We start from the raw sequence: 53,581 nt of genomic DNA on the forward strand, positions 1-53,581 counted from the left end.
TGACGTCGTCCAGCAAGGAGCTGTCATTGTGACCACCACCCTCGCCTACGAAGGAATCCCCATCGCCACCGTCGAGCGCGTCAAGCCTGCCATGAAGTCCGATCGAAACTACGGCGGATACTTTCGCTTCGAGTACGTCGGCGGCGGAACTGATACCGCCTACGGCGACGAACTCCACATTCTCGGAGCCAGGCCATGACCCGCGACGAAGCCCTCAAAGTCTTGAACGAAATCTCCGAGACCGACAAAGAGCTCACCGCCGAGATCAACCGCCTCGACAGCCTCTACCTCAAAACCGATTCGCCCGACGACTGGCTGTCCCGCTCGCGAGCCCGAATCGCGCGAGACTCCTACCGCCGCAGGAACTTCAACCGACTGCTCGACACCGCAATCTGGGCAGCGGCAGGGAGCGAATCATGAACGGCCGCATGGAAGTCAGTCACGAGCAGCTTCTCGATCGACTCCGCTATGCCACCACAGTCGTCATCATCGGCGGAGATCCCGATGACCCGGCCGCCACCTTCATGGACGTCGCCGAGGTTCCCAACGGCCGGCCGATCTGCAAAGTGGATCAGGCAAAGATGCTGATCGATGCAGCGCAGCATCTCGCCGAGCATCACGACTGCACCTAAAGCCCCGGTGGCGTCACCCCAGTAAGACCGTTACCCCGGCCCAGATGACCGGACGTCGGCGCCACCGGCTCAATTTCTCCCCCACTCATTCCCCCAAGACAGGACTATCCGCGATGACGCATGTCCAAAACCCCATTCATTTCCCTCCACTGCCCGAGATTCGCGAGCCGGAGATCGCCGCTGAAGTCTGGCGCAATCACGTCGCGATGGAGATTCAGAGTGACCCCGAGCAGTACACGCGCAACCACGGTATCGACGTCGAAGCGGAAGCCATCGCTGCCGGCCAACTCGCACGCCGCGACTTCAACGACGAGCCTGAAACTGAACCCGAGGCTGCCGAGTTCACCACCGAGGAAGTCCAGGCAGTCGCCAACGACATGCGATCGGCGCTCCTGACCTGGATCACATGCCTTTCTCTTGCAGCATTTTTCGGATTCGTCATATGGGCGACATGGGTGTCGGCATGAGCAATTCCTTCACCCTTCGTGACATGGCCCTCTCCCTCGACGAAGAGGCAATCGGCCTGGCGCAGGACGGCCAGCACAAGAAGGCAAAAGCTGCAGTCGAACTCGCAATCGCACTAGAGACTCGCCACCGTCAAACCCTCGACGTCGGATGGCCGAAGTCATGAGCAACCTGGACGCCGAGGGTGTCATCTTCGAGATCGTCGAAAACCTGCCACAGGTCGAGGGTTTCAACTCCTGGACTCAGACGACGATGGACACCTTCGCCAACGCAAAGGCTCTCGGCCTCGCCACCGCATATATCGAGATCACCACACCTAGTGGCGACGACGACATGATCCACCTCGTTGCCGATGAGGTTGCCACCCAGCAGCAACACGCCCCCGAGTTCGGCGCTGCGGTTGACCACGCCTACGACATGACCGACCACAAGAACGGGGCCTGAGATGCACACTCCGAAAGACATGCCGGGCGCGCCACAGAAGTCCTACCGCCCCAAGCCATTGCGTCGAGTGAAGGTCACATACGAGCGAGGCACCGGTGGCGCTGTCGCCACGATCATCGGCCGGCTGCTGATCAACCCCGACGACTCCAGCGTCTACTTCCGGCGCGGTCTTCTCGAAATCAGGGGCGAGTCACCGAACACGAACGACTGGACGATCCCGTATCACCGCGTCATCACGGTCGAGTTCGTGGACCCGGACGCGGGGCTGGAGGAGTTGTGACTCTCCTTGCCGCCAAGGCGAATACCGGAAAACGAGTTGTCTACACAAACCCCTCGACCCGCGAGAAGGAATCTGGCGTCATCTCACACTGCGATGACACGTACGTCTACGTCCACTACGGCGACCCGCCAATCATCCACTCGACCCATCCCGACAACCTCGAATTCGACAGGAGCAGGCGGTGACTGGATATCAACATCTCGACCTAGGCGTGGACCCATTCTCCGAGGAATGCCTACCCGCCGATCCTGACCCCTTTCATGAGCACGACCCCCGCGACGACGCACCGGAGTGGCAACGATGAGAAACCACCCATTCGTCTACATGCTCGGCGGCGGAAGTGACCGCATCGAAATATCCAACGAACTCGGCAAGATCCGAATCGATTGCTTCTCAGGCAACGAATTGAGATACAGCGCACTGCATTCGGCTGATGAGTTCCAAGGCGCTGCAGATGGAGTAAGAGAATGACTACACCAACCTTGATTGAACTGCCGGAACTGGAGCAGGGAACGGACGAGTGGCACGACCAGCGTCGCGGGATCGTTACCGCATCTGTCGTAGGCAAACTCGTCACGTCGAAGACACTCAAGCCCGCAAGCAATGACGAGTCTCGCGGACTGACACGACTTCTCACGGCCGAGCGCATCACCGGATGGACCGATCCCACCTTCGTCAGCGACGACATGATGCGCGGCATCGAGGACGAACCGAAGGCTCGAGCCAAGTACGCCGAGCACTACAACGTATCCGTCCGCGAAACCGGCTTCATGATCCGCGAGGACAACGGCGTCAAGATCGGATACTCGCCCGATGGCCTGGTCGGCGATGACGGACTGATCGAGGCCAAGTCGCGCCGGCAGAAGAAGCACCTCGAAACCGTCCTCTCTGGTCACCCGCCGATTGAGAACATGGCCCAGATGCAGTGCGGTCTCTTGGTTTCCGAGCGCAAGTGGTGCGACTACATCAGCTACTGCGGTGGCATGCCGATGTGGATCAGTCGCGTCTACCCGGATCAGCGTTGGTTCGATGCCATCCTCGCGGCCGTCGACGCATTCGAAGCAAACTCGGCCGAGATGATCCGGGTCTACGAAGAGTCGATCGCCGGATTCCCCATGACCGAGCGCACCGTCATCAACCTCACCCCCGAAGTGGAGCTCGAACTATGAAGATCACTGCAGAGCCGCGCTCTGATCAATGGAACGCAGACGACTTCGTTGGCAGCAAGGCCAAGGTGTTCACCATCGCGAAGGTGATACCCGGCAAGGCTGAGCAGAAGTACGACATCGAGCTGACTGAAGGTGAAGGCAGGGTGTGGCGACCACCGCTCACCGTGATTCGCATCATTCTCGATGCATGGGGCGATGAGTCTGATAACTGGATCGGGAAAAGGGTTGCCCTATACCGCGACCCGAACGTCACATTCGGTCGCGAGCAGACTGGCGGCATACGGATCTCGCACATGAGTCACCTGCCCGAAGGCAAGCCGATGGTCCACAAGAGCACGGTATCGAGAGGCCGACGTGGCGAGGTGACAATCAAACCTCTGCCTGATGGTCCGCCAGTCATCACCAACGAGCAGGCCACCGAGATCGCAGAGGGAATCTCCCAGGCTTCCAGTCGCGATGAACTCAATGCGATTGCCGCACAGCTCAAGACATTCGACCTGGCCAACCATCGCGACCCACTGTTCGAGCTGTGGAAGGCGCGCCTTGCCGAGCTCGAGAAACCCCAGATCCAAGAACCCGGCGAATCCGCCACAACAGAAGGAGATTCACAGTGAACGCTCAACCCCTGATCGAGGAACGTCGCGTCCGGTTCTCCGGCCTGTCTGCCGAGGCCTTCGATGGTATCGAGCGAGGCGAGAAGGTCACGTTCACCGTCGTCGCCACATGCACTGAGACCAAAGAGCAGGATATGAAGACCGAGGGCGAACGGCTCACGGCCACAATGAAGATCGACAAAGTCTCGCTCGGCATCGACTCGAAGATCAACGATGAGCCTGCACCCGAACCCAACCTCTTCGACTCTCCCGAGGAACCGGACTCCGACGACGATTCTGAAGACGGCGAATCCCCCTCGAACGTCGTTGGCATCGGTCAAGGCCCGCAGTTCTCCGCTGGCGACTAACCAAACCCCGCAGTAGATCCCGGGCCGCCGTCGTATTGGCGGCGGCCCGCTTATGCACAGGAGTTATCCACAGTGGTTAATCAAGCAGAAGACCTCATCCGCGAAACCTTCCAGAAGCTCGGCGACACCCTCGGAATTCAAATCGACATCCCCGACGAGATGATCGCCAACCTTGCGGCCACCCTCCAGGCCGATATCGACCGGATTGAAGCCGTCGACACCGAACGGTTCAGCTTCCTCAACGAGCTGGGTGTGGCATTCCGACGCGGCGAAAAGAATGCTCGCCCCTCCCAACTTCCGGTCCTCGAAGGAATCCGAGCAGTCCTCGCTCACCTCCAGTCCGCCGGCCGTCTCATCCCTGCTGGCGGTATGGCACTCGCCGTCGAACAGGTGGAAGACGTGCGGGCGGCACGGGAGACGTTGCGGGGGTACCGCAATTACGAGCGGCATCACGTGAACCAGCTCATCGCAGCGGTCGACGCCCTGTTCCCGGCAACCGAACCCGCCGAGGCTCCGTGCACGATCTGCAACGTCAACGAGACCAACCATGCGGGGGTCAGCTACTACCACCCGTTCACCACGGAACTTGGTCCGTTCGATGACGACGGCAACGATCGCCCCGCCCCTGCCGAACCTGCCGAGGAAGTGGGTCACGATGGTTGGCTCGGCGCTGACGCATACATGACACTGCGAAAGGCCGGAATTTCCGAAGAGGCAGCCGAATCCGCTATGTGCCTCCTCAATGAAGCGGGCCTGGTCTTTCGTCGCCGTGGCGCTCGCATCGTTCCAACTGACTGGCTGCCTCGTGCAGGCACCTCCCCTGAACCCGAGGAGCAGTGCGAGTCGATGAGCATCTTCAAGGAGCGCTGCGCCAAGCCACTTGGACATGAAGGCAGGCACGGTAGGGGCGACTATGCCTGGGGTTACCCGTTCACCCCTGCCGAACCCGCCGAGGAGGAGACGAAAGCGGAGCTGCCCACCGAGGTTGGCGACCGCATCCGAGCGAGCGTCACACGATGGTCAAGTGCCCTCGAATGGCCTGACTCGAATCCGTACATCGGCACATTGATCCTGTCTAACGATGGATTCTGGGAAGCCGAAAATGACCGGTTCGTCGTTGTCTCTAGCTGCTTCTCATACATCGAGGTGCTGGAAGTTCTTCCCTCGCCGGTTGTCCCTGCCCCCAACGAAACCGGACCGTGGGAGACATGGCAGGAAGTGCCCGAAGGCGTGAAGTACTGGCGCAGTGGGTGGCCCAACCCAACCCTCGCATACTGGGTCAACCGAGGCGGTGTGCGTTTCTATGCGGACGCAGCGATCCATGAGCCGTTTCCGTCGGATACCAGTGGCGACATCAACCTCCTCGCCCCGTTCGTTGCGGCCGAGGAGGGGTGAGCATGAGCGGCGTGACTGGGGTGGATGTTGAGCACACGAAAGCGCTGGAGGCAGCAGCAACCGATGGCGGTTGGGCGATCTGGCGGGACCTCGACGATGGCTTCTATGTGGTCGGGGAAGAAAGTGGAGTGATCCCGGAAGGCGCGGACCATGTTGACGGCGAGCACAACCCGGTCGCGCACGTGTATGTCGCGACCAATGCCGCGATCATTGCTCACGCCCGGACTACGGTGCCCGCCCTGGTTGCGGCTGTCGAGCGAGTCCAAGCACAACAAGCGCGGATCGCCGAACTGCTGGGCGTCGTCTTGCCGCACACTGCCGTCAACGACAAGACCCGCGTCGCACTGATGCAACTCTTCCAAATCCACGACGACATCAAAGCATTGGAGACACCATGACTTACCGACTTCAGATCGTCGAAGCAAACGGCGCTGACGACACGTTCTATCACTTCGGCGGCGCAGACTTCAGCACCGAGGCAGAAGCCCGAAACGAGCTGAACTCGCTGCCCGAATTCAAAGCGACGAACGATATCCCAAACCGCTACATCGTCGACCTACTGGCTGACGATGGTGACATTCTCGCCGACCGGGAAATCTCGGCGCAGACAGTGGAATCCATACTCGGGGAGACCATTGCTGACATGCGCGAAGAAGCGAAGTTGGTGTCGTCGTGACCGCGCCTGACCTAGGGTTGACCGACCTCATCGCAGCGCACCGACTGAAGCAGTCGTACTGGAACTGGTGGGGCTGCACGGGATGCGACTGGCGAACCAAAGGCACCTACGGCAGTGAACCCACGATCGAGACCGCCACCGAACACGCCAAACATGTGGTGGAACAGCACACCAGCGGGCGGCACGAATGGCCGAAGACGACACCGACCGGCTTCACCTACGAACGGCCCACAACGTACGCCGAGTTGGAGCACATGAGTGGCCACATGGTGCAGTCCGAGATCGAAGGCTGGGGCGTAGCGGAACGGCCACCCGAACCTGTGTGGGAACTGGTCGGCATCGCCCAGCAAGAGGTTGAACGTCAACGCCAACGCGCCGAGAAGGCGGAGGCCACGGCGGCCGAACTCGAAGCAGAGCTGGAGAAGTACCGCGCCGAGGAACGCCGCCAACTCGAATGGGCACGCCACCTCGCCCGAGACGACGTGCGTTGCCCGAGCTGCAATCTCCGCTACGGCGAACGCGACCAGTACGGCTGCGTCGAACCAGCACGAGCCCACGAATACGACGCAGACGAACTCCGCGCAGCTTTGGAAGGGGAACAGCAATGAGCGAATACATCGGAACTTGCAGCGTATGTGGAGAAGACCAGGGCGTCCGCAGTTTGTCGGTGTGGCGTGACGCTGACGGAGAAGGATGGTGGATTCATCCGGACTGCGCCGCCGGATTCTCCCTGACCGCGAAGAGTCGAATCGAACCACCTTCGGTGGTGTCGTCGTGACCGCGCCTGATCCGGGGAAGCCCAGCATCCAGGCTTGCGACATCTGCGAAATCAGATGGCACGCCGACTCTCTAACTGACGGCACATGCCCACGCTGCATCGCCGAAGACGCAATCTGCACAGAGGGGGACCGATGACCGAGACAGCCGAGATTGTCGGATCAGCCGTGCTGCTGATCATCGGCATCGTGTGGATCGTGTTCGGCCGACCAAAGGATGAGCGATGACCAACCGTGAAGGAGTCGTTGTGAGTGAGATCCGATCACAGGCCACACCCGCGAGAGACGAACTGGCCGAGGCGATCCACGCCGAGATTTGCGAAGAGTCACTGGAGGACTGCCTAGACCCCGACTGGCGCGGAAAGTGCGCTCGCGCTGCCGATGTGCTCCTGTCTGCTGGTTGGTCGAAGCCTCGCACGGTGAACAGCGCGGCCGAATTGGATGCGCTCGATCCAAATGCAGTGTGTTCCTTTGTTGACAGCAACGGAGTCACGTACGCATGCACCGCCGCAGAGTGGCAGATGGGCGGATTCTTCTCGACCGCCGAGCCGTTCCCGATGATCACCGTTCACACTCACGCGGGGTCAACATGACCACCGACCGATGCCCAGTGTGCTGGCGCCCCGTGCTGATTACGGACCACTGGCGCATGCGTCGACACCACGACAAGGCCGGCCACCTCTGCCCCATGTCCGGGCAAGACGTCAACGGCCTGGATCTCAACCCCACCGAACCACTTTCAAGAACGGAGGCCGCGAATCATGGCTCGTGAATATGCTCGCGTCCGACTCAATATGGCGGAAGATCCCGAGTACCTCGATCTCACCGTCGACGCGCAGCACCTCTACGCAAACATCCTTCTGATCGACCCGTCGCTCTCGTACTGCGGCATCGCTGACTGGCGCCCCGTACGGCTCACTCAGCGCGCAAAAGACCTCACCCTCGATCGCATCATGGCCGCTGCCGCAGTGCTCGAACAAGCTCGATTCGCGCTCTTCGATCCCGACACCGAAGAGGTACTCGTCCGCACTCTCGTCCGTAATGACGAGCTACTCCGCAACCCGAAGATGGCTCTGTCTGTGGTGAAGGCTTACCAGGGCGCAGCGTCCCGAACCTTGCGCGCAGCGGTCATCACCGAACTCCACAAGGCCCGTGAAACGCAGTCGGATTTCTCGTCATGGACAAGCCCGATGTCCAAGGACGCGCTCGCCCGATTGCTCGATCTTCCGGCACTCGATCCGGCCGATTACACCAATCGTATTGCCAACCCGATTACCAATCGGAATACCAATCACATTGGTAATCGTATTGGTAATGCCGATGCGGTCCCGAATACCAATCACATTGGCAATACGGACCCGGGTGCGGATTACCAATCAGATTCGGTCGGTTTCCTACCAGTAACCAGCAACCAGCAGACATACAACCAGCAACCAGAGAGTAGTTACGTAAGTACGGAAGGTTACGGCGCGAGCGCAACCGAACCCCCACCCCGCTACTGCCCTCAGCACATTGACGAACCGACGACGAGCCCGTGCCATGCCTGCGGCGAAGCACGGCGCGCTCGCGAAGTCTGGGACCGCAACGAAGCCCACGCCGTCAAGCTCGCTCAGTCGTCCGAAGCCAAGCGCCGGGCCAAGTTCATCCAGGACGCGATCGACGAGTGCGAGCTCTGTGACGAGAACGGCTACTTCGGCACGACCGTCTGCGAGCACAACCCCGAGCGAGTCGAGACCAACCGTCGAGGAGTAGCGCTCGTCCGTGAAGCCCTTGCCGAGACTGCGAAGCGAAAGGCCGACGATGAACAACTTTGAGGATCTGATCACCCGCGACGAATCGCTCGCCGTGATCTGCACGTACTGCGGCGCCAAGGCCGGCGAGGTGTGCACGGCCAAGGACCGCTACGGCAAGTCCCATCCGCTGCAGAACTTCCCGGCCCACCCTGCTCGCAACCAGCGGGCCGAGCGTCAAAAGCGACTTCGCCAGCTCGACGCCGAACGCGAGGCTCGGCGATGACCACCGTTGTCGGCCTGGACCCGAGCCTCACAGCCGCCGGAATCGCCATTCTGGGCTCTCCTGGCACCACGGACACCCCAAACGTCCCAAAACTCGTCACCGTTGGCGTGAGCGGGTCGGAATCGGCTTCCCTTGCCGAGCGGAGCACCCGCATCGGCGACCAGTTCGAGCGAATCATCCGCTCGATGCCTCCGAGCGTCCGTCTCGTCGTCATCGAACAACTGCCGTTCACCGCGCCGAAATTTGCCGCGAAGTTCCAAGAGCGATGCGCGCTCTACTACCGCGTGACCGAGTTCCTGGCGCGTCGAAAGATCCCGGTCGTCGAGGTAGGCGCAACCACGCTCAAGAAGTACGCAACGGGCGACGGACGGGCCGACAAGCGTGAGGTCGTCAACGCCATGCGCGATCTCTGGCCGCACGCAAAAGTCCGCAACGACAACGAGGCTGACGCGCTGGCACTCGCGACGATGGGTGCAATGCGTCTCGGCTGGCACGAACCCGAAATGGTGCATCACTTTTCGCCGAATGTGAACTGGACGGGGCTGAGCCGATGATCTGGCTACGCGTGATCCTGATTCTCGCCATGGTCGCCATGATCGCTTGGACGCTACTGGAATTCAGCACTCGACCGACTCGCAAGCCGTTGACCGAGGCTGACGTTTACGAGGCCATGACTGGACGTAAGCAACGCAGCAAAGCGAAATTTCTCGCAACCGATCAGTTCGAGGCCTGGACACATTGCCCCAGTTGCGGTGAATTCGACTGCCATGCAATGCGAGAACCGCTTCCGTGGGACCCAGCAGATTGGCGCACCTGGAGCCAAGGGAGAGCCGAGTATCTCGAACTCCATCAGTCGGCGACAACGATTGAGGCCTGGGGCGGCCACGCGTACAGGTGGATTGACAGCACACCCGAATATCCGATTGCAGAGCCGGTCAACGAAACACGGTTCGCGACAATCCGCATCTGCAAGTGCGGCAGAGAATGGGGGCAGAAATGACTACCGCTGAAATCACTTATGACGAGATGCGCCGCCTGTGCGGATTGATCGACCTCGCAATGCCATTCCCGAGCCGTGACCACCTCTATTCGGGAACGGAACGCGGCATCGACTGGTGCGTCTACGCGTCTCCGTTCGGATATGCGCTGAACGGCTATGCGCGGATTCCGGAGGGTATGGAGATTTACGTCGAGGAGTTGGAAGTCCACGGTGGAATCACCTATGGCTCAGGAGTTTGCACAGGCTGGATTGGGTTCGATACGGCACATGGTGGCGACGTCTGGAGCGTCGACGAGCTACGGGGAGGGGTCGGACTACACGTCTCGCCGTACGTAGAGGAGCACCACCGATTCGAGGCCGAGATGGCCGAAAGGTATCCAACTATGGCGCGGCACTGGACTGTCGAAAAGATTCTCGCAGAGTGCAAGTCACTCGCCGAGCAAATCGCGGTGAGGCGGAAATGACATGGGTCAAGATCGACTGCAAGCGCAGTGACGAACTGCGCACATCGCTCAATCTCTGTGTCGTATCTTCACGCTCGGACCTCGGAGGAATGATGGGCGACCCGAGTGTCCAGACAACATGGGGCGATAGGGAAACCGAACAGGAAGTACTCAAAGAGGCCAGGTTTCCACGCTTCGAATGGGACTCGCGACCCGGAGATCTTGCACCCTGCGAGCATTACGAATGGGTGGCGCCATGACGGACATCATCGACGAAATCGACGCTCTGGTCGACGAGCAGCTCAGCGGTTACAGCCAGCGAACTGGTTACGACTACAACGCGTCTCAAGATCGGTGCTGGCACTGCGGCGAAGACTGGCATGGACTCAAGATCACTGCTCGCATGGAAGAGATGCGGCGGGCGTACCAGCAAGAGTCTCGGCGATTGGAGTACCTCGGCGAGGGCGAAACGGGCTATGCCGAATCGGTGATCGATCCTGACTACCGCTACGCCGACGACGACAGCGAAGTCCTCTGTCCCGGCTCCGGTTTCATCGGGCCATGGGCGACGAAGCGGCAGATCGAGCGAATGCGAGCCGCAAGGATTCTCGGGGATGCACCCTCGCGGCCTTACTATAGATTCAACGACGGCAATCCGTGGACCCTGGACGCACTGCGGGATGTACGGAGTAGATACACATTCCCTCAGCGATACCACCTCGGCGTCGGCCCTTCAGGTGAACCAATCAGGCCAATTGCGCCCAGCCGCCAACTGCGAATCGGTGACCGCGTCGGTTTCGAGTCGAGCAACGGGTTTCGACAAGAAGTGGTCGTCGTGGACGTCGTGGAGAGCGGATTCACTACCGAATACATCACCGAAGATCCGCGATTCAGCGCACGGGCACAACAACTCCGCGATGCACTCGACCGTGAGCACAGGCTCGCCAGGGAAGAGGCCACCAGGGGCGGTGAAGCCTCGCAGGTGATCATCGACGAGGGCAGGCCGTACAGGTACGGCGAAGACTTCTCGTTCGCGGACCCGGCAATTCCGCCTGAGATGCAGTTCCCGCGTGAATGGCCCGACTTTGCAAGCGCGCTCAGACGCATTCTCGAAATGCCGAACCCTTTCGATCCGTCCGCTTGGAACATAACCGTCGGCGATCCCGAACCCGACACCCGCACACCACAAGAGCGCGCACTCCCCCGGCCGAGCACAACACCGCCAATGTGGGCCGTCGACGCCGGCCGACAGCGCAGGACTCGAACGAATTCACGAAGGAGGCACCGATGATCGTTCATAAGTCGACATCTGGTCTGTATCGGCCGTATTGGAGCGTCTACTTCCATCGTCGTGCCGTCACGTTTGGCGATGTGCTGTCTGGCCGGAGAAACTTCGCCATCTTCGGTCCCGAGCGATTCATCGCTGAGGGCAAGCTCGAAATCGGCAAACTGCGGGGCGGAGGACGAGTCTCATGACGACGGATTGTCACAACTGTGGCCGCACGGTGAGCGAGAATATTGCACTGTGCGGCGAGTGCCTGGAATCCCTTCGCGCAGAACTGCGCCGAGTGCCAGGTCTCGTGTCGGATATGACCATCACGCGAGCACGCCTGGATCGGATGAGTAGTGGCCTGGCGCGAGGAAAGAGTGCTGAGACGGCCTTGCCGATCCGTTTGGACAGGTTCGACCGCCGTCCAACCCAATTCCCGCTCGACTCTCTAACGAATGAGATCACGACCTGGGCGAGGCTCGTTGCCGAGGAAACCGGACAGCTGGACGAACTCAATACTGCGCTGGACAGTTTCGAATTTCGGCAGTCCGTACACGCGCAACGCCATCGCAAACATGATCCGGCATGGCTCTCGACCGAGACTGCGCTCGACGCCGAACTGGCCGCCATCTGGCTCGCTGATCACGCGGGCTATCTCGCATGGATGCCTGCCATTGCCGAGATGCACGACGGCATCACCGACGCGATTGCTCGGTGTCGCAGAGCGATTGATCGACAACCGGAACTGTCGTACAAGGGACTATGCCCACATGTGAGTTACGACGAGGAGCGGCAACCATTCACCTGCTCGGCCGACCTGTACGTCGAGCGCGGCGAGGATTACGTGAGCTGCCCGCGCTGCTGGACGCATCATCGAGTGAGGGATCTCGAGCAAGCGATGCTCCACAAGGTGAACGACCAACTGTTCACCATCACCGAGCTGTTGCCGCTCCTCGACGAACTCGGTGAGCATGTCGCCAAGAGCACGCTGTACGCATGGGCCAACGACCCCAAGCGCAAGAAGCTGTCCCCTCAAGCGTGGCGCCAGGCAGATGGCACGCACTCGGACTACTGGATGCGGCGGTCAGATCCAGCGCTCTACCGACTCGGCGATGTGAGAGCGCTGGTTGCCGCCCTCGACACGGACGAGAGCGGGGTTGATGCCGCAACGCTGTGACCTGTGTAGACTCCGAATCGCAGTGCGTGAGCTGTCTCTCCGCACCTTCCCTCACCACCCAGAACGCGCCCGGTCTCGTTGACGCACCCAGTCAAACCACACGCTGACGGCGTGCTCCGAGGCCGGGCGTTTATGCACCGTCCCCCACAAGGACCGTCCCCCATATGTACCCCACCCCCTGATAGACCCACCCCCTCATAGACCCCCCATTCAGGTTCAGGTCACCGCCCCGTCCGCGAAGTACGCGGGGAGAACGGAATCCAAGCAAGGCCCCATGAGACGCAACCTGTCGTCTCGCTGCGCTGCCTGATGGGCACAACTGAATAGCTCGACACCCCACCGCTTCATGGTCGGTGGGGGCATAGCGATGTAGAGCAGTCGGTAGCTCGCTGGGCTCATATCCCAGAGGTCGCGGGTTCGAGTCCCGCCATCGCCACCACGCCCGACCACGACCCCGACCGAGGGAGGTGGACAGTGGCACGCATCGACAGATGGGCATGCGTCGAAGCCAAGAAGCTCTCGACCAAGTGGACCACCAATGCAGTTACCACCTCGAAGAAGCGCAAGCGAGAGAAGAGAGATCGCAATGCGTGAGGGTCAAGGGTTCTTCTGGGTTGTCGTCCAACTGATTCGAATGTGGCTTCCACCAATGCAGTGGCACTGGCATAGGTAGGCAGGACAGGCAGGTGTAGCCATGGGACGCACTGGCGGTCGTAGGTACAGGACGAACCGAGCACGAGTGCTGCAAGGCGCAACTGCCTGCTTCCTCTGTGGCCGGCCGATCGACCCCGACCTCAAGGCGCCCGACCCGATGAGCCCCAGCGCCCATCACTTCATCCCGTACGTCCACGGTGGTGGGGACGAGGTTGCGAACCTGCGTCCAACTCACCTCGTCTGCAACCAGAAGCAGGGTGACAAACCCACGCGGGTGGTCAACCGCAACAGTCGGGAGTGGACCTGAGACGGGCGTGCTCGCCTTCGCGTAGGTCGGACACGCAGACACGCCCCCGCATGAGCGTTGGCCCCGCCCCGTCCCTCTCATATGTATGTGTGTGGCAATGGGGAGGGGGTCCCCCCTTTCGGCGGCCCTCAGGTCGCTACACGGCGAGGCCTTCCATACCCCCCCGCTTGATTTCCACATGCCCCCAAGGTTCGCGAGGAGGTTCCTGCGATGGCTCGTCCCAGGTCGTTGGCTGCGATCGCCGGTGAAGGTGACCGCCTGAAAACTCTGGAGGCCCTGCGCGACAAGCTGGCACGGAGCATCGACAAGCCAGGGATCAGCGCACGTGACCTCGCGTCCCTCACTCGTCACTTTGTCCTGATCACGGGCGAGATCGAATCGCTCAAGGTTCGTGAAGCGGCGGGCAAGAACTCGGCCGGCATGGCGGACGAGAACGACGATGAGAACCCTGTCGAGAATGCGTCATCTGAGTCGCTCACTCCAATGCAGGAAATGTCAGCCGCGGTGAAGGCGAAACGTATGCGGATCGTCCCGGCGTCGTAATCGGGGCGGGGGTGGCTGGTGCAATCAACCGTCCTCGACCGCCCCATTCTCGGCGCTCAGATGCCTCGAATCCGGGTCGCGCCGACCGAGACATACATCGACACCTTCGGGCCTGAAGCAGTTGCGTTCGCCGCCAAGTACGGCTTGGTCGCCGACAGGTGGCAGGCGCTCGTTCTTGACGACTGGCTCGCCTTCCGGCCTGACGGGAAATGGGCATGCTCGCGTTGCGGGCTGTCTGTGCCTCGTCAGAACGGCAAGAACGGCGTCATCGAGATCCGCGAACTGTTCGGCATGGTCGAGCTCGGTGAGCACATCCTCCATACCGCTCACGAGGTCAAGACCGCTCGCAAGGCATTCAAGCGGCTCAAGCACTTTTTCGGAGAGAAGCCGAACGATCCGTCAGCTCGATTCCCCGAGCTGAACGCGCTCGTCGTCGAACTCCGAAGCACCAACGGCCAAGAGGCGATTGTCCTCTCGAACGGCGGCTCGATCGAGTTCGTCTCGCGATCGAAGGGATCCGCGCGCGGCTTCACGATCGACATCATCGTGATGGACGAGGCGCAGGAGCTCTCAGACGAAGCGCTCGAAGCACTTGGCCCCACAACGCGATCCGCTCCGCTCAAGAACCGCCAATTCATCTACACCGGAACGCCGCCCGGGCCGAAGAACAACGGCGAGGTCTTCACCCGCCATCGAACGCTCACGATGGAGGGCAAGAAACTTCGATCGCTCTGGTCGGAATGGTCATGCCCTGACGGCGTCGATTACGACGACCCTCACGCACAGGCGCAGTCGAACCCCGCACTGGGTGGTCGGCTGGACCTCGAAACCATCGCCGAAGACCGCGACGACTTCACCGACGAGGGCTTCGCACGTGAGTGCCTCGGGATGTGGTCGGCTGCAGCCACTCACAGCCCGATCGACATGGTCACGTGGGCCAACGATGCGATCGACTTCGACAGTCCGAGTTACGTGGAATGGCATTCGCAGATCGACTCGATGCCCACCCTCGCTATCGATGTGGCGCCTGACAACGAGACTTCCTCGGTCTCGGCTGCCGGTCGGCGGATCGACGGCATGCCAATGGTTGAAATGCTCGAAAACCGCGCTGGCATGGGCTGGGTCGTCGAGTACGTCAAGGCGGTGTATCGCAAACAGAAGTTCCGCGGTGTCGTCATCGACGGACAGTCCCCCGCGGCCCCACTGATTGAACCGCTCGAAGAGGCGGGCATCCCGGTCATCGTCACCGGCGCTCAATACATGGGCACCTCGTGCGCGAACTTCTATCGAAAGGCCGTGTCGGGCGAGATGGTTCACCTCGACCAGCCGACGCTCAACACCGCAGTGGCCGACGCACGTAAACGCAACATCGGCGCTGAAGGCCTGTGGGGCTGGAACCGCAAGAACACCACGGTCGACATCACCCCGCTCGTCTCGGGAACCCTCGCGCTCGGGTCCATCGACGCGCCAATTCCGAAGCCGAAAAAGAACATCTCGAACGCCGTCTACGGCTTCAACTGACAGGAGGCCTCATGGCGACGGAGCAGGAAATCGCGGCCGATCTCAAACTCGTCCGCAGCGGGCTTACGAAACTCGCCGCGGCGCTGCCGATGTGGCAGGTGCGCGAGGATGCCGCAACAGGCAAGGGGAATCTCCCGTACGCGCCGAAGGGTGTCGACGTCGAATACCTTGCGCTGCAGAAGATGGCACCGCTGCCGCTCATCCGCCTCGCTGTCCGAACCACGTGCCAGCGACTTCGCGCCGGCGGCGTCCGCACCGCGAAGGGTGCGGACTTCGACAAAGAGCTCTGGCGCATCTGGGATCGAAACAACCTCGGCAGTCGGCAGCGAATTGTCTACCGAGACGGAATTGTTCACGACCGCGGCATTATGTCCGTCTGGCCCAACAAGGCCGACGCGACAACGCCGATCGTCCGTCCCGAATCTCCGAAGTCGGTGTGGATCGAACCTGATCCAGCCGACCCGTTCACGTCGATCTGGGCAACCAAGCATTGGACTGAGCGTCGCGAGGACAAGGACATCACCGTCGCGATGCTCTACACGCCGAAGTACTGGGTGAAGTACGAAGGTGACGGCGCCCAAAACCTCACGGAAGTCAAACGCGGCAAGAATCCGCTCGGCCGCGTGCCATTCGTGACATTCGAGCCCGAGATCGACGCCGAGGGCAACAACAGCTCCCTGATCGACGCATTGATGGAACCGCAGAAGGCCGTCAACACGGTGCGTTTCGATCTTCTGCTCGCCGCACAGTTCGCTGCATACCGTCAGCGGATCGCCACCGGATACGACCCTGTGGTTCGCGACGGCGACGGCAACCCGATTGTCAAACGCGATCCCGAGACAGGCGAGGCGATCCTCGATGCAGATGGACTCGAACAGCCGATTATCCGCTCACCCGGACGTGTCGGCGTCGACCGCATGCTCGTGTTCCCGGGAACCGACACGAAAATCACCGACCTTTCCGAATCGGATCTCGGGAACTACGTCACCGCGCTGGACATGCTCGTCGCGACCTTCGCGGCCGTCGCACAGGTGCCCCCGCAGTACCTGATCGGCGACTTCAAGAACGTCTCCGGTGATCTCATGGTCGCTACCGAGGCAACTCTGCGATCACTCGTGACGGACTTGCAGACCGGCTACGGCGAGTCCGACAAGGAAGTGTTCCGGCTCGTTGAGATCGCCCGCGGTGGCGACCCTGACGCACTCAGCGACCTTGAAGTCGACTGGTCCGATGCTGATCCAAAGAACATCAACCAGATCGCCTCGGCTGCAGCGCAGATGGTTCCAAACGGCGCACCGATCCGAATGTTCCTTGAGCAATGGCCCGGGTCGACACCGCGAACGGTAGAGCGCTGGCTCGCCGACGCTGAAACAGTCCTCGCGCGCGTAATGGCAGGCGACTTTGCTGCCGTCGAGACGGGCCCGAAGCCTGATGAGTGACGATGATCCACTCCGAATCGGCACACGGTTCTATGAGCAGCAGGGTCGACGTAATCGCAAGGCTGCGAACGCGGTCCAGTCTTTGTGGCGTCGAGCGGACCTTAGCGACTTGAGTGGATGGTTTGACGCCCATCGTGTTGACCTTGTCCTGCCAATTCTGCAGGGCATGGAGACCAGCGCGACTCAGGGTCAGCAGTATGTCGAGACGCAGTCCACTGCGCAGGGCGTGAAACTGCTCGGCGAACAGATCGATCCCCTGGCCTTCACCATCGATCTCGACTCTGCAGCCTCCATGGCGTACTCGGCCTCGGTATTGCCAGCGAAATCCGCGATCGCGCAGGGCGTTGGCGCGCAGATTGCCACCGCATTGGCTACGAAGACTCTCGTCAGGTTCGCGTCCACGCTCGTGGCGGACGCCGGCCGAGAGGCCACGCAGGCGGCGATGACCTCCAGTCGATTCAGTGGATACATCCGGATGCTGAGACTTCCGTCATGTGATCGCTGCGCAGTCCAGGCAGGCAAGTGGTTCCGCTGGAACAAAGGGTTCGAGCGCCATCCTGGTTGCGATTGCGTGCACATACCGGCACGTGAATCGCGAGCGGGCGATACATCAGTCGATGTCGTTGCGGCGATCAGGTCCGGCAAGGTTACCGGCCTGAACAAGGCTGACATCGCATCGATACTCGACGACGGCGCCGACCCGAGTCAGGTGATCAACGCCCACCGCGGAATGTCCACCTCGGACGTCTTCGGCCAGACTCTCAAGATCACCAACGAGGGCGTCACGCGCCGCGGAATCGCCTACCGCGCAATGGGTCAAGCCCAATACGTCCAACGTCAAGGCGAGATGAAGTCGGCCGGCCAGCGTTACATGCAATGGCGGTCGGCGCGCCTCACTCCATCCGCCATCTACGACATAGCCGAAAGCAAATCGGATGCACTGCGTTTGATGAAGCTATACGGCTACATCCTTCCGGACTGACCGGAGAAACTCCCCCGCTCACAGCGGGGTGCGCGTGACCGCTGCGCTCTCAGCGGGTGAAGGAGATGCAATGCGCAACACGATCCATTCCGTCATCGCACCCGAGGTGATCGACCCGCTGACTATCGGACGAGCGCGATTCTGTGCCCACCGAATGCACCCCCGTCGAGACGAGGGTGGTCACGGAGCCGGAGCCCCAGGTGCGGATCCCGCCGGAGCGAATCCTGCAGGAGGAGGTGGGTCCGACCCTGCAGACGATGGTGGCGACGATGGCAAGAAATTCACCCAAGCCGACGTCGACCGCTTCATTGCAGGTCGGTTCGCAAAATACGCCGATTATGACGCGATCAAGACCGAGCGCGACGAGCTGAAGTCGGCGACCGCAACCGCACAGGAACGCGAGATAGAAAAGGCCCGCAAGGAGGGGCGCGACGAAGTCACCACTCAGGCGACCGAGCGTCTCGTCCGGGCTGAATCTCGTGGTGTGGCCGCAGAGCTCGGATTCCACAACCCCGGCGAAGCGCACCTCTACATCAACCTCGCCGACGTCCCAATGAAGGACGACGACGTGGACACTGCCGCACTCAAGGAACTACTCACTGCGGCAACGAGAGACCGGCCCTACCTCCTGAAGGATTCGAACGATTCCGCCTCGCATCAGGACGTCGGAATCGGTCGCCGCGGCACATCTCCTGAACCGAAGCCGGGCACAGCTCGACTCGAATCCGCATTCAACGCGGAATACAGCAAGTAACCGGCCGCCCCACGGCGGCATCAACTCTCAGAAAGGAGACAGCACATGGCTGTCACTCTCGCCCAGGCTGCCGCTGTGGAGCCGGACCCCGTACGACGGGGCGCAATCGAGACGCTGCACCAAGTCTCGAGCGTCTTCGATCGCCTGCCGATCGAAGCCATTCAGGGCAACGCCTACAGCTACGACACCGAAGGTGCGCTGCCCGGTACGGGATTCCGCACCGTCAACGAGGCCTACATCGAATCGACCGGCGTCATCAACATGCAGGAGGAGCGCCTGCGCATCCTCGGCGGTGACGCAGACGTCGACAACTTCCTCGAAGCCACCTTCGGCGCCACTCGCGGCTCGCTTATGGCCCAGCAGGTCCGCATGAAGCTCATCTCGGCTCACGGCACCTACGTGGACGCGATGTTCAACGGCGACGCAGATGTTGACCCGAAGTCGTTCGACGGCCTTCGTAAGCGCCTGATCAACAAGCAGGTTCTCGACTCCGAGCACGGCTACGGCTCCGATCTCTTCCTCGACGATCTCGACGCCCTGTTCGCTCAGGTGCATGGCGGCACCCCCGATGTCGTCTACAGCCCGCAGGAGATCATCGCCAAGCTCAAGTCCCTCGGCCGCAAGGTTGGTGGTGCGGACTACATCAACTCCGAGATCACCGGCAAACGTGAGTTCACCTGGAACGGTGTGCCGTTCATCGATCCCGGCGAGCACTGGAGCGGTCGACGCATCCTCCCATTCGAAACGTCCGGCTCCGACTTGTACGCGATCAAGTTCGCGAACGGGTTCACCGAACACGGCGTCATGGGCATCTCGAATGGCGGTCTGCAGGCCAAGTCCCTCGGCGAGTTGCAGGAAAAGCCCGCCATCCGAACCCGTATCGACTTTTTCTGCGGATTCGTTGTCCAGGGCGGCAAGGCTGCTGCCCGCCTGACCGGCGTCAAGCGCGCCTGACCCAAGAAAGGGATCACCCATCATGGCTGCACGCACCCCACCCAAGACCACCGTCCTCACCGGAGACACGCTCGACGCTCCGCAGACCACCTCTCCCGGTGATGCACCCGCGGACACGTACGACAAGCTCGAGCGTGTCTCCTCGGCCATCCCCGACAAGGCCACAGCCGCAGCGGCCGGCCATCAGACCGTCAACACGGTCAAGGTTGTCGGGACTGTCCCGGTCGACACCCCGACAGGCAATCGCGTCGAGGTGTACGTGAGTACCAAGCCTGACGGAACCAAGGTTGTTGTGACCCGAAACGTCGACACTGGAGTCACTTCCGTTGCCACGTCCATTGCGGTCACCCCCGCCACCACGTCGGTTGCGGTCGGAGCAACCCGAGCGCTGACCGTCAAGAATCAGGCCGGAGTCACTCTGACTGCGGGTATCGAATTCACCTCATCCGATCCGACGAAGGCAACCGTCAGCGCTACCGGCGTCATCACTGGCGTCGCCGCAGGTACCGCCACCATCACCGCAAAGGTTGGCACCCTCACTGCCACCTGTGCAGCAACCGTCACGGCCTGAGCCGTCAGCGAGGAAGGGGCGTAGATGCCCGAGCAACCCGTATTCATCACGCCCGAGGATCTGCGCCCCTACCTCCCCGGCAAGTCGGACACCGATCTGCAGGAATGGATCGACGACGCCCTCGGAATCGCTATACAGATCGCACCATGCATCGAACGCCCGTCATTCGCTCACCGCGCAGCACTGAAGGCCATTCTGCGATCGGCAATCCGCTACAACGCTTCCACTGGGAATGGAGCCGTCACGCAGATGTCGGCAGGTCCATTCCAGCAAACGATCGACGCGCGGCAAGCGCAGTCTGGAATCCTCTTCTCGCCCGCACAGGTCGCGCAGTTGAAGGACATGTGCAAATCCAGAGCCCATCATCAAGGCGCCTACTCTGTCCCGTTCGGCGCTCCGGAGTCGCTCTATGGCTGAGGACGCGGCTTTCATCTGCACCCAACCCGCGCAGTTCAGACGCAAGCTCCCGTCGACGGAAACCAGCCCGCGCGGCAATGAGATCGAAGTCCACGACGACGCCGAACCGATCCTGGTCTGGGCCTTTTATGTCAATGACGACTTCGTGACCGTCGAAGGGCATGCAGGACGCGTCAAAGTGGACGCAACCTGTTACCCGCCAACCGCACTGGGAACGAAGGTCGGCGATCGCATCGAACTTCCAGGCAAGGGCTGGTTCAAGGTCGAGGGCGTCTCGGATTACGACGCCCATCCAAACTTCACGCCGGGCATCGTCGACGTCAAACTCCGAAGGGTCAAGGGATGAGTGATCGAGAAGTCCTCGTCCGCCATATCGGCGGCGAAACCGTCTACGACACCACGACGTTCGCGACCGAGGACAAAACCGGAGTGCTCCTCATCTACTCCGACTCGAGTCAAAAGCAGGTCATCGCCGCCTATAACCCACAAGGGTGGATCGCGGCCGAGGTTGTCGACAAGGTGGTGAATGACGATGACGCAAGCCCGGATTGAGTGGGCGCCCGACGCGCTCTACAACGTCCGCCGGTCCCCCGAGACTCAAGCCGCCATCAACGGTCTTGCCGCGCGAATGGCGGAGGCCGCCGGTCCCGGGTTCGAGTGGTCCTCGATGCAGGGTGCTCGGCGGCCCCAGGGCCGCTGGCGCGCGATCGTCTACCCGCGAACTGCGGCGGCTCGTATGCGCAACGCCTCTGAGAACACTCTCGTCCGAGTGCTCGGAAGTGTGAGGTGAGTTATGGCTGAGGCATTGACTTGGCCCGCTCCAGCTACGGCAGTCCTGGCAACACTCGTCCGCGAGCGGTTGCCGGCAGAGTTCTCCGACGTGTGGGTGGGCACGAAGATCCCCAACCCTGTGCATCCGCGCATGGTGCGTGTCTCGCGCACCGCGGGCGGCGGCATGGCCACCCATGGTCAAACCGATCACGTCTACGCACTCTTCGAGTGCTGGGCCAACGACGAGGATGGCGCAGAAGAGCTGGCCAATGTCGTTCGTGCCGTACTGAAGTCCTCGCCCGGACATTGGGCGCACGACACCTTCATTCGCTGGTGGAAAGAAAACAGCGGGCCATACAGCTGGCCGGACGCTTCGGACCAGGTCCGCTTCCAATTCACCGGCGAGATTCTCCTCAAGATCTAACTCGCTCCGCAATCCCCTTCGGCCCGGTGCAACGATGCCTGAGAGGGGCACTCAATCATGGTCAACGTCAACAACTCTTACGTCGCAACTCCTCCGATCGACGGAGGCGTTCTGCATTCCGGCCCATTGGGCACAAGCCTCCCGACCGATGCGCTCGAAGCGCTGGACCCGATCTTCGTCGGCAACGATCACGGCGCGGTCGGCGAGAACGGCATCGCGATCAACCGCAGCAAGACCACGCAGAAGATCCGCATGTTCGGTGGCGGAAACTTCCGCACCGTCATCACCGAGACCGACCACTCGGTCAAGATCACGCTTCTCGAAGACGACAACCCGGTCGTGCTCGAGACCATCAACGGCGCCGACAACGTCATCGTTCACGACGCTGATGAAGATGGCCTGAAGAAGACGATCTACCACACGGGCGAGGCTTCGCCGATTCAGTCGTGGGTCATCGACACGATCGACGGCGAGAAGTCCAAGCGCTACGTCATCGAGAAGGGTCAGGTCACCGAACTGGCCGAGGTCACTGACGTGCACACCAACGTCACTCAGTACCAGATCACGATCGAGACCTACGAGTCCAAGATCGGCGGCAAGGGCGTCAACTGCGTCGAGCTGCGCAACGACGCTTCGAAGGCTGTCCCCGCCTCGGGCTCGCTGACGGTCACCACGACCACGCTGCCTGCCGGCGTCGTTGGCACCCCGTACTCGGAGACTCTCACGGCCACCGGTGGAACCGGCTCGAAGACCTGGTCCAAGACGGGCACGCTCCCGGCTGGACTCACTCTTTCGACTTCCGGCGTTCTGTCCGGCACTCCGACTGCGGCCGGTACGCCGTCGATCAACTTCAAGGTCACGGACTCGGCAACCCCGACTCCCGCAGAGGCCACGAAGGCGATCACGGTCACCGTCACCGCCTGATGAACCCACCCGGCAGGGGTTGATTGACACCCCACTGCACCGGGCCGCCCTTGCCGGGTGGCCTCAAGGCCCGGTCGCATTTCTCCTATTGGAACAACTGAAAGGCCTGGTGCATCATGGCTTTCCGAATCACTGCAGCGCACGAAGCTCCCACTGTGGACATCGAGATCCCCATCAAGGGCTCGGCTGACGTGCTCATCAAACTTCCCAAGCTCGGGTACATTCCGCCCGAGATTACTGACGAGGTCGACCGATGGACCACCGCGAAGTTCGCTGAGATCTCGGCGAAACGGAACGAGGCCAACGAGAAGCGCATCCCCATTCCCGACTCGGACGCCAAATTCCGCTATCCGACATACCTCGACGTCATGGATCAGTACATCCAGTGGATCGAGCCCGATGTCGCTGAGACGGTCGCCAAGCTGTCCCACGCGGAGCGGGAACAGATTTGGACGTATTGGAACAAGCAGTCCGGGATCTCGGAGGAAAAATCCGAAGCCTCCTCCGACTCCTCCGACGCGACGGAGTAGAGGGGGCGATCCGCTCCGACCTGCTGGCAGTTGGTAGGTCACTGGATGAACTCGGGCGGACGTTGTCCTGGCAAGACTTCGAAGCCTGGCTCACTCGCCTGCCAGGGCGCAGCGCCTATCGACGTCTTGTCGATCCGATGGGCGTCTTCACCGATCCTGAGCCGGATCTAATGCTCGGGATCATGGACGAGATCCGCACCCTGCAGTGGCAATTCGCCGGAGCGAAGGAAGAGCACGTGCCTCGGCCGATGGCTGAGATCCTGCGCCAAAGCTTCGCGAAACGCGAACAAGCCAAGCTCGACCGGGACAAGAGGGTCGCTCAGGCAACCGAGGCCCCGAAGAAGGTCATCGACATTCGCGAGGAAATCGCGCGACGTCAACGCGGCGAAATGCCCACGAGCGCACCGAAGGCTTCGAATCCCAAGGCGCTCGAAATCCGCGAGAAACTCGCCAGGGCCAAAGCCGCCAATCAATAGTCACCACACACGAAACGACCGCCCGAGGCATCTGTCACGGGCGGTCGTTCTGTGTATCTGCAGGAGGTAATCCGTTGGAACTCGGCGTTGGATACCTGTCGATCGTTGCGGACACCTCGCGAATCCCAGGGCAGGTCACAAGTGCCCTGGGCGGCGCGCAGCAGTCTGCAAACTCGGCCGGCGAAGGCATGGGCTCAAGGCTCGCTGCCGGACTGGGTAAGACCCTCAAAGTTGGCGTCGGGGCGGCAGCCGTCGCCACCGGTGGGCTTATTGCCGGTGCCATCACCAAGGGTATCGGCCGCCTGACAGCGATCGACGACGCCGAGGACAAACTCCGCGGACTCGGGCACTCGGCAACCACTGTCGACAAGATCATGGAGAACGCCCTCGCTTCAGTGAAGGGCACTTCGTTCGGTCTCGGCGATGCGGCCACGATTGCAGCCGGCGCAGTCGCCAGCGGCATCAAGCCGGGCGCAGAACTCGAACGCACACTCAAGCTCACCGGTGACGCCGCAACCATTGCGGGGACGTCGATCGGCGAAATGGGCGGCATCTTCAACAAGGTCGCTGCCAGCAACAAGATTCAAGGCGACGTCATCGCCCAGTTGGGCGACAAAGGCATCCCGATCCTTCAGCTCCTCGGCAAGGAAATGGGCAAGTCTGCAGCCGATGTCTCGGCTCTCGCATCCAAGGGCAAGATCGACTTTGCGACCTTCCAGAACGCAATGGAGCGCGGGCTGGGCGGCGCGGCGCTGACTGCCGGCGGCGCCTCGATCGAGAACGTCAACGCTGCACTCGGCCGATTCGGTGCAACTCTCGCAGGCCCCGCATTCCGGCAGGCGCCGAAGGCCTACGAGGCGATCACCGACGCTCTCGACAAGCTCGACGCCAAGTCCAAGCCGATCATGGCCGAGCTCGAGAAGGACATCAACGGCAAGTACCTTCCGGCTCTGAAGACATTCGGTCGCGAGGGGGCTGAAGCCTTCGAGCAGTTCCGGAACTCTGACCTCGCAGTCCAGTCGATGTCTCGCATTGGCAATGTGATCGACCAGCTGGTCGAGACCGGGCGCGAGGTCGGCCCCGCCTTGGGCACGATCGTCACGTCGCTGTCCAAGGCCTCCGCGGCCCTGGGTGTCTCGACCTGGCAAGTCTTCCTCTCGACCCTCGACGCCTCTGCGCAGATTCTGAACTCGACGCTCGTTCCGGTTCTGAACGTCACTGCTGGGCTCATGCAAAACAACCAGGGCGCAGTCGTAGCCCTCGCCGCGGCATTCCTGGCCTTCAAAACGATCCCCGCGCTCATCGGGCGGATCTCGGGCGCCATCACCCCGGTCGGAGCCGCGGCATCAACCGCTACCGGACGCGTGCAGGGATTCGCCTCCGCCGTGCGCAATGTCGTCACTGCGACAGGCGGAGTGGCTTCGGCCGGCCGAAACGGATCCGTGGCCATGGGTAGCTTCGGATCCTCGATTGCAGCCCTTGGCCAGCACGCGCCGGTTGTTGCACGCATGCAAACCTCCTTCCTGACTGCAGCCACCAACGCGAGCCGATTCGGGCGTACTGCGGGCACGGTCTCGGCCGCAATGACAGGCGTCAAGGCGGGCGCGGCAGGAATCACGAACGCGCTTGGTGGCCCGTTCTCTGCAGCTCTCATGATCGCCACGGTCGGCATCATGAACTACCAGTCTGGAGTTGCCAAGGCCAACAACCAGAATCGGCTCCTCGCGGACTCGATCTCTGGCGCAGCAACAGCGCAAGCGGAACTGCTCAAGGCCATGGCAAGTGGCGACGAAGCAGCCGTCACAGCACAGGTCACTGCGAATGTGCGGGGCCTGCGCCAGGAGCAGCAGCAGCTCGCCTCCACTGGTCCGAGCATGGTTCAGAAGTCGATCGCAGGCTGGGAATCCCTCACCGCGGCAATCGGCATCACGCGCGGCGAGACAGTGGAATCGACTATCGCGCAGGAGGATGCGGCTAACGGCGCGAAGGCGATCACGTCGACGCTCGACAGTCTCAAGGTCACCAATGAGGACCTGACGCGCGCGGTCACCGGCTCCGAGGGCGCCTTCGGTTCGCTTCGGAACAAGCTAGAGGCCGCGGGCGGCGACGAAGCTGTGGCCTGGCTCGACAAGCAGCGAGCCGAGTATCGGCTGCTCAAGATGGCGATGGAGGACGTCGGTCCTGCGGGCATTCAGATTGCGGATGCCATCAGCACGATTGCAGATTCGGCCGGCGACTCGAAGTCCAAGCTCGAAGGAATGCAGACGATCCTTCGGGCGCTCGGCATTCTCGAGACCGACACTCAGGCTGCACTCTTCGAGACGGCCGAAGCGGTTCGCGAACTCTCGAAGGCAGCCGAGTCCGGTGTCGATCCAGTCGGCGGACTCGGTGATGCACTCATTGGTCTCGATGGCAATCTGAACCCCGATATGCCGAACGCGAAGGCACTTCGGGATTCCCTCGTTGACCTCGGTGGCGATTTCAAGAACCTTGTCGCCAGTGGCATGAGCAGCAAGGATGCGTACGGCGAGATCGAAGCCGGTCTGCAAGCGCTGGCTGATACCTACGACATTCCGATCGAAAAGGTCCGCAAATTTGCGGAGGCACAAGGAATGGTCGTCGACAAGCGGATCGACTTCGCACTGTCGGTCGACGGTGGAGACGCGGCTGCAGAGGCAATTGCCACTGTCGCAACTCGGGCCAAGGAGCTCGAAGGCGGCAAGACGATCAGCATGATCGTCAAGGATCAGGAGGCGATCGACCGGCTCACGGGTCTCGGCCTGCAGGTTCTCAAGATCAATGAGACCACCGGTGAAGTCGATGTCACCGCGAACTCGGATGCAGCGCTGGCTGGCATCGGTGCTGTAACTCTCGCGCTCGGCCAACTGGACGAGGGCGTTGCGACTCCGGAGATTACTGCCGACCAGACGCGGTTCTTCATCGCCGACAAGGACACTCGGGACCGACTTGGCGAGATCGACCGAACCACTGTCAATCCACAGATCGGCGCCGTCCTCGACAGGTTCATGGAGGGTCGAAACGTCACTCTTGCGGAACTACAGAAGATCGACCTGTCGACCGCAGAGCCTGACGTCCAACTCCTCATCAAGGATGCAATCGCCAACGCGCAGGTCGTCAACTCGGCGATCGATCAGGCTGCGCGACCGCGCACCGCAATGCTCACGATCGACGTGTCCCAGGACCGCGGCAGCGCAAGCAGCGTTCAGTGCGACCGGCCAATACGGACCCGCCGCACCAGTATTCAATTCACGAGGTTCGCGACTGCCGAAGAACTCGACCGGCTCCAGGCTCCCCACCACGGGCCCTGGAACGGATCGCACAGACGGCATCCTCGGTATCGGCTACAACGGGATCCCGACGTCATGGGTCGACAAGGGCGAATGGATCATCAACGGCCAGTCGTCCGAGAAGTACAACCGCGAGCTCGCCGCAATCAACGCCGGCACCTTCCCGAAGTTGCCCGGGTACGCGACGGGCGGCGTGGTCGGATCGGGCGACCTGCTCGACTTCGTCAACGGCCGCATTGGCGGCGCATCGGGCCCCCTGACCGGTTCGCCATATAACTGGGGCGGCGTCAACTGGGGAGACTGCAGCGGCGCCATGGCAGCCATTGCGCGGTTCGCAGTCGGCCTCGCTCCATTCGCAGCGCGTTTCGCGACCGGCAACATGGCAAGTGCTCTCAGTGCCATGGGCTTCATGATGGGCCACGGCGGCCCGGGCGATCTCCGATTCGGCTGGTACAACGGTGGACCCTACGGCGGTCACACGGCCGGCACACTGCCCGACAACACCAACGTCGAGATGGGTGGCGGCTACGGCGGGGGCATGGTCGGCGGAACAGTCGGAGCCAGCTCCTCCGCGTTCACGGATCACGCCTACCTGCCCATCGGCCCCGGCTTCGACTGGAACCAGTCAGGCACGTCGACACAACGCGGTCGTGGGCGAGTGTCCCGCGCAGGAGCCACGGCCTCGAAGCAGCCCGAGTGGACGGACAAGCAGCAACTCGATCTCGAGAAGGCGGAGATCGACGTCCGACTGGCCGAGGATGCGCGCACCGAGGTCGAGGCTGCAATAGCCAAGGGTGAGAAGTCGCAGAACGATCTCGATGCGGCGAACAGCAAAATCAAGATCGCGCAACAGAAGGTCGTCGATCTTCAGAAGAAGAAGGATGACGTCGCGAGTTGGGTTGCGGACGGACCTGCCCCACAGGCTCCGACGCTCTCACGGATGTTCTCCGACGCCGAGGTTGATCGGATCGACGCCCAACTCGCGGTAGACGCTGCAAACGAGCGTCGCAACGAGGTGTATGACGACCCTGATTCGACAGACACCGAGTTGGACAAAGCCGATGCGGAACTGTTCAAGGCGCGGAAGGCGCTGAGCGAACTCGGCATGAAGAAGGACGGCAACAGTCCGACGTCGTGGTCCGAGATTGCAGGCGATTTCGCCAAGAATGCGGTAACGGGCCTTGTGTCCGACGCGCTCGGAGTGTTCGGCATTCCCGATCAAATCCCTCCTGCAATGCAGGCGTGGCAGATGTTCGAGAAGGCTCAGGCGGAACAGAACCCGTACCTTCTCGAACCTTCGGCCGACCAGCGCGCCATGGGCGCACAGGTCACGGCCGTGGATCCCGGCAATGCGTCGAGGCGAGACATTCTCGCCGACAGTCCGGTCATGTTCGACGCACGCGAAGGTGTCGCCCGCTGGGGCGACAACGTCATCAAGGGGTTGCGCGGCACTCCGCATCTTCCCGGTGAGGCGAATGCACTTCTCGCGGAACTGGAGAAGTTCAGGGGCGCTGCGCACTTCGCAACTGGCGGTCCGGTTTCCGGTCCGTCTGGCGTGGACAAGGTTCCAGCCTGGCTCACGGCGCGTGAGTTCGTCGTCAATGACACGGACGCTCATGCGGGACAGAACCAAGCCATCCTGCAGGCGATGAACTCGGGAACGAGATTCTCTGTCGGGCAACAGAAGCAGCCCGATCCGCGCGCAGGTGCGACGAACAACTTCTACGGAATCCAGAACCCCGAAGAAGTCATCCAACGATTGAGGGTCAAGGAAATGCAGGATTCTGCATCGCACGGTTGGGGGATTCGATGAGCGACCTGCTCCTGTTCGAGATCGAAGCACCCAATGGCGACCGGGCCACCATCCACGGCCCGGGAGCAGGCGCTGAGGGCATCGTCCTCGATATCAATCCGAAGGGGCTATGGGAGACGCCCACGACGACAATCTGGACCGAAGGCGCCAGGCAAGAGGGCGGAACCTACAACGGTTTCCGCCACAACATGCAGGACGTCATTCTGCCGGTGCACATCTCGGCCACCGAGGATATGTCCTGGCAGCAGGTGAAGTCCCGGTGGTCTGGGATGTGGGAGTTCGATCGAGAAACCCAACTCGTCGCCACCTCCTCGTCAGGCATTCGGCGTCTCGGCCTTCGCAAGGTTGAGACGCCGACGTTCGAACCGATCGTCGATCCCGGTTTCAATGCGTACGGCTTGATGATCATGACCACGCGCGCGGGATGGCCGTTCTATATCGAGAAGGACGAGGTCGACGTCTTCCAGTCGAAGACGGGCGAACTCAACGGGCATGTCACGCTGTCGAACCCGACCAACCGCCCGATGTATCTCAAGTGGGTCATCGACGCGCCGCAGGGTGGCCAGGTAACGCTGCCTGACTTCTCATGGATCACCGATCCGGAACATGAGGACTACGAGTGGCGTGGGCGCGTGATCGACGTGCCCACGCTATCGGCGGGTGAGAAGCTCACGATTCGAACGTATCCCGACGAGGAAACGTACGACTCGAATATCAACCCCCTGTTCTGGGCCCGCGCGAATTCCGTCGAGTTCGAGTTCGCTGTCCCTCCGCACACTCTTCCGGTTGACGTGCCAATCAAGTGCACGGTGCCGAACATGACTGTGGCCGTGTACCAGCCACGTCACTGGACCATGGTGATGGGCGGTGAAGAATGACCGCGCCACTGCTCGACAATCCGCTCTTGCACGACCAGGAACTGATGGATCGCATGCAGGCGATCCTCGACGACTCCGAGCGCAAGAAGGAGAACCGCGCTCGCCGTCGTCGCAAGCCTCCACTGATTCGCCTGTGGGACGGCGACATGAACTATCGCGGTCGGGTCACGGTCGAGTGGGAAATGGCGGTCAAGTGGGTCAAGAACAACTCGGGTCCCGGCCGGATTGTCTTGCCTGCCAACCACTATCTCGCCAAGTGGGCTGTCGATCCATATGGCCGCCCGAAGCAAAACGTCCACATGACCGTCGACAAGGACGGTGCACGGTGGGGCGGCCGGCTGCAGCAGGCTCGTCGAGCTGCACCGCGCGACGGGAAGAACTTCGTCGAGCTGCAGTTCCTCGACGACTACGAGGAACTCAAGCACCTTCTCGTCTGGTCGAATCCGTTCCTGCCCGCCATCATCCAGTTTCCTCGGTCCTTCATTTTGGCCGGTCCGTCGATCTACATGCTCAAGTTGGCACTCTTCCTCAACATCATGCGGATGGAAGGCAACTGGTGGGCACTTCCTGATGACCCGATGGACCCGGCGCAGTGGGGCCAGGGCCTCGACATGTCGAACTGGAATATGGTCGTCAAACCCGGCTCACTACTGGATGATTCGTCGCCGTGGACAGTGCTGTCGAGTCGGTTCAAGTACTGGCACGACATGGCCGAGCCGACGCTCGGCGACGCACAACTCATGGTCACCACCCGGCGATACCTGCAGGGCGACCCTCCCCCATGGCCTGGCGCGAACCTGCGTCCCGGAACGATCGTCTTCGACGTCGTTAACAAGTCGGCCTACTGGGACGAAACCTCGCAGGGCGGCACGATCTGGGACGGCCTCAAGCGGACCGTCGTCAACCTTGCGAGCAACCTCGTCGACGAGACGCTCGCCGAGGTCATCGACCCCATCGATCCGTACAAGGACGTCACAGGTAGCTCGATATGGACGTACCCGCGTGCGCCGTATGTCGTCTACCGCGAGGGTCGAATTTCCGGCATGGAAGTCTCCGACTGGTGCCACAAGCACGGTGGTTCGGTCCAGATGGTTGTCGGCGGTCACTCGTTCCCGGGTGTTGACGAGGGGATCTCGGCAGCCATTCAGTTGGGGCTCAACAACCTTGGGCAGTTGATATTCCAACCAACCCTCGGCACCATCGCCGACACGTTCCTCAAACCGATCTACAGCGGAACCGTAGCGGCATGGGTGTCAGTGAAAAGCCCAGTACGAGCGCTGAAATACGGATGGTCGCACTACCAAGAGGACATCGTCTCGGGCGGTGACCGGGCGTACACACTTAGCTCGATCATGAAGATCCGCGAGGGCTTCTGGAAGTCTCGCCCTCGCATCACGCACCGCATGGAACTCGCGGACGGCCGACCGTATCTCATTGGCGACAACGGTCAAGGTCACTTCTTCCTCGGTGACCGAATCGGCTCAACGCTCAAAGATGTCGGCAAGCGTGGCCAGATCTACGTCGAGCAAGTCGCCGAGATTGAACTCGTCTGCGATCGCGGCCAGAACAAGTGGAACGCCACAACCGGCGAGCCCGAAGACCTCGAATCGCCGACTGCACGCGGAATGCGTCAATTCGCCAACCTTGCTGGCGCAGCACATGACCTAGGAGTGATCTGACATGGCAATCCCCACTCAGGCAACCGCCAATATGGACGATCCTGAAGAGCATGTCCTCTGGGCGCTCATGGGCTCAATCACGACCCCGGACGGCGACACTCTGATCACCACCGAAGAGTGCCTGCGCAAGGCGTCGAAAATCCTCGTCGACGCAGGCTTTCGGCACGTCGCCGAGTTGCAGACCCGAAAGCAGATCATTCCCGGCGGCATGGAGTCAGTGCACTGGATGGGCGTTGGGGCGGTCGAATGGGTCGACATCGACACGCCGGAACCGGAAGTGACGCCCGCACCTGTCAGCGACGCGATCGACCTCGACGCCATGTCTGGATCCGACCTCATTCGCCTGGCGGAGCGCCTGCAGGAGCGCGGCGTTATCCGGCCTCCCGAAGACAGTGGGCCGACCGAGGGCGTGGCGCAGGTCCGCACAATCGAGGTGGATTACTGATGGGCGTCGCACCCGACAGGCCGTATCCCGACAGCGCGTACGGCAAGCGCGGCACGATGCGCGGCTTCCAGGACATCGACGAAGCCGAGGCCAAGCGCCGAATGCGGAAGCCGATCGACGACGCGAACAACACGGCGCACGGAAAGCTGTTCGGCGGATTGTTTAACGGATTCTCCGGCATCGGACAGTTGCTCGGCAGCATCGCCGACGCATTCCTTGGCCGGGGCTCATTCGGCCTTGGGCCACTGCGGGAGATCAACGACCGTGGCATCCTGATCACCGGCTACGGCCAGCAGATCAGCGACCTCGAGAACGTCACGCGCACTGGTGTGACAACGCCCGCCTGGGCCTCTGCGGGCGGGCGAGACCTGATCTCATTCCCGGACACGTTCATGCAGATCGTCGACACGTACACCGACACCGGCAACTGGGACTCGACGATTCCCGCATACAACCCGGACAAGCGTGCCGCCGAGTTTGCTTTCATGCGCGGCGGTTTGGACCGCGCGACACCACTGGAAGTGCTGCGCATCATCACCGGTTCCGACTCTGGTCTATTCGGCATCGACGCCTGGTATCTCGGCATCTACGGCTACGACCAGCCGAACAATCGGATGATCAAGATCTGGGACTCCGGCGATATCAAAGCGATCTTGGTCGACCAGCGCAAGCGCTATCACATCGCGACAGGGCTGAGCCTGATGGCGGAGCCCGACCAGCTGTTCGCTGTGGCGTCATTGCAGATCGCACCTGGACTAGTGCAACGGACCCGAGGTCACGGCGCGATCAAGTTGACCAACATCTCAGAGCAAGCCGGCACAATCCCGCAAGCCCGTCACGCACGACTGAGTAACCAATCCTCATTGCCCGCAACAGTTCCGATGGGCTCGTTTGAGTACGACAAACGCCGACTCATGTGGGCAGCGCTGGGGGCATCGACATCATGATGATCGACGGGAAACTCTGCGTCTCAGCCGATGAAGTCGCCGAGTTCGTTGCACCAGCACTCGACGACTTCGGCCCTGTCGCTGCTCATCTCTGGCTGATCGAAACATCGACAGGCGCAACACGGGTCGTTCGATCGGCCGACTACAGCGACCTGCCAAAGGGATGGGCGCTACTCATGACCGGCCCCGAGCCGGACTGGGTTGCCCAATGGAACGGCGACTGGCAAAGAGCGTGCGACGAGCAACTCAATCCCATCCTTTCTGAGCTCTATGAATCAACTGACGAGGGGGAGACATGACCGACCGATGTATGCCGGTCGAGAACGACTTCTACGTGACCTCCGGATTCGGAGCACGCTGGGGGACGACTCACTGGGGAACGGATTTCGGATGCGCGGGCGGCTCTGCGAACCGGGCGATCTACGCCGCGCAGTCCGGCACGGTCACCGCCGCCGGTCCAGCGTCCGGGTTCGGGCAGTGGATCAACATCGACCATCCCGTCGAGGCCGGGGCGGGTTTGACGGTGTACGGCCACATCATTCCCGAAGTGCGCGTCGGTCAACAGGTTCGAGCGGGTGAACGTATCGGGTACATCAATCCAAACTCGAACACCAACGGCGGGGTCGACCCGCACCTGCATTTCGAGGTGCACAAGTTCGTATGGTCCCCGCCGGGGCCGAACAGGCTCGATCCACAGCCGTGGCTTACAGGGTGTCGATACCCGAACGATCCTCCGCCGATCCCGACTGCGCCGGTCCCTGATCCGTGGCTTCCTGCGCTTGAGCAACTGATAGGACCGGTGAAGTAATGGACGTACAGACATTGGCGAAGGTCATGGACTATCGCGTTCCCATTGCTCGCTACGAGGAACTATGCCCGACGTTCAACGAGGCAATGATCCTGGCCGACTGCACAACCGAGCGGCGCGCGACCATGTGGTGTGCGCAGCTCGGCCATGAGTCGGGCGGGCTTCTGTACATGCAGGAGATCGCAGACGGTTCCGCCTATGAGTGGCGGCAGGATCTCGGCAACAGCCGACCCGGTGACGGTCGGCGATTCAAAGGCCGTGGGCCGATCCAAGTTACAGGCCGAGGAAATTACACGCGGCTGTCGAGATGGGCACACGATCGCGGGTACGTCCCCACGCCGACGTTCTTTGTCGATGCCCCCGAAGAACTGGCCAATCCGCGGTACGGATTCCTCGGCGCCGTTTGGTACTGGACCGTCGAGCGAAACATGAACAAGTTCGCCGACGAGGACGACCTACGCGGCGCGACTATTGCCGTCAATGGCGGTCTCACCCACATCGAGGACCGGCGCGCCTACTGGTATCGCGCAGGCGATGCCGGGGTCGCCATTCTCCCCACCCCACCTCAACCAGGAGGCTCCCCCGTGGATATCCCAGCACTTATCAATGACCAGCTATCCGGACCTGCAGGTCGCGGCTGGCCGATTCTCGGCCCGTCGAAGGTTGACCCGGGTCGAGACAACACGGTTGTCGAAGCCCTCGCCGAGATCCGCGACGGGCTGACGGTGACGTACGAGTCGTTCGTCGAACCCGAATTCTTGGGCGGCAATCCGCCGGCCAAGCTCGATCTACCGACCGCGGTCCGCTTCGCCGACTATCAGGCATTCCACGCCGGCCGCAAGGCGGAGGAATCCATCAAGGCCACACGTGAACTGGCGACCAAGGTCGACGCCCTCGACAACAAGCTCGATCGCGTCATCAGCATTCTCGGAGGTGCCAAGTGATCGAGAAATTTGCTACCGCATGGCCTTCTCTGCGCAAGGTCATTTACATTCTGCTCGCAGCCGGTCTGGCCGTGGCGTTCACATACGGCAAGGTCGACGCCGCACAGCAGGCTTCGATCCTCGAATCTGCCTCGCAAGTTCTCGGTTTCGTCGGTTTCGTTCTCGCTGCCCTCTACACCCCCAAGGGCGGCAGGATTATCGGCGACAAGACAGATGTCCCGGTCGAGTACAACGTCAGTGCACCAACTCCGTCGCCGTCGCCGTCGATCACGATCCCGCTACCGAGCGCAGAGCAGATCACCTCGGTGGCCGGTCCGACGATCGCCGAATTGCGGGCCAGGGTCGAGCAGACTCTCGGCCGCGGCGCCAGGAACTGATCATGCTCGGTGCGCGGTTGACTGCCGCGACAACCGGGATTATGCAGGTCACAGTCGGACTCCTTTATATCGGCCCCGAGGAACTCGTACGTAGGCCACTGCTACCGGGGCAAGTCTCTGCGGTGGTCTACATCGAGGGCATCGGGCCTGTATGGACGGTCACCTTCGTCATCACTGGGCTCTACCTCATCTACGCGGCAGTGCGCAAAATGGGATTCGTGCCCGGACATATTGCAGCTGCGGGCATTTGGGGACTTTATGGAGGAGCGATCTTGATCTCAGCTCTACTGACCGAGCCACCTGTGCCCGTCCTCGCTGGAACCATCGCATCATTCGTTGCGCTCTGGCATGTAGCGACAGCGCGAGGATGTTCCGAGCGGGGGCTCAGATGAACCCCGACCTCATTGCGGCGATCGGCGGCGTGATCACCGCATCCGGGCTCGTCCTTACTGGCATTCTCGGCACGCGCTCGAAGGTCAAGCTCGACGACATAGACCGACTGAACGATGAATTGGACGAAGCCAGAGCGGATCTGGCCCAGGAACGACAGGACCGCGCCGCTGATCGTGCATCACAACAGGCTCGACACGACACCGAGATTGCACACCTCGAAGGGCGCGTGGCAACGCTGACAGGGCAACTCGACGCACGAGATCGCACCATCAATAAGATCGACCGCCTCGTCCTGGTGATGCGAACTCACATCGCGCGGCTGAACCGCCGCATCGTCGACCTGGGTCACGAGCCCCCGCCACGTCCGCCAGAGATGGATGAATGAAGGAGGTGTGACCGATGGTCGCACTCAAGATCAACCTCGCCGATATCGGCGGCCGGCCAGTCTCGTCCACGCGCGCCGTGTTCCTGTCGGCGCCCGCACACCGCTCGTCGACGATCAACGGACGCGTGATCACCACAACTCCGTACCCTGTCGATGTCGTGGCAGGACTCGCAACAGTCACAGTCGAACCGGGCGAGTTGGTCGTCGAGATCCGCAGTGGTCTAGCTGATTCCGCGCCCAAGCGGGTCACCGTGCCCAGTGGCGTCGAAGAGGTAGCGCTCGACGACCTCCTTGAATCCGCGTACGTCTACGAGCCGCCAGTGGTTTCGCTCGTGAAGCAATACCTCGACGAGACTCGGCAGATCCGCGACAACGCACTGGAGATCGTCGCAACCCCTGGTCCGCAAGGACTTAAAGGAGACAAGGGCGATCGGGGCGATGTGGGCCCCAAGGGAGACAAGGGTGATCGCGGCGAAACTGGACCAAAAGGTGATACCGGCGCCGACTCCACGGTCCCCGGCCCGCCCGGAATCCAGGGTGAACGAGGACTGAAGGGAGACAAGGGCGATACCGGTGCGGACTCGATCGTCCCGGGACCGAAAGGCGATCAGGGCGACGTCGGGCCACGCGGCGAAAAGGGAGACACGGGAGCAGATTCCGTCGTTCCTGGACCCAAGGGAGACAAGGGAGACAAGGGAGATACTGGCGACCAGGGAATCCAGGGCATCCAGGGCGATCCCGGACCTAAGGGCGATCCCGGTGACGTCTCGAACGATGACCCTCGCCTGACCAACGCCCGCCCGCCGACCGCTCACTCTCACGCCGTCGCAGATGTCACCGGCCTGCAGGGTGCGCTCGACGGCAAGGCTCCGACATCCCACGCGCACGCCGAAGGTGACGTCACTGGGCTGACCGCAAAACTCGCTACGAAGGCGGACCTCGACGGCGCCGGCAAGGTGCTCGCTGCACAGCTTCCCGCCGTCGCGCTGACCGACTTCCTGGGTGCGGTCGGAACTCAGGCCGCCATGCTCGCGCTGTCAGGACAACGCGGCGACTGGTGCACCCGCACCGACCGCGGGACCGACTGGCAGCTCATCGCCGAACCCTCGTCCACGCTGGCGAATTGGCGAGAGAAGACCTACCCTGCTTCCCCGGTCTCGTCGGTGAACGGCAGGACGGGAGCGGTTGACACGTCCTCGGCCGACATCACTGATGCAACGACCGTGGGCCGCAACGTCATCAAGGCTTCCGATGCCGCTGCCGCTCGTGCTGCGATCGGCGCGGGCACAGGAAACGGGACATCCAACCTTGCGATCGGCTCGACGTCGACGACAGCGATGCGCGGTGACGCCAACCAATTCGTCACCGTACTGCCGACGACGGGACAGATCACGGGCGTCATCTACCACGTGACGGAGTGACCGATGTCCGCATACATCTGGAACGGCAGCGCATGGAAGAAAGTCCTACGCAAGACGATGTGGACTGGCAGCGCGTGGAAGGACATCAAGTCCTCTCACCGCTGGACAGGCTCGGCATGGGAGACGATCTACTCGTCGTTCTCGGCGGTTGGGATGACAAAGAACGGCGACCAGCAACTGTCGTCGGGCAGTACGTGGACACCGATCACTGCGTGGACTCCTGATTCAAACTCGACCGTCACCGGGAACGCACTGCAGGTGAAAGGCAGCGGCACTGCCACGATCGAAGTCGGCTCGGCGTGGACAGTCCTCGGGACGGCGAACAAGGATTGGCGCGTACTGAAGAACGGAACTGTCGTCTGGACGAAAGGATCGACGACAGGCCAGACGTTCACCCACTCGTTCCCGCTCACCGTCGTCGACGGAGATCTCCTCACCGTTGAGGGCTGGAACAACTCCGGCGTCGCAGCCAACCGCACAATTGCGTCCGGCTCTGGGACCTACCTGCGAGTTATACCCGCGTGACCGCTGTACGACAAAGCCCCCAACCTTTCGAGGTTGGGGGCTATTCGTCGTTTGCGCGGGGCCGAGCTGGTCTTCCCTTACCCTCCCGACCCCGCGCGACAGACTGTAGGCGTGGGCACCGACACGTTACGCGCGATCGCCGTACGCCTGTTTCCACATGCGATTGCCTGTCTTGGCGGCAGTGAAGCCAATGACCAGAAACACCACGCATGCGACGAGCGCTACCCAGCTCAACATGGACTCGGCCAGGAGCAGCACCACGAACAGGATGAGGCTGATCATTGCCAGCGCGGACATCACCTTGTTAACCATTGAGTAGGTGTGAATGCTCGCATCGAAGGGGTGGATCTCGGAATCATTCTCGGTCACCGGCGGGGCTTTCGGCTGAGTTTGCGCCGTCCACTGCTGGCCGTCCCAGTACCGCATCAGGTTGGGGTCAGTGGGGTCGGAATGCCATCCCGCAGGTGTCGGATTCGTCATGTCCGTATCAAACCAGACTCCCCACCTGGTTTACGAGCGGTTCTCGTCTCGCCATTCTCTCGGCGACGCCGGCAATCGACGTAAACGACCCTTCGGCTTGTCCGGGTCAGCGGGAGTGAACCGTCCGTAGACCCCAGAGTCCTCGCCCCGCAAGTACTGCTCGTGCTGCTCTTGGGCCCGTCGAGCCATCTGCTCATCCTCGGCGACGGCTGCAGCTAGTCGCGCCTGACGAGATCGCCAAGTCTTGCGGGCGACCAGGTAAACGATCAATGCGATCAATGCGACGGCGCCGACAATCAGGAACTGTTGCCAGAATTTGACCACGAGAACGATCACAACGAGAGCGCCGATGATCAGCGCGAGCCCCTTGGCCGTTTCGGAATTCTGGGACTTCTCGGTCAACTTCGTTCTCCTTGTTTCGGAATCCGCATCAGGTCTTATCGGAAATCAAAACAGACGACTCCGGAACAGTGGGCGGATCGGTCGGATTATGCAGCAGTTACATCTTTGGCCGGCTTCCATCGGCGCACGGTCGACTCACTGACGCCGACTTCCTGCGCGATTGCCCGGCCGCTGAGCTTGCCCTCGGCAAGCAGGTCGAGCACGCGCTGACGCACGTCGCCGTCAGACTGCGCATCGCCAGCAATGGGTGTCGCAGCCACTGCGACGAGCCGAGCGGCTGGCGCGGGACTCGACGCGTCGCCAGCGCGCTGTTTACCCTCCTTTTGCGTCAGTGCATCCTCCATTGACGCAGCGCCTACCTGCAGCGACGCATCACGTGCGTCGGCCCCCTCAGCGTCCTGACGCACCCTGGCGCGAACGACGGCGAGGTGCGTCATCGCGAGTGCTGCGACCGGTGGCACAACTGCGACGACTGCCGCGATGCCTGGGTGGACTGGCCCCGCCGGCAGTAGTGCGTGCGCCGCGTTCCCGACGATGCTCGCGGCTGCGGCGCACCCGAGCAGAGTCCACGCATACCGACGCGCGTCATGCCGGCCGAACGTCACGACGGCGCGCGTCGCGGCGAGAATCAACCCGTCGACAACGAGAGGCCATGCGGCGGCCTGGTGCGGCCCAAGTCCGGCGCGCGATGCGAGGTCGGCAAGCGCGGTGTAACTGATCCACAGACCGAGCGCCGCGAGTGCATAGGTCAGGGCAGCGTCGAATCGGGTGACCTTCATGCGTTGCACTCCTCGCGCACTGTTCGGTGTCCTTGGGCCTTGCAGGCGCATCGTCGGACCTTTCCGCCCGATTCGATCCAACCGTTGGGGTCGCAATCACCGCACGACGTCCAAGCCGTCTCGGTCACCCCGTGCGGTCGCGGCATCTCTTTCCACATCGGAATCCACCCCGATGCAAAACGCGTCGGGTTCACCGGGTTGTGGAGCCCCTTGGCGTGAGCGAGCAGCTTGCCCGCTCCGTGAGTCTCGACCAGCTCGGCGATCGCTGCGACGTTCTGCGGTTTCAAGTAGCGCCACGTCGCTGTCAGGCCCGCCTTCTGGCTCGCTGCGGCCAACTCGTTGACGAGAGCCAACTGCTCAGTGCTGGGTGGCTTGATCTTCGGAGGATCAACCACCACCACCGATTCCGGCGCCACATCGGCACGTCGGTAACCCGCCATGCGTGACGGTTGGTTGGTGTTAGTTCTTTGTAGATCAGTCCTTGGTAGAGCGCCTGGCCCTCCGGTGACCGGGTCACCGGCGACCGGGTTTCCAGGCGCCGGGGAATCTGCCTGATCGGCCGGAATCTCGTAGACCGTGGACGTCGTCGACCACTGGCCCGTTTCCGGATCCTGCATCTTCACTCGGACGAGGTACCCGAGGTCTGCCAGCTCGCGCATCGCGGACCGGACAGCGTCTCGGCCGTCCTTGTCCGACTGAGCAGCGATCGACTCCGACCGAGTGCGCCAATCGACAGGCTTGGACAGGAGCCAGATCAAAACGCCGCGGGCGCGGAAGCTGAGCCGAGTGTCGTTGACGACCTCGTTGCTCAGGATGGTGAACTTATCGGCCCGTCGCGGTCCTCGGCGGATACCGCCCTGGGGGTGCGCAAAGGTAAGCTGATGCACGTTCGACTCCTCAATAGTCGGACAACGGCTCGTCGAGAGTTACCGCTCTCGACGAGCCTTTTGGATTCACCAATATCGTCTGAACTGACCGCTTTGCGGTCGACTACGCGACAGGCCTGAGCTGCAGCCTGCCGATTGCCTCGGTCTTTCGCTTGTCTCGCACCCTCACGTACTTCTGTGTGTCGGCAAGCGAGGCGTGGCGCATCAATTCCTGTGTAGTGCGCAGGTCTGTGCCGCTATCCACGAGCGTTGTCCCGAACCAGTGGCGCAGCGAGTGTCCGGTGTTCGGAACATCCGCACGCACCATGAGTGCCTTCAGTGTGTTCGTCACCGACTTCGGGCGCATTGGCCGCTTCGGGTCGGTCCGCGAGGGAAACCACCAGCCCTTGCGAGGCATGTCTGCGGCGAGCCGTGCCACCTCGGGATGCAGAGGAAGGATCGCGAATACTCCCCCCTTGCCCTGCACCTTCAGCGTCCCTCCGACGACGTCCACCTCCTCGCCTCGGATCTTGGCGATCTCATGGGCGCGCAAGCCTTGCAATGCCCCGAGATACACCATGACCATGGTCTTCTTGTGCATTCGCGTTTCAACCAGGATTGGCATGTGCTCATCCGAGACTGGATGCGGCTCACCGCGAGGCCGGCGCGGACGGCCGAGATGGATCATCGGATCGTCCACCCTGCGTTCGGTTCTCTGCAGCCACTTGTGCCACGCGCTCAAGTGTCCGAAGTATGTCGCTCGCGTGGAGGCGGACCACGACTGGTTCGCAAGCCATGATGCGAGCTGATGAGGAGTGAATTCGGTTGGGTCGGCCGAGAGGTCACGCGCGCATCGTCGGAGCATCGCGGATCTCTCGATCACGGTCCTCTGCGACATGGATTGTGCGTACTGCCAGATCTCAAACTCGTCGAGCGCGTGGTTTTGATTCATACCGCTTTGAGTTACCACTGGGGCCAACGTTACGGATGAGTCGTGCCAATTCGTTATGCGAACGACTTTCATCGAGGCGCTCAGGCAGCCGTCAAATACGTGACATTGTCATGGATAGGTAATCTAAACGGGGATCCGTCCGGCGCAGGCATCGGACCCGACCGAAGTGACATCGACCTCAGCAGGGAGTTTCTCAATGATCAGTGCGATGGCGGACACACAGTCGTCGTCGGCATTGCGAGAGACCATCGCCAGGTTGGCGCCGGGTACCGCTTTGCGAGACGGGCTCGAACGAATTCTGCGCGGCCGTACCGGCGCGCTGATCGTCCTCGGATACGACGAGGAAATGGAAGCGCTGTGTGACGGCGGATTCAACCTCGACGTGGAGTTCGCACCGACCCGATTGCGCGAGCTGTCGAAGATGGACGGCGCGGTTGTCCTCTCGACGGACGGCACACGCATCGTGCGTGCCAACGTCCAGCTGGTTCCCGATCACAAGATTCCCACCGTCGAATCCGGCACGAGGCACCGCGCTGCCGAGCGCACGGCAATTCAGACCGGCTATCCCGTGGTCTCGGTCAGTCAGTCGATGTCGATCGTCAGTGTGTACGTCGGCGGCATCCGGCACGTCATCGACGGCTCGGCCACCATACTTTCGCGCGCCAACCAGGCCGTCGCGACGCTCGAACGATACAAAGCGCGACTCGACGAAGTGACACGGCAACTGTCGGTCGTCGAGATCGAGGATTTCGTGACTCTGCGCGACGCGTTGACCGTCGTACAGCGCTTGGAAATGGTTCGCCGCGTGTCGATCGAAATCGAACAGGATGTCCTCGAGCTCGGCACCGACGGTCGCCAGTTGGCACTGCAGCTCGAAGAACTGGTCGGCGACAACGACATTGCACGTCAACTCATCGTTCGGGACTATCTTGCCGGTCCCGAACCCATCGGCACCGCGGCGATGGACAACGTCCTCGTCGCACTCGATCGCGTCACCGACGCCGATCTACTCGATCTCACGACTCTTGCGCGTGTTCTCGGTTATCCAGGCACGATCGAAGCTCTCGACACTCCGATGACTCCTCGCGGATATCGCGTGCTGATGCGTGTACCTCGATTGCAGTTCCATCAGATCCACCGGTTGGTCGGATCCTTCGGCACTCTCCAGTCGCTGCTGGCCGCTACGGCTGCCGATCTGCAGTCGGTCGAGGGCATCGGCGGGCTGTGGGCTCGTCACATCCGTGAGGGACTTTCCCGGCTCGCGGAGACGTCGATCACCGGATCCTTCAACTAGCGGGCCTGTTCGGGCTTGCCCGCGCTCATGCGATGTTGAACGGCTCCGGGGAGCTTCGCAGTGCACCGAGCTGCCCGACAACCGTGTAAGCGCCTGCGCCCACCGGATTGCGCTCGGGGTTCTGCGCGGTCGCGCACTCGGGGGTCGACGTCGTGGCCGACCAGGCGACCTTGAACGCAGCTTGCTCGCCGGGCGCGAGATTGCGTACGTCGGCTGCGGGCTGTGGGTAGCAATCGACGTTGGACCACAACCGGGTCTTGCCGTCGATGCTGTAGACGAGCACCTGCTGAAGGCCGCCCGCCAGATCTCGATCACAGGGTGCCGAACCGATGTTGGTGATGACGATCGTGAACGACGGCTCTTCGCCGGGAGCGAAGGTCGCCTTGTCTGCGGTGGCCTTGACTGCCAGCGACGAGTCGGCGCACTGACCGGCCGGGACCGGAGCCCCGGTGGTCGACGAAGAGGAAGAAGACGAAGACGATCCCGAAGCCTGCGTGCCCGAGCCACCTGATCCACCGGCAGCGCCGCCACCCGAGCCACCGCCACCGTCCGGCGCGTTGGAGCCGGAAGGGTTGGGGGTGAAGGAGACGTCCGTCGTCAGCGAGGAACTCGCAGCGGCCGAATCGGCCTCCGGGGTATCACTTCCACCGCCGAAGAGGGCGGACGCCGCCCAGATGATCAACGCCAGTGCAATGACGGCGGCACCAATGGCCAGCGCCCGGCGACGCCAGTAGATCTCGGGGGGCAGTGGTCCATTAGGTTCCAACACGGACTCAACGGTAGTTGGCGCAGGGTCCACTAACCGTCAGCTGAGGCGGCGTGTCGGTACCCATTGTCTGCTGCCAGGTACCACTGCCCCGGAAGATCTAACCCTCGACGGTCTCGACGCTCTCGCCGATGTCGCCGACCGCGCCCTGAACTCGCATGTGACCGTCGGACAACGTGTACGTGACGCCGACGATCGCGCACGCACCCTTGTCCACCTTGTCGGCGATGATCCGCGACCTCTGCATGATCAGCGAGCCGGTCTCCACGACGTGACGGCCTTCGAGTTCGTCCACGGTGGACAAGCCCTCGTTGCGGCCCATCAGGATGGACGGAGCAACACGCTCGACCACACTGCGGATGAATCCGTCGGGAACTGCGCCCTCGTCCAGGGCGTCGAGCGTTGCCTTCACGGCACCGCAACCGTCGTGCCCGAGGACGACGATGAGCGGCACGTTGAGCACGTGAACCGCGTACTCGATGGAACCGAGCACCGAATCGTCGAGCACGTGACCTGCAGTGCGCACGACGAACATGTCGCCGAGACCCTGGTCGAAGATGATCTCGGCGGCTACGCGCGAATCACCGCAACCGAACAGCACCGCTGTGGGGTGCTGCCCATCGACGAGTTTCGCGCGGTCCGCGATTCCCTGGCTGGGGTGAATGGACGCGTCGTTGACAAATCGCTCGTTGCCTTCGCGAAGGGACTTCCAAGCGGAAATGGGGCTTGATCGTGGCATTCACTCATTGTGCACCCGCCGCATTTCGGGCTCTCGCCGGGAAGGTTGCGTGGACGCAAACGAAAGTTCCGCGTCGACATTCGCGCCCGGTGATGAAGTGGCCGAAATGGAACTTACTTCAGAGTCAGTTTCCTGATACCGTCTCCGAACGTGACCTGGAGCACTTCGAGCTCCCGAGTGTGATCGAAGAAACCCGACCAGAACGATTCGGCCGGAGAGGGGGATGGCGTGAGCACCGAAGCTACGACGACCGGGAATGGAACAACCGGGGAAACAACTGCTGTCTCCCCCGCCAAGACGAACATGTTCTCGAACCTGCTCTCCGAGATCGGACTGCTCTTCACCTTCACCGTTCGCGTGTGCGTTGCGGCGTTCACATCTCTTCGACACAAGCGCCTCGCCTGGCGTGAGGCGCTCGACCAGATGTGGTTTCTCGCCCACGTCACCTCGGTCGCGTCCGCTCTGGTGATGATTCCCCTCGGTGTCGGGGTAGCACTGCAGATCGGTGCGCTCGCAGATCAAATCGGCGCGGGTGCGTACAGCGGTGCCGTCGTCGCGTTCCTCATCATCGGACAGGCCGGCCCCCTGGTGTGCGCCCTGATCATCGCCGGTGTCGGCGGTTCCGCAATCTGCGCAGATTTGGGAGCGCGAACGATACGCGAGGAAATCGATGCACTCGAAGTGCTCGGTCTACCCGTGCTCGAACGCCTGGTCGTACCCCGGATGATCGCCATTGCCGTCGTCTGCCTCCTACTGAACTCGATAGTTCTCGTAATCGGTTTGGGCGCAAGCCTCTTCGTTCACGTCCTGATACTCGACGGCAACGCACAGAGTTTCCTGCGCAATCTCGTTCAATTCAGTCAACCCAGCGACTTCGTCGTCTCCGGCATCAAAGCCGTTGCCTTTGCTCTCATCTCGGGAATCGTGGCCTGCTACAAGGGCCTGACCGTCAAGCGCGGAGCTCAAGGCGTCGGCGACGCAGTCAACGAGACCGTCGTGCTCTCGTTTGTCCTCGTGTTTGTCGCCAACCTCGCAATTACTCAGTTCTACCCACTGTTCGTCTCGGTGAAAGGTGCCTATTGATGCACCTGCCCATCGCAATTCGTGCCAAGCGGGTCAGTTCGCGGACCGTCGACGGCCTGAGTCGACTCGGCGATCAGTTCACGTTCCACGCGCGTGTCATCACCTCGATTCCCGCAACCCTCAAGCGCTATTGGCGTGAAGTCGCCCGTCTCGTCGCCCAGGTGGCATTCGGTTCGGGCACCCTGCTCGCCGGAGGCGGCAGCGTCGTCGTGATCTTCGCGATCTCGTTCTTCGCCGGTTCCCAGATCGGACTCGAGGGCTACCGCGGACTCAACCTCGTCGGCCTCGCACCGCTGTCCGGCGTGATGTCCGCCATCGCGAATACTCGCGAGGTGGCACCACTCGTTGCCGCAATCACCCTGGCAGCCAAGGTCGGAACCGGATTCACCGCGCAGCTCGGAGCGATGCGGATCTCCGAGGAAATCGACGCGCTCGAAGTCATGGCGATTCCCTCGCTGCGGTACCTGGTCACCACCCGAATGATCGCGGCGCTCATCGCGGTGGTCCCGCTGTACCTGGTCGGCCTGTTTGCTTCGTACATGGCAACGGCGCTTGCGGTGATCCGGGTCAAAGGCCAGTCGGAGGGAACGTACGGCTACTACTTCAGTCTTTTCCTCTCTCCCAACGACATCTGGTTGTCCTTGATAAAAGTCATGGTGTTCGCGGTCGTCGTGACCCTCGTGCACTGCTACTACGGTTACACCGCGACGGGTGGACCCGAAGGCGTCGGACGAGCCGCCGGACGAGCGTTGCGCACCAGCATCGTCTTCCTTGCATTCACCGACGTCGCGATGACCATTGCGCTGTGGGGACTCAAACCTCACGTACCCGGGCTGACCGGATGATCGTCACGAATTCCAGCCGAATCACCCTGGCACTGCGGGGTTTACTCGCCGTGGTCATCCTGATCCTCGCCTACGTCTTCTTGTTCAGCAGAGGTACGGACTCCACCGGTTCCACACCGCAGGTCAGTGCTGTCGTCCCCGCCAGTGCCGGTGCGCTGCGAGTCGGATCCTCGGTACAGTACCGCGGCGTCGTCGTCGGCGCTGTGGCCGAGATCGAGCCGGGCACCACCGCTTCGACTGTCTCACTCGCGATCGACGAGGGAGCGTTCGAGGACATACCGTCGACAAGTCAGGTGCGACTGATGCCCCGCAACATCTTCGGTGACTTCTTCGTAGACTTGATTCAACCTGACGGACTCTCGCGTGGTCCTGCTCTCGTGCCGGGTACCGAATTGGTATCCGATCAGTCCGAAGTCGCGGTCCAGCTCTACCAATCGATCTCACGGATCTACTCGCTCGTTTCTTCCCTCGACCCCGCCGACATCAACGTCGCACTCACGGCAGTCTCGGACGCGTTGAGCGGCAAGGGAAACCAGATCGGCGAATCGCTCGATTCAGTCCACCAAGCGTTGGTCGGTGCGCAGCCCGTCATCGACGGACTCGGTGACGACCTCGACGACATAGCCACCCTCGCCGACAGTCTCTCGACGAGTGCGCCGGACATGCTCGCCGCATTCGAGAACTCCATCACCACATCCAAGACCGTCGTCGAGAAATCCGACGGGTTGGCGGGGCTTCTGCGTGCCGGCACCAGCACGGGAGCTGCTGCCACGAGTCTGATCGGTGACAATCGCGACCGCATGATCACCTTGGTCGACGACGCCGATTCCCTCACCAGCGCAATCACTTCGCGGCCGGACCACATCACCACCTTCTACAACGGCCTGCGCAATCTCACGATCAAGCTCCCGCCCGCGTTGGCGCATGGTCCGTGGCTCAGCACCGATCTACGGCTGTCCGTCACAGATCTGTATCCGTACGGAAAGACCGACTGCCCACAGTACGACGGAACCCGCGGACCCAACTGTCCTGCCGCCGCGACCGCGTTCGGCGGAACCGTCGGCCCGGTCGGCAGCCCTGCCGAACAGTCCCTGATCTCGGCTCTCACCCAGGGCGGTACAGCTTTGGACACTCTCGTGGCGGGGCCGGTATTTCGCGGCACGACGGTGGTGGGCGGATGAGCGTGAAGAAATCTCTGATCAGGTTCGGACTGTTTGCTGCACTGTCGATTCTCGCCACCGTGGTTGTGGTGAGCACCCTGATCAACCCAGTCTCCGGGTCGAGTTCGCAGTACCGGGCCGTCTTCGTCAATGCCTCCGGCCTGGTCACCGGCAGCGATGTTCAGATCGCCGGGGTGCGAGTAGGGCGCGTCGACAGCGTCGAGCTGGTGAACAACCAAGCCGTCGTCGGCTTCGAACTCGAATCTGCACAACGTATTCCGTCCGACGGTCGCGCTGTGGTGAGGTACGCAGACCTGTTGGGAGCGCGAACAATTTCGATCGAACCCGGACAGGCCGAACGCGCAACAGGCAACTACCTCTCCCCCGGGGCCACAATTCCCGTGGAACAGACTCAGCCGGCGATCGACCTCACCGACATCCTCGGCGGATTCCGTCCCCTGTTCGACGCACTTGACCCCGCAGAAGTCAACGAGCTTGCCGCACAGGTCGTCCAGGTATTCCAAGGACAAGGTTCCACCATCGAAAGCCTGCTGGAGCGCACTGTTGCCGTCACCGAGAACTTGACGTCCCGGGACGCGATCTTGGACCAACTACTGAACAACCTCGACCGGGTCCTTACCGTGACCACGACGAATCGACCCAACTTCGTCGAGATGATCAACACGCTCGACACACTGGTCGGCGGTTTGGCACAGGACCGCCAACAGATCTCGGCCGCAGTGGATTCCGCAGGCGCACTGACTTCTTCACTTCAGGACTTTGTGACGGGCGTGGAACCGGACTTGGCTGGCGCGCTGACTTCGATCGATCAGTCGGCTCGCGTCGTCGTCGACAATCGTGAGTCGCTGGCGACCGGTATCACCGCTTTCGATCAACTGTTCACCCAGTTGGGGATCGCGATGAGCTACGGAAGCTGGGCGAACATCTACATCTGCAACTTCCGGCTCAGCGCGCTGGACCAATCGGTGACCCTCGGCGGCCCCGAGCGTTCGGCGGTGTGCCGATGAACTGGCTCACCGTCAAGAACCCGGTCCGCAACGGAATCATCTGCATCCTCGTCGGAGTCGGTGTGGTTCTGGCCGCACTCGTTGTCCCTCAACTGATCTTGAAGGTCAAGACCAACGAGTACCACGCCGTCTTTACCAACGCCACCGGGTTGACGCAGGACGATCCGGTCAACGTCGCGGGAGTCCCGAGCGGGGTGGTCACCTCGTTGGCGGTCAGCGGCAACTCGGTTGAAGTCACCTTCCGACTCGACGACGGCGTCACTCTCGGCGAAGACTCCCGTGCGGACATCAAGATCTCGACTCTGCTCGGCCGACGCTCGCTCGACGTCACTCCGAACGGATCGCGCTCGTTACCCGCAGGTTCGACCATCCCCATCGAGAACACGAGCGTTCCCTTCACTCTCGACGATCTCGGTCGAGGAGCACAATCCACGTCGGAAAACCTTGATCTGCAACAACTGCGAAATATGCTGACCGTGGTGTCCGACAACTCACCGGACGATCCCGAACTCATTCGCCGCTCACTCGAGGGAATCGACGCACTCTCCGGAGTAGTCAACGACAACGACGTTGCGCTCCGTTCCCTTCTCACCGGAGCGCAGCAGACGACCGCAACACTGATCGAGCAGAAGGACACTCTGGAAACCCTTCTGGGGAATGCGGATCTGGTGATGTCCACGATCGCCGACCGGCGAGATGTGCTGAATGCGCTTGTACAAGACCTGAATCAGTTGAGCACCACACTTGCCCGGTTCCTGGGCGACAACCAGGCTTTGATCGACTCGGTCATGGGAGACATCCACGTGGTGACGGGAGTTCTGTCCGAGAACGAACAATCACTGACCACACTGCTCGACAACTTCGCCCCCAGCGTCCGCTACGTCACCAACGCAACCGGTAACGGCAACTGGCTCGACCTCAACTCACCCTCCACCCTCATCCCGGACAACTGGTTGTGCGTCGTCGGGCTCGTTCAGGGGTGTCGATGACCACGACCGTCAAGAAACTCGCCGTGCTGGCAGCGATTGTGATCTGCGCGATCGGTGCCGTCCTGTTCGTCACGCGTGACGAACACAGACTCACTCTCACCGCCGAATTCACCTCGACCGACGCTATCTTCACCGGGAACACAGTGACGATTCTGGGAGTTCCCAGCGGGAGGGTCGAGAGCGTCACGCCGGAAGGGTCCCGGGTACGAGTGGCGCTGAGCCTGCCATCCGGAACACGTATACCCGCCGACGCGCAGGCCTGGGTCCTGTCTCCCACGGTCATCAGTGACCGCACGATCGAACTCGGCCCCGGCTACGAGGACGGTGAGTTCCTCATCGACGGCGCGGTGATCCCTCTCGAACGCACTCACTCCCCTCTGACGTGGGACCAACTCACCGCATCGGTGAACGAATTGACGGTGGCGCTCGGCCCTGGCGCCGACGGCGGCGGGATCGGTGACCTCATCGGAGAAGGCGCCCACGCGTTGGACGGCAACGGGCAAGCATTCAACGATGCCGTTCGGTCCATCTCACAGGCCAGTTCGGTACTGGCGGGTGCAAGTCCCGACATCTCCGAACTGGTGAAGAACCTGAACACCCTCGTGCAGTTGATCGCGGACAACCAGACCAAGGTCGACTCCCTGTCGAACTCGGTGACAGTCACCGCCCGCACGTTCAGCGCCCAGCGAGAAGACATCAGCGGGGCGCTCGATTCCCTGACCACGTTGCTCGGACAGGTCTCAGCGCTACTCGCCGAACACGGCGAGGCGGTCACCGCCGATCTGGGTACGCTCGCACAGTTGGCCGGTGCAGTCGCGACCAAACAGGATCAACTGCGCGAGATCATCGAAACGGCACCAACGGGATTCGAGAACGTCGCCAACCTCGTCACCGAAGAAGGCCGAGCCAGAGCACGATTGAACGTCGCCACCGATCTCTCACAGTTCGACACGACGAGAGAACTGTGCGAGGAGATGCCGATACCGCTGTGCACAGGGCCGGGAATCGTCAATCCCATCGAATTTCCTTCGGCAGGCAGCTCCGACCTGGCACGCATCCTCGGTGGGGGTAACTGATGGCGTCGAACAAGTCCGTGGTGAGCGTTGTCGTGGCACTTGTCATCGCCGCGCCATTGACCGGCTGCAGTCTCAACTTCCAGCACCTCCCCCTCGGACGCGGTCTGCCAGGAGAGTCGTACCCGCTGAACATGGAATTCGTCGACGCGTCGTTACTTCCCGTCGGCGGCGAGGTGCGGATCGGCCAGGCAGTGGTCGGCAGAGTCACGTCGATGAGCGCGCAAACCTTTGCAGCCGTGGTACATACCGAAATCGCGTCGGACATCGAACTACCTGTCGGCACCCGCGCTCGGATCGAACTGTCGACCCCGATCGGCGATGCGTTCGTCAACCTCGAAGTTCCGGTCGATCCAGCGGGCCCCATTCTCGAACCAGGTTCCACCATCGAGCGATCGGAGACCGTGCGCGGACCCGATGTCGCACAACTGCTCGGCGCCGTCGGAACCCTGTTGAACGGCAGTGGGTTGGCGCAGGTCAAGAACATCGTCAGTGAGGCTGATCAGATTCTCGACGGCAGGGAGGAGACGATCCGCGATCTGCTTGCACGCCTTGACACTTTTCTCGGAACACTTGACGACCGAAAGGAATCGATCAATTCGGCACTGGATTCACTGAACCGGCTCAGCGCTCTGATCGGAGACGAGAGCGCCACCATCGACGAAGGCTTGCGCACACTCACACCCGCATTGGGCGTGATCGCCGACCAACGACAACCGCTCCTCGATCTACTCGACGAAACCGATCGGCTCAGTACCGCAACCAATTCCGTACTCGACCAGTCGGCCGACCAGATTTCCGAGATCACCGGACGACTGTCACCCATCCTCGACCAGTTCTCGGCAATGGGGCCGACACTGGGTGAGACGATGGCCAACCTGGACAACGCAAGAGTGCTCCTCGAGCGTGCCAGCCCAGGCGATTACGTGAACATCGACCTCGACGTCGATGTCGAGGGCACCGTGACCGGAGTGCTCAACGAGATAATCCCGGGCGCCGCACCGCCACTGCCACCTCTGCCCGCCTCCGATCGGGAACTGCCGATCACGACACCCCTGCAAGGAGGAACGCGATGAAGAACCGAACCGTCTATTTCGAGATCGCCGCCTTTCTCCTCATCGCGGTGGTCAGCACGACGTACGTACTCCGGCAAGTCGGTGCCGGAGATCCGTTCACCGGAACCTTCTCGGTCATCGTCGAATTGGAGAACGCGGCCGGAATCGCTCCCGGTTCGGAAGTGGCCTATCGCGGAGTCACCGTCGGCGACGTCGAGTCGGTGGAGGTGGACTCTGCCCAGGACCTCGTCGTGATGACGTTGAGCATCGCCGCCGACAAACAGATCCCCAACGATTCGCATGTGGCCATCAGCCAGGACACCGCCGTTCCGGTATTGAAAGTTCAGTTGTCCTCGCAGACCGACGGCGGCCCGTATCTGGTTGAAGGTTCCGTTGTTCCGACTGAGCGCACTTCGATCCCGGTCGCGTTGGGAACCGTGATTGCGAATTTCAACGCTGCTGCCGACACCGTCGATCCGGCAGACCTGCGAACCCTCTCGCACGAACTCGGCGAGGGATTGAACGGATTGGGTCCGGATCTGCAGGCGCTCGTCGACAACTTCGACGTGCTCGCGCGCACTGTCCAATCCGATCAACCGCGTGTCAACACACTCGTCGAGAACTCGCGCTCACTGTTCACTGCGAACGAGGAAAATGTTGACGCTCTTCCCGAAGTTGCACTCACACTTCGCCAATTGACAGATCAGGTACGAAACTCCGATCCGCAACTGCGCACACTCCTCGATCGAAGCCCGAGTGTTCTCGACAATCAGATACTGCCTCTCATCGAACAGAGTCGTGAGCCGTTCAGTCTGCTGTTGGCCAATTCTCTCGTCTCCACTCAGATCGTCACTGCACGGATGCCCGCCGTCGATGCCTTGTTGGTGGTGGTGCCCAAAGGATTCGAGAAGTTCGGAAGTATCGTCAAAGACGGACGGGCACAGCTTGATCTGATCACAGCACTCGGACCGGTCTGTATCTACGACACGCCCCGGCGATCGGTACAGGACACCTCACCGACCACGCTCGACAAGAACCAACACTGCGCGGACCAGTCGGGCCGGATCCAGAATCGCGGATCGCAGAACGTCCCCACCGGAATTGGAACGATCGACGGGGTTGCTGAATACGATCCTGCCCTCGGAACGGTCGCAGCCGGTGACGGAACGTCGATTCGTCTGGGCCTCAACGGTGGTCAGAACACCGTTCTCGGTGACAACTCGTTTGCCGCACTACTAGTACAAGGAACGCAATGACCGAGACAACCGAACCCCAGACGCCCACAATCGTCGACAAGCCCAAGCGGCTTCGCAAGCAGACCGTAGCGATCGTTGCCGGCGCCCTGGTCGTGGTCGCGGCGCTCGGATGGGGCGCATTCGCGACCTGGCAGAAATCGGTCGACGAAAACGCGCGTATCAGCGCCCTGGACAGCGGACGGCAATTCGCCACTGATCTTGCGACGTACAACTTCCAGAACCTCGATCAGAATCTCTCCGTGGTCCGTGACAATTCTGTCGGCGAATTCGCCGGTCAGTACGCCCAGGTGGCAGCCAACTTGCAGAACATGATCGTGCAGTATCAGGCGACCTCGTCCGCTCAGATCATTTCAGCCGGGTTGGCGAGCAGTGATCGCGACAACGCCGAGGTGCTCGTGTTCCTCGATCAGACGATCACGAACACCAACTCCCCCGATCCGAGAATCGACCGCAACCGGATGCAACTTTCGCTGGTCCGCGAGGACGGCGAGTGGAAACTGAGCAACGTGCAGTTGTTGTGACTTCGTCGCGGCGTAGTATCTCCCCGAGCATTATCGAGCGATAGCTAGGGGACCACGTATGGCCACGAAAGATTCGGCGAAGGACGCCACAGCCAGTTGGCGACGGATCGAGCCGCTCGAGCTGACTCCTATCCTGGAAGCCGCCCTCGAAGGATTCTACGACAACGGGTTCCACGGTACTTCGATACGCGAGATCGCACGCCGCGTCGGCGTGACGATCCCCGCCCTCTACTACCACCACCAGAGCAAAGAAGGGATCCTCCTTGCTCTGCTGGAGATTTCGACCAGTGACGTCCTCGCTCGTGCCCACAGCGCGTACGCCGACGGCGGAGACGACCCTCGACAACAGCTCACCAACGTCGTCGAAGCGATCGTGCTTCGTATGACGACCCGCTCTCG

General features: G+C 61.7%; 73 protein-coding genes and 1 tRNA gene (1 of these 74 cut by a window edge). 67 read left to right on the forward strand and 7 right to left on the reverse strand.

Annotation, left to right across the window (positions count from 1 at the left end; all coding sequences use genetic code 11):
- Positions 1–28: 28 nt before the first annotated feature.
- The 56 genes from ABIE52_RS18000 to ABIE52_RS18275 all read left to right on the forward strand — a co-directional run bounded on the left by ABIE52_RS18000 (position 29) and on the right by ABIE52_RS18275 (position 37,894).
- A complete protein-coding gene (locus ABIE52_RS18000; RefSeq protein WP_192711907.1) occupies positions 29–199 on the forward strand; it encodes a hypothetical protein in 171 nt (56 codons plus the stop codon).
- Positions 196–420, forward strand: coding sequence for a hypothetical protein (locus tag ABIE52_RS18005; RefSeq protein WP_192711906.1), 225 nt, complete (start codon positions 196–198; stop codon positions 418–420). The genes ABIE52_RS18000 and ABIE52_RS18005 overlap by 4 nt, the downstream gene beginning before the upstream one ends.
- The gene (locus tag ABIE52_RS18010; protein ID WP_192711905.1) at positions 417–632 is read left to right on the forward strand and encodes a hypothetical protein; all 216 of its coding nucleotides are present in this window, start codon (positions 417–419) and stop codon (positions 630–632) included. Before ABIE52_RS18005 ends, ABIE52_RS18010 begins: the two co-directional genes overlap by 4 nt.
- A gap of 113 nt (positions 633–745) precedes the next feature.
- The gene (locus ABIE52_RS18015) at positions 746–1,099 is read left to right on the forward strand and encodes a hypothetical protein (protein WP_192711904.1); all 354 of its coding nucleotides are present in this window, start codon (positions 746–748) and stop codon (positions 1,097–1,099) included.
- Positions 1,096–1,263 carry a hypothetical protein gene (locus tag ABIE52_RS18020; RefSeq protein WP_192711903.1) on the forward strand — a complete coding sequence of 56 codons (168 nt, stop codon included), beginning with the start codon at positions 1,096–1,098 and terminating at the stop codon, positions 1,261–1,263. The genes ABIE52_RS18015 and ABIE52_RS18020 overlap by 4 nt, the downstream gene beginning before the upstream one ends.
- A complete protein-coding gene (locus ABIE52_RS18025; protein ID WP_192711902.1) occupies positions 1,260–1,541 on the forward strand; it encodes a hypothetical protein in 282 nt (93 codons plus the stop codon). Before ABIE52_RS18020 ends, ABIE52_RS18025 begins: the two co-directional genes overlap by 4 nt.
- A gap of 1 nt (position 1,542) precedes the next feature.
- On the forward strand, positions 1,543–1,821 hold the full coding sequence (locus tag ABIE52_RS18030) for a hypothetical protein (RefSeq protein ID WP_192711901.1): 279 nt from the start codon (positions 1,543–1,545) through the stop codon (positions 1,819–1,821).
- A complete protein-coding gene (locus ABIE52_RS18035; protein WP_354541510.1) occupies positions 1,818–2,006 on the forward strand; it encodes a hypothetical protein in 189 nt (62 codons plus the stop codon). The genes ABIE52_RS18030 and ABIE52_RS18035 overlap by 4 nt, the downstream gene beginning before the upstream one ends.
- A gap of 115 nt (positions 2,007–2,121) precedes the next feature.
- Positions 2,122–2,292, forward strand: coding sequence for a hypothetical protein (locus tag ABIE52_RS18040; protein WP_192711900.1), 171 nt, complete (start codon positions 2,122–2,124; stop codon positions 2,290–2,292).
- A complete protein-coding gene (locus ABIE52_RS18045; protein WP_192711899.1) occupies positions 2,289–2,990 on the forward strand; it encodes a lambda exonuclease family protein in 702 nt (233 codons plus the stop codon). Before ABIE52_RS18040 ends, ABIE52_RS18045 begins: the two co-directional genes overlap by 4 nt.
- Positions 2,987–3,604, forward strand: a complete 618-nt coding sequence (locus ABIE52_RS18050; protein ID WP_192711898.1) for a hypothetical protein — start codon at positions 2,987–2,989, stop codon at positions 3,602–3,604. The genes ABIE52_RS18045 and ABIE52_RS18050 overlap by 4 nt, the downstream gene beginning before the upstream one ends.
- Complete coding sequence (locus ABIE52_RS18055) at positions 3,601–3,951, forward strand: hypothetical protein (protein WP_192711897.1); 351 nt, start codon at positions 3,601–3,603, stop codon at positions 3,949–3,951. Before ABIE52_RS18050 ends, ABIE52_RS18055 begins: the two co-directional genes overlap by 4 nt.
- Before the next feature lie 72 nt (positions 3,952–4,023).
- Positions 4,024–5,346 (forward strand): hypothetical protein, encoded by a 1,323-nt coding sequence (locus tag ABIE52_RS18060; protein WP_192711896.1) that lies wholly within the window; start codon positions 4,024–4,026, stop codon positions 5,344–5,346.
- 2 nt (positions 5,347–5,348) lie between these two features.
- Positions 5,349–5,744: a hypothetical protein gene (locus tag ABIE52_RS18065; protein ID WP_192711895.1), complete on the forward strand. Its 396-nt coding sequence runs from the start codon at positions 5,349–5,351 to the stop codon at positions 5,742–5,744.
- Positions 5,741–6,022 (forward strand): hypothetical protein, encoded by a 282-nt coding sequence (locus ABIE52_RS18070; RefSeq protein ID WP_192711894.1) that lies wholly within the window; start codon positions 5,741–5,743, stop codon positions 6,020–6,022. Before ABIE52_RS18065 ends, ABIE52_RS18070 begins: the two co-directional genes overlap by 4 nt.
- Positions 6,019–6,630 (forward strand): hypothetical protein, encoded by a 612-nt coding sequence (locus ABIE52_RS18075; protein ID WP_192711893.1) that lies wholly within the window; start codon positions 6,019–6,021, stop codon positions 6,628–6,630. Before ABIE52_RS18070 ends, ABIE52_RS18075 begins: the two co-directional genes overlap by 4 nt.
- Positions 6,627–6,800 carry a hypothetical protein gene (locus tag ABIE52_RS18080; protein WP_192711892.1) on the forward strand — a complete coding sequence of 58 codons (174 nt, stop codon included), beginning with the start codon at positions 6,627–6,629 and terminating at the stop codon, positions 6,798–6,800. The genes ABIE52_RS18075 and ABIE52_RS18080 overlap by 4 nt, the downstream gene beginning before the upstream one ends.
- A gap of 222 nt (positions 6,801–7,022) precedes the next feature.
- Positions 7,023–7,391, forward strand: a complete 369-nt coding sequence (locus ABIE52_RS18085; protein ID WP_192711891.1) for a hypothetical protein — start codon at positions 7,023–7,025, stop codon at positions 7,389–7,391.
- A 168-nt stretch (positions 7,392–7,559) separates the two neighbouring features.
- On the forward strand, positions 7,560–8,612 hold the full coding sequence (locus ABIE52_RS18090) for a hypothetical protein (protein ID WP_192711890.1): 1,053 nt from the start codon (positions 7,560–7,562) through the stop codon (positions 8,610–8,612).
- Positions 8,599–8,814, forward strand: a complete 216-nt coding sequence (locus ABIE52_RS18095) for a zinc finger domain-containing protein (protein ID WP_192711889.1) — start codon at positions 8,599–8,601, stop codon at positions 8,812–8,814. Before ABIE52_RS18090 ends, ABIE52_RS18095 begins: the two co-directional genes overlap by 14 nt.
- Complete coding sequence (locus ABIE52_RS18100; RefSeq protein ID WP_192711888.1) at positions 8,811–9,368, forward strand: crossover junction endodeoxyribonuclease RuvC; 558 nt, start codon at positions 8,811–8,813, stop codon at positions 9,366–9,368. The genes ABIE52_RS18095 and ABIE52_RS18100 overlap by 4 nt, the downstream gene beginning before the upstream one ends.
- 442 nt (positions 9,369–9,810) lie before the next feature.
- Positions 9,811–10,278: a hypothetical protein gene (locus ABIE52_RS18105; RefSeq protein WP_192711887.1), complete on the forward strand. Its 468-nt coding sequence runs from the start codon at positions 9,811–9,813 to the stop codon at positions 10,276–10,278.
- 235 nt (positions 10,279–10,513) lie between these two features.
- Positions 10,514–11,548 (forward strand): hypothetical protein, encoded by a 1,035-nt coding sequence (locus ABIE52_RS18110; RefSeq protein WP_192711886.1) that lies wholly within the window; start codon positions 10,514–10,516, stop codon positions 11,546–11,548.
- Positions 11,545–11,733 (forward strand): hypothetical protein, encoded by a 189-nt coding sequence (locus ABIE52_RS18115; RefSeq protein WP_192711885.1) that lies wholly within the window; start codon positions 11,545–11,547, stop codon positions 11,731–11,733. Before ABIE52_RS18110 ends, ABIE52_RS18115 begins: the two co-directional genes overlap by 4 nt.
- Before the next feature lie 29 nt (positions 11,734–11,762).
- Entirely contained in the window at positions 11,763–12,704 is a 942-nt protein-coding gene (locus ABIE52_RS18120; protein ID WP_192711884.1) for a hypothetical protein, read from the forward strand.
- Positions 12,705–13,067: 363 nt separating this feature from the next.
- Positions 13,068–13,143: transfer RNA gene (locus ABIE52_RS18125), tRNA-Met, on the forward strand.
- A gap of 255 nt (positions 13,144–13,398) precedes the next feature.
- Entirely contained in the window at positions 13,399–13,665 is a 267-nt protein-coding gene (locus ABIE52_RS18130; protein ID WP_192711883.1) for an HNH endonuclease, read from the forward strand.
- Positions 13,666–13,875: 210 nt separating this feature from the next.
- Complete coding sequence (locus ABIE52_RS18135; RefSeq protein ID WP_192711882.1) at positions 13,876–14,208, forward strand: hypothetical protein; 333 nt, start codon at positions 13,876–13,878, stop codon at positions 14,206–14,208.
- 18 nt (positions 14,209–14,226) lie between these two features.
- Positions 14,227–15,729 (forward strand): terminase large subunit domain-containing protein, encoded by a 1,503-nt coding sequence (locus ABIE52_RS18140; protein WP_192711881.1) that lies wholly within the window; start codon positions 14,227–14,229, stop codon positions 15,727–15,729.
- 11 nt (positions 15,730–15,740) lie between these two features.
- Positions 15,741–17,168, forward strand: coding sequence for a phage portal protein (locus ABIE52_RS18145; RefSeq protein WP_192711880.1), 1,428 nt, complete (start codon positions 15,741–15,743; stop codon positions 17,166–17,168).
- 166 nt (positions 17,169–17,334) lie between these two features.
- Positions 17,335–18,150: a hypothetical protein gene (locus ABIE52_RS18150; protein ID WP_192711879.1), complete on the forward strand. Its 816-nt coding sequence runs from the start codon at positions 17,335–17,337 to the stop codon at positions 18,148–18,150.
- Between the two features lie 70 nt (positions 18,151–18,220).
- The gene (locus ABIE52_RS18155) at positions 18,221–18,904 is read left to right on the forward strand and encodes a hypothetical protein (protein WP_192711878.1); all 684 of its coding nucleotides are present in this window, start codon (positions 18,221–18,223) and stop codon (positions 18,902–18,904) included.
- A gap of 45 nt (positions 18,905–18,949) precedes the next feature.
- Positions 18,950–19,858 (forward strand): major capsid protein, encoded by a 909-nt coding sequence (locus ABIE52_RS18160; RefSeq protein ID WP_192711877.1) that lies wholly within the window; start codon positions 18,950–18,952, stop codon positions 19,856–19,858.
- A 22-nt stretch (positions 19,859–19,880) separates the two neighbouring features.
- Entirely contained in the window at positions 19,881–20,429 is a 549-nt protein-coding gene (locus tag ABIE52_RS18165; RefSeq protein WP_192711876.1) for an Ig-like domain-containing protein, read from the forward strand.
- A gap of 24 nt (positions 20,430–20,453) precedes the next feature.
- Positions 20,454–20,846: a hypothetical protein gene (locus tag ABIE52_RS18170; protein WP_192711875.1), complete on the forward strand. Its 393-nt coding sequence runs from the start codon at positions 20,454–20,456 to the stop codon at positions 20,844–20,846.
- A complete protein-coding gene (locus ABIE52_RS18175; RefSeq protein ID WP_192711874.1) occupies positions 20,839–21,192 on the forward strand; it encodes a hypothetical protein in 354 nt (117 codons plus the stop codon). The genes ABIE52_RS18170 and ABIE52_RS18175 overlap by 8 nt, the downstream gene beginning before the upstream one ends.
- The gene (locus tag ABIE52_RS18180; protein ID WP_192711873.1) at positions 21,189–21,398 is read left to right on the forward strand and encodes a hypothetical protein; all 210 of its coding nucleotides are present in this window, start codon (positions 21,189–21,191) and stop codon (positions 21,396–21,398) included. Before ABIE52_RS18175 ends, ABIE52_RS18180 begins: the two co-directional genes overlap by 4 nt.
- Positions 21,373–21,636: a hypothetical protein gene (locus ABIE52_RS18185; RefSeq protein WP_192711872.1), complete on the forward strand. Its 264-nt coding sequence runs from the start codon at positions 21,373–21,375 to the stop codon at positions 21,634–21,636. The genes ABIE52_RS18180 and ABIE52_RS18185 overlap by 26 nt, the downstream gene beginning before the upstream one ends.
- 3 nt (positions 21,637–21,639) lie before the next feature.
- Positions 21,640–22,041 carry a hypothetical protein gene (locus ABIE52_RS18190; protein ID WP_192711871.1) on the forward strand — a complete coding sequence of 134 codons (402 nt, stop codon included), beginning with the start codon at positions 21,640–21,642 and terminating at the stop codon, positions 22,039–22,041.
- Positions 22,042–22,098: 57 nt separating this feature from the next.
- Complete coding sequence (locus tag ABIE52_RS18195) at positions 22,099–22,965, forward strand: Ig domain-containing protein (protein ID WP_192711870.1); 867 nt, start codon at positions 22,099–22,101, stop codon at positions 22,963–22,965.
- A gap of 116 nt (positions 22,966–23,081) precedes the next feature.
- Entirely contained in the window at positions 23,082–23,495 is a 414-nt protein-coding gene (locus ABIE52_RS18200) for a hypothetical protein (protein WP_192711869.1), read from the forward strand.
- A gap of 62 nt (positions 23,496–23,557) precedes the next feature.
- Complete coding sequence (locus ABIE52_RS18205; protein ID WP_192711868.1) at positions 23,558–23,971, forward strand: hypothetical protein; 414 nt, start codon at positions 23,558–23,560, stop codon at positions 23,969–23,971.
- A gap of 74 nt (positions 23,972–24,045) precedes the next feature.
- Positions 24,046–27,555 carry a tape measure protein gene (locus ABIE52_RS18210; protein WP_354541511.1) on the forward strand — a complete coding sequence of 1,170 codons (3,510 nt, stop codon included), beginning with the start codon at positions 24,046–24,048 and terminating at the stop codon, positions 27,553–27,555.
- Positions 27,449–29,092 carry a hypothetical protein gene (locus ABIE52_RS18215; protein ID WP_354541512.1) on the forward strand — a complete coding sequence of 548 codons (1,644 nt, stop codon included), beginning with the start codon at positions 27,449–27,451 and terminating at the stop codon, positions 29,090–29,092. Before ABIE52_RS18210 ends, ABIE52_RS18215 begins: the two co-directional genes overlap by 107 nt.
- Positions 29,089–29,970 (forward strand): phage tail protein, encoded by an 882-nt coding sequence (locus ABIE52_RS18220; RefSeq protein ID WP_192711866.1) that lies wholly within the window; start codon positions 29,089–29,091, stop codon positions 29,968–29,970. Before ABIE52_RS18215 ends, ABIE52_RS18220 begins: the two co-directional genes overlap by 4 nt.
- Positions 29,967–31,649: a Gp37-like protein gene (locus ABIE52_RS18225; protein WP_192711865.1), complete on the forward strand. Its 1,683-nt coding sequence runs from the start codon at positions 29,967–29,969 to the stop codon at positions 31,647–31,649. Before ABIE52_RS18220 ends, ABIE52_RS18225 begins: the two co-directional genes overlap by 4 nt.
- A gap of 1 nt (position 31,650) precedes the next feature.
- Positions 31,651–32,094: a phage gene 29 protein family protein gene (locus tag ABIE52_RS18230; RefSeq protein ID WP_192711864.1), complete on the forward strand. Its 444-nt coding sequence runs from the start codon at positions 31,651–31,653 to the stop codon at positions 32,092–32,094.
- Positions 32,094–33,041 carry a hypothetical protein gene (locus ABIE52_RS18235; RefSeq protein WP_192711863.1) on the forward strand — a complete coding sequence of 316 codons (948 nt, stop codon included), beginning with the start codon at positions 32,094–32,096 and terminating at the stop codon, positions 33,039–33,041. Before ABIE52_RS18230 ends, ABIE52_RS18235 begins: the two co-directional genes overlap by 1 nt.
- The gene (locus tag ABIE52_RS18240) at positions 33,038–33,340 is read left to right on the forward strand and encodes a hypothetical protein (RefSeq protein WP_192711862.1); all 303 of its coding nucleotides are present in this window, start codon (positions 33,038–33,040) and stop codon (positions 33,338–33,340) included. Before ABIE52_RS18235 ends, ABIE52_RS18240 begins: the two co-directional genes overlap by 4 nt.
- Positions 33,337–33,849, forward strand: a complete 513-nt coding sequence (locus ABIE52_RS18245; protein WP_192711861.1) for a M23 family metallopeptidase — start codon at positions 33,337–33,339, stop codon at positions 33,847–33,849. The genes ABIE52_RS18240 and ABIE52_RS18245 overlap by 4 nt, the downstream gene beginning before the upstream one ends.
- Positions 33,849–34,793 (forward strand): glycoside hydrolase family 19 protein, encoded by a 945-nt coding sequence (locus ABIE52_RS18250; RefSeq protein ID WP_192711860.1) that lies wholly within the window; start codon positions 33,849–33,851, stop codon positions 34,791–34,793. Before ABIE52_RS18245 ends, ABIE52_RS18250 begins: the two co-directional genes overlap by 1 nt.
- Positions 34,790–35,170 (forward strand): hypothetical protein, encoded by a 381-nt coding sequence (locus ABIE52_RS18255; RefSeq protein ID WP_192711859.1) that lies wholly within the window; start codon positions 34,790–34,792, stop codon positions 35,168–35,170. Before ABIE52_RS18250 ends, ABIE52_RS18255 begins: the two co-directional genes overlap by 4 nt.
- 2 nt (positions 35,171–35,172) lie before the next feature.
- Entirely contained in the window at positions 35,173–35,562 is a 390-nt protein-coding gene (locus tag ABIE52_RS18260; RefSeq protein ID WP_192711858.1) for a hypothetical protein, read from the forward strand.
- A complete protein-coding gene (locus ABIE52_RS18265; RefSeq protein ID WP_192711857.1) occupies positions 35,559–35,948 on the forward strand; it encodes a hypothetical protein in 390 nt (129 codons plus the stop codon). Before ABIE52_RS18260 ends, ABIE52_RS18265 begins: the two co-directional genes overlap by 4 nt.
- A gap of 14 nt (positions 35,949–35,962) precedes the next feature.
- The gene (locus tag ABIE52_RS18270) at positions 35,963–37,369 is read left to right on the forward strand and encodes a hypothetical protein (RefSeq protein ID WP_192711856.1); all 1,407 of its coding nucleotides are present in this window, start codon (positions 35,963–35,965) and stop codon (positions 37,367–37,369) included.
- Between the two features lie 3 nt (positions 37,370–37,372).
- A complete protein-coding gene (locus ABIE52_RS18275; RefSeq protein WP_192711855.1) occupies positions 37,373–37,894 on the forward strand; it encodes a hypothetical protein in 522 nt (173 codons plus the stop codon).
- 126 nt (positions 37,895–38,020) lie between these two features.
- Here ABIE52_RS18275 and ABIE52_RS18280 read toward each other — a convergent pair whose 3' ends face one another.
- The 5 genes from ABIE52_RS18280 to ABIE52_RS18300 form a co-directional block, all read right to left on the reverse strand.
- On the reverse strand, positions 38,021–38,374 hold the full coding sequence (locus ABIE52_RS18280) for a DUF2510 domain-containing protein (protein ID WP_192711854.1): 354 nt from the start codon (positions 38,372–38,374) through the stop codon (positions 38,021–38,023).
- A 30-nt stretch (positions 38,375–38,404) separates the two neighbouring features.
- Positions 38,405–38,776, reverse strand: coding sequence for a hypothetical protein (locus tag ABIE52_RS18285; protein ID WP_192711853.1), 372 nt, complete (start codon positions 38,774–38,776; stop codon positions 38,405–38,407).
- An 86-nt stretch (positions 38,777–38,862) separates the two neighbouring features.
- Entirely contained in the window at positions 38,863–39,555 is a 693-nt protein-coding gene (locus ABIE52_RS18290) for a DUF2637 domain-containing protein (RefSeq protein WP_192711852.1), read from the reverse strand.
- Positions 39,552–40,442: a replication protein gene (locus ABIE52_RS18295; RefSeq protein WP_354541513.1), complete on the reverse strand. Its 891-nt coding sequence runs from the start codon at positions 40,440–40,442 to the stop codon at positions 39,552–39,554. The genes ABIE52_RS18290 and ABIE52_RS18295 overlap by 4 nt, the downstream gene beginning before the upstream one ends.
- A gap of 103 nt (positions 40,443–40,545) precedes the next feature.
- Positions 40,546–41,046, reverse strand: a complete 501-nt coding sequence (locus ABIE52_RS18300) for a tyrosine-type recombinase/integrase (RefSeq protein ID WP_354541514.1) — start codon at positions 41,044–41,046, stop codon at positions 40,546–40,548.
- 535 nt (positions 41,047–41,581) lie between these two features.
- On the opposite strand from ABIE52_RS18300, the gene disA reads away from it, so the two are divergent.
- On the forward strand, positions 41,582–42,667 hold the full coding sequence (gene disA, locus ABIE52_RS18305; RefSeq protein WP_024487741.1) for a DNA integrity scanning diadenylate cyclase DisA: 1,086 nt from the start codon (positions 41,582–41,584) through the stop codon (positions 42,665–42,667).
- Between the two features lie 25 nt (positions 42,668–42,692).
- Here the strand turns inward: disA and ABIE52_RS18310 are convergent, their stop codons facing one another.
- Positions 42,693–43,436 (reverse strand): DUF4232 domain-containing protein, encoded by a 744-nt coding sequence (locus ABIE52_RS18310; RefSeq protein WP_007726893.1) that lies wholly within the window; start codon positions 43,434–43,436, stop codon positions 42,693–42,695.
- A 97-nt stretch (positions 43,437–43,533) separates the two neighbouring features.
- Positions 43,534–44,172: a carbonic anhydrase gene (locus ABIE52_RS18315; protein ID WP_003945421.1), complete on the reverse strand. Its 639-nt coding sequence runs from the start codon at positions 44,170–44,172 to the stop codon at positions 43,534–43,536.
- Between the two features lie 228 nt (positions 44,173–44,400).
- Here ABIE52_RS18315 and ABIE52_RS18320 point away from each other — a divergent pair, with 228 nt between their 5' ends.
- The 10 genes in view from ABIE52_RS18320 to ABIE52_RS18365 are tightly spaced (at most 58 nt apart) and all read left to right on the forward strand, a layout consistent with a single transcriptional unit that may run on beyond the window.
- Positions 44,401–45,255, forward strand: a complete 855-nt coding sequence (locus ABIE52_RS18320) for an MlaE family ABC transporter permease (protein WP_003945667.1) — start codon at positions 44,401–44,403, stop codon at positions 45,253–45,255.
- Entirely contained in the window at positions 45,255–46,100 is an 846-nt protein-coding gene (locus ABIE52_RS18325) for an MlaE family ABC transporter permease (protein ID WP_003945610.1), read from the forward strand. The genes ABIE52_RS18320 and ABIE52_RS18325 overlap by 1 nt, the downstream gene beginning before the upstream one ends.
- Positions 46,097–47,281, forward strand: coding sequence for an MCE family protein (locus tag ABIE52_RS18330; protein ID WP_063315055.1), 1,185 nt, complete (start codon positions 46,097–46,099; stop codon positions 47,279–47,281). Before ABIE52_RS18325 ends, ABIE52_RS18330 begins: the two co-directional genes overlap by 4 nt.
- Positions 47,278–48,288 (forward strand): MCE family protein, encoded by a 1,011-nt coding sequence (locus ABIE52_RS18335; protein ID WP_192711850.1) that lies wholly within the window; start codon positions 47,278–47,280, stop codon positions 48,286–48,288. Before ABIE52_RS18330 ends, ABIE52_RS18335 begins: the two co-directional genes overlap by 4 nt.
- Positions 48,285–49,277: an MCE family protein gene (locus ABIE52_RS18340; protein ID WP_228401865.1), complete on the forward strand. Its 993-nt coding sequence runs from the start codon at positions 48,285–48,287 to the stop codon at positions 49,275–49,277. The genes ABIE52_RS18335 and ABIE52_RS18340 overlap by 4 nt, the downstream gene beginning before the upstream one ends.
- Positions 49,274–50,353, forward strand: a complete 1,080-nt coding sequence (locus tag ABIE52_RS18345; protein WP_192711848.1) for an MCE family protein — start codon at positions 49,274–49,276, stop codon at positions 50,351–50,353. Before ABIE52_RS18340 ends, ABIE52_RS18345 begins: the two co-directional genes overlap by 4 nt.
- A complete protein-coding gene (locus tag ABIE52_RS18350) occupies positions 50,353–51,426 on the forward strand; it encodes an MCE family protein (protein ID WP_042451872.1) in 1,074 nt (357 codons plus the stop codon). Before ABIE52_RS18345 ends, ABIE52_RS18350 begins: the two co-directional genes overlap by 1 nt.
- Complete coding sequence (locus tag ABIE52_RS18355) at positions 51,423–52,661, forward strand: MlaD family protein (protein WP_192711847.1); 1,239 nt, start codon at positions 51,423–51,425, stop codon at positions 52,659–52,661. Before ABIE52_RS18350 ends, ABIE52_RS18355 begins: the two co-directional genes overlap by 4 nt.
- Entirely contained in the window at positions 52,658–53,182 is a 525-nt protein-coding gene (locus tag ABIE52_RS18360) for an Rv1363c family protein (RefSeq protein WP_042451875.1), read from the forward strand. Before ABIE52_RS18355 ends, ABIE52_RS18360 begins: the two co-directional genes overlap by 4 nt.
- A gap of 58 nt (positions 53,183–53,240) precedes the next feature.
- A protein-coding gene (locus ABIE52_RS18365) for a TetR/AcrR family transcriptional regulator (RefSeq protein WP_054826799.1) crosses the window boundary here: on the forward strand, positions 53,241–53,581 show its 5' portion. Its footprint extends 301 nt past the window's final position; 341 of the gene's 642 nt are visible here — the first part of the coding sequence; the start codon lies at positions 53,241–53,243; its stop codon lies off the right edge, out of view.

Source organism: Rhodococcus sp. OAS809 (assembly GCF_040546695.1).
GTDB classification, from domain to species: domain Bacteria; phylum Actinomycetota; class Actinomycetes; order Mycobacteriales; family Mycobacteriaceae; genus Rhodococcus_F; species Rhodococcus_F qingshengii.

What these genes read in the sequence shown, in the direction of transcription:
- ABIE52_RS18080 (WP_192711892.1), top strand. Translation starts at nt 6,627, where the DNA reads ATGAGCGAATACATCGGAACTTGCAGCGTATGTGGAGAAGACCAGGGC.
- ABIE52_RS18115 (WP_192711885.1), top strand. Translation starts at nt 11,545, where the DNA reads ATGATCGTTCATAAGTCGACATCTGGTCTGTATCGGCCGTATTGGAGC.
- ABIE52_RS18005 (WP_192711906.1), top strand. Translation starts at nt 196, where the DNA reads ATGACCCGCGACGAAGCCCTCAAAGTCTTGAACGAAATCTCCGAGACC.
- ABIE52_RS18225 (WP_192711865.1), top strand. Translation starts at nt 29,967, where the DNA reads ATGACCGCGCCACTGCTCGACAATCCGCTCTTGCACGACCAGGAACTG.
- ABIE52_RS18085 (WP_192711891.1), top strand. Translation starts at nt 7,023, where the DNA reads ATGACCAACCGTGAAGGAGTCGTTGTGAGTGAGATCCGATCACAGGCC.
- ABIE52_RS18160 (WP_192711877.1), top strand. Translation starts at nt 18,950, where the DNA reads ATGGCTGTCACTCTCGCCCAGGCTGCCGCTGTGGAGCCGGACCCCGTA.
- ABIE52_RS18180 (WP_192711873.1), top strand. Translation starts at nt 21,189, where the DNA reads ATGAGTGATCGAGAAGTCCTCGTCCGCCATATCGGCGGCGAAACCGTC.
- ABIE52_RS18175 (WP_192711874.1), top strand. Translation starts at nt 20,839, where the DNA reads ATGGCTGAGGACGCGGCTTTCATCTGCACCCAACCCGCGCAGTTCAGA.
- ABIE52_RS18135 (WP_192711882.1), top strand. Translation starts at nt 13,876, where the DNA reads ATGGCTCGTCCCAGGTCGTTGGCTGCGATCGCCGGTGAAGGTGACCGC.
- ABIE52_RS18030 (WP_192711901.1), top strand. Translation starts at nt 1,543, where the DNA reads ATGCACACTCCGAAAGACATGCCGGGCGCGCCACAGAAGTCCTACCGC.
- ABIE52_RS18315 (WP_003945421.1), bottom strand. Translation starts at nt 44,172, where the DNA reads ATGCCACGATCAAGCCCCATTTCCGCTTGGAAGTCCCTTCGCGAAGGC.
- ABIE52_RS18250 (WP_192711860.1), top strand. Translation starts at nt 33,849, where the DNA reads ATGGACGTACAGACATTGGCGAAGGTCATGGACTATCGCGTTCCCATT.
- ABIE52_RS18240 (WP_192711862.1), top strand. Translation starts at nt 33,038, where the DNA reads ATGATGATCGACGGGAAACTCTGCGTCTCAGCCGATGAAGTCGCCGAG.
- ABIE52_RS18220 (WP_192711866.1), top strand. Translation starts at nt 29,089, where the DNA reads ATGAGCGACCTGCTCCTGTTCGAGATCGAAGCACCCAATGGCGACCGG.
- ABIE52_RS18170 (WP_192711875.1), top strand. Translation starts at nt 20,454, where the DNA reads ATGCCCGAGCAACCCGTATTCATCACGCCCGAGGATCTGCGCCCCTAC.
- ABIE52_RS18010 (WP_192711905.1), top strand. Translation starts at nt 417, where the DNA reads ATGAACGGCCGCATGGAAGTCAGTCACGAGCAGCTTCTCGATCGACTC.
- ABIE52_RS18195 (WP_192711870.1), top strand. Translation starts at nt 22,099, where the DNA reads ATGGTCAACGTCAACAACTCTTACGTCGCAACTCCTCCGATCGACGGA.
- ABIE52_RS18090 (WP_192711890.1), top strand. Translation starts at nt 7,560, where the DNA reads ATGGCTCGTGAATATGCTCGCGTCCGACTCAATATGGCGGAAGATCCC.
- ABIE52_RS18020 (WP_192711903.1), top strand. Translation starts at nt 1,096, where the DNA reads ATGAGCAATTCCTTCACCCTTCGTGACATGGCCCTCTCCCTCGACGAA.
- ABIE52_RS18110 (WP_192711886.1), top strand. Translation starts at nt 10,514, where the DNA reads ATGACGGACATCATCGACGAAATCGACGCTCTGGTCGACGAGCAGCTC.
- ABIE52_RS18330 (WP_063315055.1), top strand. Translation starts at nt 46,097, where the DNA reads ATGATCGTCACGAATTCCAGCCGAATCACCCTGGCACTGCGGGGTTTA.
- ABIE52_RS18165 (WP_192711876.1), top strand. Translation starts at nt 19,881, where the DNA reads ATGGCTGCACGCACCCCACCCAAGACCACCGTCCTCACCGGAGACACG.
- ABIE52_RS18275 (WP_192711855.1), top strand. Translation starts at nt 37,373, where the DNA reads ATGTCCGCATACATCTGGAACGGCAGCGCATGGAAGAAAGTCCTACGC.
- ABIE52_RS18280 (WP_192711854.1), bottom strand. Translation starts at nt 38,374, where the DNA reads ATGACGAATCCGACACCTGCGGGATGGCATTCCGACCCCACTGACCCC.
- disA (WP_024487741.1), top strand. Translation starts at nt 41,582, where the DNA reads ATGGCGGACACACAGTCGTCGTCGGCATTGCGAGAGACCATCGCCAGG.
- ABIE52_RS18245 (WP_192711861.1), top strand. Translation starts at nt 33,337, where the DNA reads ATGACCGACCGATGTATGCCGGTCGAGAACGACTTCTACGTGACCTCC.
- ABIE52_RS18065 (WP_192711895.1), top strand. Translation starts at nt 5,349, where the DNA reads ATGAGCGGCGTGACTGGGGTGGATGTTGAGCACACGAAAGCGCTGGAG.
- ABIE52_RS18095 (WP_192711889.1), top strand. Translation starts at nt 8,599, where the DNA reads ATGAACAACTTTGAGGATCTGATCACCCGCGACGAATCGCTCGCCGTG.
- ABIE52_RS18265 (WP_192711857.1), top strand. Translation starts at nt 35,559, where the DNA reads ATGAACCCCGACCTCATTGCGGCGATCGGCGGCGTGATCACCGCATCC.
- ABIE52_RS18355 (WP_192711847.1), top strand. Translation starts at nt 51,423, where the DNA reads ATGAAGAACCGAACCGTCTATTTCGAGATCGCCGCCTTTCTCCTCATC.
- ABIE52_RS18360 (WP_042451875.1), top strand. Translation starts at nt 52,658, where the DNA reads ATGACCGAGACAACCGAACCCCAGACGCCCACAATCGTCGACAAGCCC.
- ABIE52_RS18040 (WP_192711900.1), top strand. Translation starts at nt 2,122, where the DNA reads ATGAGAAACCACCCATTCGTCTACATGCTCGGCGGCGGAAGTGACCGC.
- ABIE52_RS18050 (WP_192711898.1), top strand. Translation starts at nt 2,987, where the DNA reads ATGAAGATCACTGCAGAGCCGCGCTCTGATCAATGGAACGCAGACGAC.
- ABIE52_RS18155 (WP_192711878.1), top strand. Translation starts at nt 18,221, where the DNA reads ATGCGCAACACGATCCATTCCGTCATCGCACCCGAGGTGATCGACCCG.
- ABIE52_RS18100 (WP_192711888.1), top strand. Translation starts at nt 8,811, where the DNA reads ATGACCACCGTTGTCGGCCTGGACCCGAGCCTCACAGCCGCCGGAATC.
- ABIE52_RS18185 (WP_192711872.1), top strand. Translation starts at nt 21,373, where the DNA reads ATGACGATGACGCAAGCCCGGATTGAGTGGGCGCCCGACGCGCTCTAC.
- ABIE52_RS18325 (WP_003945610.1), top strand. Translation starts at nt 45,255, where the DNA reads ATGCACCTGCCCATCGCAATTCGTGCCAAGCGGGTCAGTTCGCGGACC.
- ABIE52_RS18340 (WP_228401865.1), top strand. Translation starts at nt 48,285, where the DNA reads ATGAACTGGCTCACCGTCAAGAACCCGGTCCGCAACGGAATCATCTGC.
- ABIE52_RS18130 (WP_192711883.1), top strand. Translation starts at nt 13,399, where the DNA reads ATGGGACGCACTGGCGGTCGTAGGTACAGGACGAACCGAGCACGAGTG.
- ABIE52_RS18145 (WP_192711880.1), top strand. Translation starts at nt 15,741, where the DNA reads ATGGCGACGGAGCAGGAAATCGCGGCCGATCTCAAACTCGTCCGCAGC.
- ABIE52_RS18335 (WP_192711850.1), top strand. Translation starts at nt 47,278, where the DNA reads ATGAGCGTGAAGAAATCTCTGATCAGGTTCGGACTGTTTGCTGCACTG.
- ABIE52_RS18350 (WP_042451872.1), top strand. Translation starts at nt 50,353, where the DNA reads ATGGCGTCGAACAAGTCCGTGGTGAGCGTTGTCGTGGCACTTGTCATC.
- ABIE52_RS18300 (WP_354541514.1), bottom strand. Translation starts at nt 41,046, where the DNA reads ATGCCAATCCTGGTTGAAACGCGAATGCACAAGAAGACCATGGTCATG.
- ABIE52_RS18105 (WP_192711887.1), top strand. Translation starts at nt 9,811, where the DNA reads ATGACTACCGCTGAAATCACTTATGACGAGATGCGCCGCCTGTGCGGA.
- ABIE52_RS18190 (WP_192711871.1), top strand. Translation starts at nt 21,640, where the DNA reads ATGGCTGAGGCATTGACTTGGCCCGCTCCAGCTACGGCAGTCCTGGCA.
- ABIE52_RS18260 (WP_192711858.1), top strand. Translation starts at nt 35,173, where the DNA reads ATGCTCGGTGCGCGGTTGACTGCCGCGACAACCGGGATTATGCAGGTC.
- ABIE52_RS18150 (WP_192711879.1), top strand. Translation starts at nt 17,335, where the DNA reads ATGGAGACCAGCGCGACTCAGGGTCAGCAGTATGTCGAGACGCAGTCC.
- ABIE52_RS18290 (WP_192711852.1), bottom strand. Translation starts at nt 39,555, where the DNA reads ATGAAGGTCACCCGATTCGACGCTGCCCTGACCTATGCACTCGCGGCG.
- ABIE52_RS18015 (WP_192711904.1), top strand. Translation starts at nt 746, where the DNA reads ATGACGCATGTCCAAAACCCCATTCATTTCCCTCCACTGCCCGAGATT.
- ABIE52_RS18230 (WP_192711864.1), top strand. Translation starts at nt 31,651, where the DNA reads ATGGCAATCCCCACTCAGGCAACCGCCAATATGGACGATCCTGAAGAG.
- ABIE52_RS18345 (WP_192711848.1), top strand. Translation starts at nt 49,274, where the DNA reads ATGACCACGACCGTCAAGAAACTCGCCGTGCTGGCAGCGATTGTGATC.
- ABIE52_RS18200 (WP_192711869.1), top strand. Translation starts at nt 23,082, where the DNA reads ATGGCTTTCCGAATCACTGCAGCGCACGAAGCTCCCACTGTGGACATC.
- ABIE52_RS18070 (WP_192711894.1), top strand. Translation starts at nt 5,741, where the DNA reads ATGACTTACCGACTTCAGATCGTCGAAGCAAACGGCGCTGACGACACG.
- ABIE52_RS18045 (WP_192711899.1), top strand. Translation starts at nt 2,289, where the DNA reads ATGACTACACCAACCTTGATTGAACTGCCGGAACTGGAGCAGGGAACG.
- ABIE52_RS18235 (WP_192711863.1), top strand. Translation starts at nt 32,094, where the DNA reads ATGGGCGTCGCACCCGACAGGCCGTATCCCGACAGCGCGTACGGCAAG.
- ABIE52_RS18025 (WP_192711902.1), top strand. Translation starts at nt 1,260, where the DNA reads ATGAGCAACCTGGACGCCGAGGGTGTCATCTTCGAGATCGTCGAAAAC.
- ABIE52_RS18270 (WP_192711856.1), top strand. Translation starts at nt 35,963, where the DNA reads ATGGTCGCACTCAAGATCAACCTCGCCGATATCGGCGGCCGGCCAGTC.